The organism is Ignavibacteriales bacterium, from assembly GCA_026390575.1.
Classification (GTDB): Bacteria; Bacteroidota; Ignavibacteria; order UBA10030; family UBA10030; genus Fen-1298.
Genome location: JAPLFR010000006.1, coordinates 230,685 through 288,355, shown reverse-complemented (window position 1 = coordinate 288,355; position 57,671 = coordinate 230,685). Strand labels below are relative to the sequence as shown.

Below are 57,671 nucleotides of genomic sequence, written 5' to 3'. Positions count from 1 at the left end.
GATTCATCAGCCGCAGGAATGAGACGGATATGATTGCCTTTACGCCGCGGAATGAGAGCGGATTCACATCGCGATTTCCCAATCTTGTTGGACTGGAAGGCATTACACCTCCGACACGATTAGAAGTGCTGCCCTATGTCACAGGGAGAGCTGACCGTATTGGAACAAGTGCTCATGATCCATTCAACCGGATGGAGCGGTATATACCCAGTGCGGGCATTGATCTCAAAGCCGGCCTCGGCAGCAGCTTGTCATTAAACGGAACAATGAATCCGGATTTCTGCCAGGTAGAACTTGATCCAGCAAACGTAAATCTAACGGACGTTGAGACAATCTATGAGGAGAAGCGGCCATTTTTCACAGAAGGAGTCGGCATCTTCCAGTTTGGACAGGGAGGAGCAAATAATTCGTACGCATTCAATTGGACTGATCCGAATATTTTCTATAGCCGCAGAATCGGTCGTTCACCCCAACGTTCCGTCAATGGAAATGATCCGGCAAGTAATTATTATATAGATTTTCCGAATAGTACGCGGATACTCGGAGCCGGAAAGATCTCAGGTGCGTTAGGCGAAGATTGGAAAGTGGGAACTGTGCATGCACTCACCAAGAGAGAACATGCAGAGGTTAATGACAATGGCCAGAAATCAAATCTTGAAATTGAACCGATGACGTACTACGGGGTTGCCCGTGCTCAGAGAGATTTTCATGGCGGTGAACAAGGAGTGGGAGTACTCGCTACGTACACAGGACGTTTTTATGACGACAATGCGCTTCGTGAGAATACGAACAGCAATGCGCTTGTGCTTGCCGCTGATGGATGGACATTCCTGGATAAGGAGAGAACGTATGTGTTCACAGGTTGGGCCGCATCCTCGCGCGTTTCAGGAAGTACAGATCGGATGATTGCACTTCAGCGAAGCTCGGGACACTATTTCCAACGTCCGGATGTAAGTTATCTTGGCGTGGATAGTTCGGCAACATCGTTATCAGGGTACGCCGGACGGTTTGCAGTAAATAAGAACCGCGGCCGCTGGACATTCAATACAACGGTTGGGTTCATTAGTCCGAAGTTTGAGCTCAACGATCTTGGGAGCAGTGCATTCAGTGATCTGATTAATGCACACGTTGTTACGGGGTACCGATGGAACACACCGACCAAGTATTATCTCAATACTGGAGTCAGTGCTGCCACATACCTCAATTATGATTTTGGAGGAAATAAAACAGTTCAAGGATTTTTGCTGCAGGGATATCTTACGCTTCCGTCATTTTATGGCGGGAACATTTCATTAACCTATAATCCGGAATCATATAATGCCCGTCTCACGCGCGGCGGTCCCTTGACATTGAATCCCGTCAGTAGTCAGGTCAGTGCAAATTTCTATACGGACAATCGTGAGTGGTGGGTCGTTTCCCTCTACGGAATGGTGAAAACTGGGGACGCGTCAGATACGAAAACGATTTATGCTTCCCTGGAATTGAAAGCGAGTACAACGTTAACTGTTTCCATTGCGCCGACATTCACAGAGGAAATCAATCGCGCTCAATATTATACGGTTGTTGAAGATCCGATTGCTGTGGAGACATTTGGTAAAAGTTATCTCTTTGCCCGTCTTAATCGATACACGTTGTCAACAGATATCCGCGCGGATTGGATTATGACGCCGAAATTGAGCTTTCAAGTATATATCCAGCCGTATATTACCACAGGAAAATACACCGATTATAAATCACTGGCACGACCCAAGTCTTTTGAATTTACTCCCTATGCCTTTTCTGGAAACCGGGATTTCAACTATATCGCGTTTCAGGGTAATGCAGTGCTTCGCTGGGAATATTTGCCGGGATCAACATTGTACCTTGTGTGGACACAAAGCAGGGCTGATGATCAGTATTTTGGTGATTTTCAGTTTGGTAATTCGATGGATCGAATGTTCCAGGTAAAGCCGGATAATATTCTTATGCTGAAATTATCCTATTGGTTCGGAATGTAGTACATCGATCACAGCTTCGAACGAGTACCCACCAGATTCATTGTACTCGTTGGAAGCAATTTATTGAAGGAGATTATATGAACGCAGGCACTCTTGGTGAACAGAGGGAACAAACCGATAGCAAGGAAACTCATCAGCGGAGAAAACCGCAGAGAATCATTGTTATTTTGTTTCTCCTGGCCGTGCTCTCCATCGGGGCATTTATCCTTTTACGGTTTTTTGTTGAACGTATGCCTTAGGAAGAAGAGGTATGAATGATTAATAGGGATTCCGGATGAATGGATTTCATGAAAATATTTCTCCTCCCTCTGCAGAACAGTTGTCCGTAGCAAAAGGACCTACGAGAAAAGAGGATGCCAAAACGATCCGTGTGGCAATCGTGGATGATGAGGCTTTGGCGCGTCGGGCAATGCGACGGGCGTTGGAAGAAGTATCGGATGTAGAAGTGATTGGCGAGTGTTCGAATGGTGAAGAAGCAATAGAAATGCTTTCCAAAATTCGTCCGGATCTTATTTTTCTTGATATTGAAATGCCGCGATTAAATGGAATGGAACTCGCTCAGCGGTTGATGGAGAAAGGGGATCCCTGCATTGTTTTTGTCACAGCGTATGAAAAATATGCTTTGGATGCGTTTAAAGTGCAAGCAGCAGATTATGTATTGAAACCAATCAATGAATTCAATATCCGTGAAGCGATAGAGCGGGTTGCAGATCGCATTCGTCAGCGCCGGAGGCAGGAAACTGATTCAAGATTGGATTCAATCATTCAATTGATTGAACAACAGAAAAAGGATCTTCAGCCGGCAGGGTCACTCGATAGACTCACCATTAAAAATAATGGACGTATTTATTTTGTGGAGACCACATCCATCGATTGGATCCAGGCGGAAGGAAATTATGTAACGTTGCATGCGGGAACAGTAAAACATTTGCTGCGCATTAAAATGAATCAGTTGGAAGAACGGCTGAATCCAAAACAATTTTTCCGTATTCATCGCTCAACCATTGTCAATATCCAATCGATCAAAGAGTTGCGTTCGTATTTCAACGGTACGTATATGATTCTGCTCAGTGGTAATACCAAGATTTTTTCCAGCCGGGGCTATCGCGAAAACGTTGAGCAGATTCTCAACCAGATAGTCTAACGAATGTAAGTGTCAAACAGAAATTCTATGAAACCAATTCCGTATAAACTTCCATGAACGAGATTCATCATTAGTGAAAGTATATCAATAGCAGACTGGAAAAACTCTTAACCAAGATACTTCTTATTCAATAAACCTGCGGCAGTTTATCTTCAGAAATATTAACCTCATCACTTAGTCCTTACACTTCATCCCATTCTTGTTTCAAATCAATTTTTCCATACGTACGTTGCTGCTGGAGGAGATGAATAGTATACCAATTCATCACAGGAGGTATGTATGAAAACAAAATGTGCGTTAACCATCACCGTATTGCTGTCCATTGCGGTGACACGTGTGTTTGCGGAAGATCCGGTACTGCCGGCAAAGGCCGATCAAGCGCTGATAGAAGAGAATCTTCTTGTAGGATTGAACTCTACGAACGAAGGCTTACGGTACAGCTGTGCCTTGATGCTGGGCGATCTCAAATCTTCACAGGCAGTTATTCCACTCATGGCACTGCTGAGACAAAGCGATAATTTTAAATTAAAAACGGCTGCAGCCTGGGCACTCTGCAACATCGGTGATGCCAGAGGAACATTTGCTGTGAAGCGGGAAGCGGAATTCAATAGCTGCTGCAAAACAAAACTTGTTTGTGCATGGTATTACGAAAACAAAGTGAAACAAGGTTCCTTCGTTTTTAGGGATGTAGATCAGGCAGTTTTAGCCGAAGTGAAAGAACCTCGATAGAAAAACAGTTTATCACTAAAAAATGGCAGTTCATCACACGAGAAAAAGGATCCATCCCAAATGAATTGTTTGACAGATACATGACTTAGTATATTGCACTCAGAATGACGATGAGGTGGTCTCAGAAGGATCAGTATCCTCATATAAAACCGAATGCAATGAAATCGATGAAAGAGAATATCTGCTGCGGCACTTGAGACGTTCACAACGTAGGCCACCTCCTTCTTAGGACTACTGAGCGACCAAGAAATTAATCTGCAGCAGATATTTTTTTATATACTGAAGAAGATACAATCAGAATGAAACTCAAAATTTCGTTGATGGAAAACCATTCTTCTCTTCAATCAGAAAGTACATTAAAACAAAATCTGTCATGCCATTACTGCTATGGAGGAAATATGAAATTATTCCTGAAGTATGGATTGATGCTGTTATGGAGTATTGTCTTAAGTGTTACTATAAGCGGTTGTATCGATACGAGCAGCGGCACAATACCCACAGTGGATCTGCGTACATCAACAAAATTTGTCAACCTTGCGAATCTCGGAACGATGAATGTGAATGTTGACGGGGGAACCGTCGCCAGTGTCGGCTATGGAGTAGCATCGGATTATCTAAGTTTAGCCACAGGTGTCCGGAATTTTGTATTTACCTATAGCACTCGTGTAGACACACTCACGACAGCGTTAGCGCATGATTCGAAATATTCTGTCTTCGCGGTGTACGATCCTTTAAACGGAGATACAATTCGCACTTACAATTTTATATTTGAAAGACGTACATATCCTGGTACGCAAACATACATTCCTCAAGCCGCGCTTGTTCGATTTATCAACTTGTCACATGACACTACGGCAGCAAGCGTTTCATTTAAATTTATTGATACGGTAGCTGCAACAGCCGACATTTTGCAGAGCGCCATCGGATTTGGGACTGCTACTACGTATTACCAAATAGATATTGCCAATTCCCCGCGGTTCTCGGTGTACAACGTGTACAGAGATACTCTGGCTGCACGAGTTGCTTTAGCAGAAGGACGTAGTTCTGTCGTTCTGTTTGGGAACAAACAGGGAAACACACTGCAAGTTAAAGTTTATAAAGAAGACTAAGGAAAAAGGAGGATTGTATGAAACGATGTGTAATAATATTTTTCCTATCCTTTCTAGGCTCAACAGTTCTTTATGGCCAGTATGGAAAAATTGCCGGTAAAATAACTGATGAAGAGACAAAAGAACCGTTGGTTGGTGCAAACATCTCTTTGGAAGGAACCGCCATTGGCGCCTCGACGGATTTAGATGGCAGTTTTACCATCCTCAATGTACCGGCGGGCACGTATGATATCAGAGCATCATACATCGGTTATCAAACCAAAACGTTAACGGGGGTAAAGGTTGTCGGGGGTATTACTCGAAGTGTCGAGTTCGCCTTGTCGAATACTTCAGTGCAGGTTCAATCGATAACAATCGTTGCTGAAAGGCCGCTGATTGAAAAGAGCGCTGCGAATGCTGTGCGAACACAGGTCTCCGAAGAATTAGAAAAACTTCCTTTGAGGGGTGTGCAAGGGTACTTCTCAATACAGCCCGGTGTTGTTGTTCAAAACGGCACTGTGTATATGAGGGGCAGTCGTAACGAGGAAACCGGTTATCAAATCGAAGGTGCCGATACAAGAGATGTTGTTGGAACGACCGTCCGCGCGAATATCAGCGGCAATCTCATTACGACGATTCCAGAAGCATTGGAAGAAGTATCCGTTCAATCCGGCGGCTTCGGAGCTGAATTTGGCGGCGCGAGTGCCGGTATTGTGGCACAGACATTTAAAACTGCCGGTTCCGATCTCAAAATCGTCTTGCAGGCAGAAACTGATAATTTCGGAAATTATCCCGGCAAAAAGTTTTTAGGAACATACTCCTATGGATATTCCGATTATGTGCTAACAGTAGGTACCCCACTCTTTGGAGAAAAAATAAAAGTATTCGGTGCATTTGAAAATCAGTTTGCGCGCGACCAAAACAATATTTGGTTCTACGAGGGTGCTAATTTTGGATACCTGTATGATAATGGCACAAGCGGCGGACAAGCCGGCGATTCGGCGCTCATGAACTGGGAAAATGGAAATGTCCGGGGGCGGATCAACAATCGATATTCGGTCAATGGAACAGTCCTGCTGGATTTTAAACCTCTCCAGGTCAGACTGGCAAGTGCTTTTACATGGTCGAAGAATTCAAATAATAACCAGCAACGATACATGTTTTGCTTAGATCGATATCCGGTTGCAGACAACACCAATTTTCTTTTCAATGGGAAAGTGAATTATGCACTCTCAAAAAATTCTATTGCAGAAGCAAGTATCAATTATGTAGATCAAAGACAAAAAGGGTATGATCCAACGTTTAAGGACAACCTGATCCAATATCAGGATAGTATTGCTGCGGCCGCATATGGCTGGCAATATGCAACGCTTACGTCACCCCCGCAGAATTATAATTTTAATGGTTTCGTTTTCTACCGCCCGGGATATCCCGTCGTTACCAACTTTGCTCAGTCCTATAATAAAGACCAAAACCAAAAGTTGGAGGGATCTGTTGCGCTGACCTCGATTATGGGCAAACATGAATTCAAAATGGGCAGTTCGTATCAATACTGGACGATCTCTCATTTTGATCTTGATCCGACAACGATCTACACGAATGTCCTTACGAATCCCGACTTAGCACGAGATCCCGTATTGTTCGCCCGTATGCTGCGTGCAAACAGTCAAGTCAATAATTATGGTTTTGATGAATTTGGTAATCCAATGAGCAGCGGTCTGGATGGACCGAAGCATCCGACATTTTTAAGCGCGTATATACAAGATCGGCTTGAATTATCCGACCTGATCATCACTGCCGGATTGCGCGCGGATGTTATGGATATCAAGGGTTGGTCAGCTTCGAATATTGCTGATTTTGGATACGATGCTCAAAATTACACATTCGATAATCCAACAACCGGAAAAGCATTTTCATACCTCGAACCGCGTTTAGGATTCTCGTTTCCTGCGTCAGACAGAACAGTCTTTCATCTGCAATACGGAAAATATGTAGAAGCACCACCGCTCTATAATATGTATAGAGGACGAGCAGCGACTGTGTATATTTTCCAAAATACAAGGTACTTCACAAATGTTGTCGGATACAATATCGAACCTTCCAGGACAACCCAATATGAAGTTGGTTTTTCGCAACAATTTAGTGATGTCTCTGCTTTCGACATAACGGGATTCTATAAGGACATCACCGGACAATTACAGATGGTATGGAATGCTCAACCGACAAATTCAACAACGCCATCTCACTATGCGTATGCAAACGGTGATTTTCAAAGTGTCATGGGAATGGAATTGAGTCTACGGATCAGGAGAATCCATCGGATACAGGCGCAGTTGAATTATACGCTGCAAGATTCTCGAGGAACGAATTCATTTGCAAACAGTGCTGCCGGTCTGCTGAATGTGACAGGCGGCGAAGTCATGCCAAGTCAAGTCGTGCCTCTGGATTTTAGTCAGACCCATCGCGGATCGATTTCATTGGATTATCGCTGGGGTAAGGGTGAGGGAGGTGCTGTTCTTTCAGATTTGGGATTCAACCTCCTGTTCACCTTCAATTCGGGACATCCTTATACTCATAGTACAGGGACAGGGGGGCAACAAGGCACAGACCTTGGTGCCATCCTGAACGATGCCGATTCCCGTTCAAGGTTCCCTTTGGAACCGATTAATAATTCTGTCACACCATGGGTGTATCAGCTTGATCTGCGCGTAGACAAATCATTCTCCGTTGGCTCTGTCAATTTCAACGTGTATGTCTATGTCCAGAATTTGCTGAATACCAAGAACGTCACCAATGTCTATTACCGGACGGGAAATGCATATGATGATGGATGGTTGAGTGATCCTGTTGCAAGCGCAAATACCGTGAGCACGTATGGTGCAACGTATCAGCAGCTATACGAAGTGATGAACCTGGCGAATAATCAAAACCAATTCCGTCAGAATGGGTATGTGAATTTTGGAATCCCGCGCATATTGCGCGTCGGTGCAAAAATTGAATTATAACATCAAAACGTCCTTGAATGTTTAGGAGAACGATGATATGAAGTCTCATAGAAAAATGATCATGATGTTAATCGGGGCAGTTGCGTTCGGATTCCTTGCCGCTCCTGCGAAAGAAAAGACTCATCAGCAAAACCAGGGTCTTGCGAAAACAAGTACGCTCGTATCCAGTGCTATGATGAATGCGAATAACGTGACCAGCTGGGTCAACGGGGACGGATCGTTCCCGCAAACTATTCAGCAAGCATGGAATGGCGAATATCCGAAACAGTCAGGAGTGGGTATTATTTACATGGAAGGAATTGTGTTCGGCGGTTTTGTCCGCGATGGTTTATCCTCGGATCCGCTTCGCGTAACGGGGAACACCTATTTCAATGGAACATCACCGGGAAGAATTCTTTCCGATGCATCCGGGAGAACTACAGGTGCAGAATCTGTAACTCCGGCTTCCGTCAGACCCTATGGTGTAAGAGGTGATATGCCGCCGGGGTTGACACCGGATAAATGGCCGAATCTTGTTTCTGATGCAGCGACGTTTTTTATGGTTGGAACGCCAACTGCCGCACAAATCCAGGCGGTTGCTGAAAGTTATTTTCGCGATTGGATAGAATGGCCTGCCTCATCAGGAGCGCCATGGTACGTGGATACCGTAAAAATTACACGGTATGACGCGGTATATGATTATAACAATCCGCATCATAAACCCGGGATTCCCGGTGCAACAAAAACGATTTGGTATGTCTGCAATGATCTCGATCCATCTGCTACGGCACGATTGGGCGGTTCACCGCCGATAGGTATAGAACAACAAATGACGGTGTGGGCATACGCTTCATCTACACCGTTGAATGACATTATCTTTAAACATGTGAAACTGATTTATAAAGGTCTTCCTGCGACACCAGCAACCGCACGAATCGACAGTTTTTATGTCGTTCAATGGTCTGATCCTGATAACGGAGATGCGGGTGATGACTTCGTAGGCAGTGACTCTTTGCTCAATTTAGGATATGTCTATAATTCAACGCCCAATGATAATAAGTATCAGGCAAGAGGACTGGCTGTTCCAGCAGGTGGATATGCCTTTTTACAGGGCATAGCAGGATATACCGGCAACCCTTCTGACAGCGCGATCGTAAGTTTCCAATGGAGAAAGGGATATAGATATTACCTGTCACGACCGATGACAGCGTTTAGTTTCTTTGCTTCAAATTCTCCGATCAGCGATCCTGATGACGGGACATTCTCCGGAACAAACCAATGGTTCAATCTTATGCGGGGAATGATTCCTCGTCCGGAATATCCGGCAGGAACACCCTTTTATTCATCGTCCGCATACTGTACAAGAAATAACATTGTAACCCCATTTTGTATGCCGGGTGATCCAACGAAAGGATTGGGATGGATTGATGGAATTGATTTACAGTCCGGCGATCGTAGAATGTTGAGTGTCCATGGTCCAATTACTATTCAATATCGTGACACGGCTGAAGTAGTAGTTGCTTTTGTTGCGGGAATGGGATCAAACAATATTTCGAGCGTTCAAGTGATGAAATACAACACAACATTCTCTCAATATGCGATGAACCAATTGTTTGACTTGCCGACACCGCCTTTAGCTCCACAAGTCAGCATCACCGAATCAGATAATCAAATTACTCTGAATTGGGGAGAAGATGAGCAAAAATACACTGAGCTGGAAAATTATCGGAGCAAAACATTTGTGTTTGAGGGGTACAATGTCTATCAACTTCCATCTCCCAGTTCAGCGCTCAGCGAAGGTGTACGATTAGTGACGTATGATCTCGCTGATCCTATGACCGTTATCTATAATAATGAAGTTGATCCGAACAGCGGGTATGTTGTCAGTGTTCCGAAAATGTTTGGATCCAACAACGGCATCAAGCGTTATCTCACTATTACACAGGATGCTCTGAGACGACGGCCGTTAGTCAACGGACAGGAATACTATTTTGTCGTCACCGCATACGGCTACGATGCAAGCTTTACTTCCCCATTTTCATATCTGGAAAGCAGAGTCTTGGTCAATACGGTGATTCCGCATAGACAGAACCCTGGTACAGTAGTTCAATCTACTCATGGTCAAATTCTTCCTGTGAACCATTCGACGGGTGTTTCAACTCTTGGAATATCACCCACGGTTGTGAGTCCGGATCTTCTCACAGGGCATCAATATGAAGTGACATTTTTTGCTACGGATTCTTCTTTAGCAGATGGTTTGGATGAAACCACAGCAAATCCTATTTCCGTTAATCAACCAAATGTAAAATGGAAATTGCGTGATGTGACCAAAGACTCCGTCCTGTATATTGAGCGAGGATTTACAACTGCGAATAATTCAATAATAAAAGATGGACTGCAATGGAAGCTCAATGGAATTCCATGGTATCTGTACGGTAACACTCTGGAAATCAATAGTGTCACGTATACACCAACCGCAAATTTAAATATTGGCGGCTTGAGCGCAGGATTTCAGGCCTTTGGACATGGATTAGATCTGGGATTGAATTTTTCAGGAAGCTCTCTGCTTCCAAGTCAGTGTCTCAAGAACATTAAAATTGTTTTTAGTAATGATCCAGCTCAGCAGCAGAAATGTTATATCTACCTAAGGGGTGGTTCGCCCAATTATGGATATGTTGCTTATGGCACATTTCCGGGAAAAGTGTACGATATCACGGATCCGAATGCTCTCCCAAGACAAGTAAATGTATGTGCTGCAGAACAAAACGGAAGAGCAGCTCACGATAATATTTGGGGCCCAACAACGGCAGCAGGTTCTGATCGGGAATATCTGGGAATTTTAAGCTCCGATTATGATGGCACTCTGCCGGATGTAAGTGGTACGCATCATATTGATTATACAGCGACGACGATGAATTCCGGAAACCTTGATATGATATATGAAATGTGGCCACAAAGGCTTAGTGATGCAAACCCACTTTTTGTCAACGGTGATGTAATGACGATCTGGGCAAACATCCCGCCTGTGTTAACACCATCGGCCAATGCGGATAAATATATTATTAATACCCAGGATTTCATGAATCTTACAAATCAAACAGCGTCAGCAAAACAAGAGGTGGATGATATCAAGGTATTTCCGAATCCTTATTATGGTGTCAATAAGAGAGAAACCAATCGGTTGAACAAATGGGTACAATTTACACATCTTCCCCCAAATGCAACAATTCGGATATTTAATATGGCAGGAGTGTTGGTGAAAACGATATCACCGACATCCATCCGGGGTCAATTTGTCAGATGGGATCTTCGGAATGACAAAGCATTGCCAGTAGCAAGTGGTATGTATATCGCCCATATCGAAATGCCGGATCTTGGGAAAAATAAAATCCTGAAGCTGGCGATTGTTCAGGAAGAACAAGTTTTACCAACATACTGAGAATGAAGTGTCTCCACAATTATCAAGGAGTGAGTTATGAAAATAAGATTAATCATTGCTGTGCTCATGGTAACCGCATTGTTTGCAGTTCCTTCGGCAGTCAAAGCACAAGATAGAGCGGGAACGTCAGCGGCACCTGAACTCCTCATTCCGCTTGGTGCAAAAGAGGTGGCTGTGTCTGGAGCTTCTATTTCAACGGTGACTGGAGTAAACGCGATATATTGGAATCCGGCCGGCTTGGATTTTGGATCAGGCACAAGCGCATTATTTGCTTATAGATCGTACATAGGTGAAATCGGTGTTAATTATCTCGCGCTTGGTACAAAATTTTCCGGTCTGGGATCGCTTGGATTGACGTTAAGAACATTTAGTTTTGGTGATATTGATGTCACGACAGAAGATCAAACGGAAGGTACCGGGGAAGTATTTTCACCAACCTTTTTTACTTTAGGATTGACATATTCAAAACTGCTTACTGAAAATGTCGGTATTGGTGTTACGATGAATATTGTCAATGAAAGCTTTGCGAGGGTCAGCTCCTCGGGTATTGCAATGGATGTAGGCGTGCAATATCAAAATCTTGCCGGGCTGCAGGGACTGAGTATAGGTGTCTGTGTCAAGAATATCGGAACTGCAATGCAATATGGCGGTTCTGGATTATGGGTTGCTGCGGATGATCCAACCTCACATCGAGGATTGACTCAGTACAAAGTGGAGGCGGCAAGTTATCAAATGCCGACCATTATCCAGATTGGGTTGGGATATACTATGATGCTCACTGATAAGAACGGTGTGCTGCTTTCCGCGGCCTTTGAAAATGACAACTACGGGATTGACAAATATCGGGTGGGTGCAGAGATTTCGTTCTTGAAATCGCTCTTCCTTCGCGGCGGATACCTCTATAGCACGAATATGTTTGGAACGAAATCCATCTTCCAAAATGCTACACTTGGCATAGGAATTGATTTACAGGAGTATGCAGGTATTCCGATTGGAATTGATTATGCATACGTACCTGTCCAATACTTTGATGCCAACCATCTGATTGATGTTCATATAGAATTCTAAGTTCCCAAAAGAGGTAAGGAATAAAAACCGCCAGTGCAAAATACGTGCTGACGGTTTTTATTTTTTCTGCAACGTAAAATCTTCCCTCCTATGTGCCCCAATTTATCCCGATGTTTTTCAATCGGGATAGAATCCTGGTACTACCGCAACTCCGAAGATTACCCTTTTATCATAATTACTGATTTTTCCCTGAAGTAAAGAGTGAAGGCTAATATAATTTCCAATCGATCAATTCTTTCTACACTTTTTCTTGTGAAAGAAGGCGATGGGAAATGGGATATTTTTGGAACATAAGGGACATTCAAAAAAACGTGTGGTCAGAAACGGTTCAAAAAGGTCGTCGATGGAAGCATCAATAAATTTCATTTGATTCGGTTACTTGTATTGAAATTGATGAAAAAGAAATTCTTTTTCTCGCTTTTTTTCCTTGCCTTTTCAAGGCATCTTATCTATTATTGAAACGGGTCAATTATTGTTGGACGTATTCTCTAAGAAGTCATTGAGGATGTCAGTGATCCCTTCGAAATCGCATTACGATAATTGAAATCGTTATTCTTTTTCTCACCATGGACTTTGAGGAGTAGCAAGTTATTAATCAAGCCGGCCGACAAATCGCTTGTTACTCGACTTTTACTTTCCATTTTCAATTTATATTTCAGCAATATGTTTTTATAGTCGATGAAAAATAAAACATCCAATTTGTCATGATAAAGAATCTACTCTATACCTTAAAGCACCTAATGCAAGTATTGTTAGTAATCCTTATTCTTTGTTCGACAATATGTATTGCAAAGGCTCAGGCAAATAAAAATATACTTGCAACAATAGGGAATAAAACCATTACCATTGCAGAATTTAAAGCACGTAGTGAGTTTACTGTGAGGCCGGTTAATTATAAAGACAAAACTATAACCTTAAATAATTTAATAATAGAAAAAATTCTTGCATTGGAAGCAGGTAAGAACTATCCACTTGCATCTCATCTTGGTTTTCAAGCTCGGTTGAAGGGTATAAAAGAACAGACGATGCGGGAATTACTCTACCGCAATGTCGCTTATAATAAAACAGCTGTAGATAACAGCAAGATAAAAAGTACTTACACACTGTCTAAGCGTGAGTATGAACTTGAATTTTACCGAATGCATAAGAATATGGCGCAAAGAATAAAAACTGTAATAGATTCTGCTTCGGAAAAAATAGATAATATTTTCAAGGATCTCTCCGAGGTTGTAGGTAATCAACCGGTGCGAAAGGTCAACTATAAAGATCCTGACGATGATGCAATTCATGAAGCGTTGTACTCAAAACCGCTGCATGTCGGTGAAGTAGTAGGGCCAATCGAACTCAGCAACGGTGAGTATCTTGTAATGAAAGTATTAAATTGGACTACGTACCCGTTGATCGGTGAAATAGATCAGCAGGAACAATGGAGTATCGTCCAGGAAAAAGAACATCGCATATTAGCGTCAAAGGTGTGGCAATCGTATCAATCGAAGATAATGCGTGGGAAGAAGATTGAATTCAATGGCAAAACATTCATTCAATTAGCCCATTGGGCAAGGGATAAATATTTATCCGAACAAAATAAAAAAACTCTTGCAGAGAACGGGATATCGGAAATACCCTTCAAAGCGAGCGGTCTGGATCTTTCAGCGCCTTTTTTTACATTCGAAAACAGGACATGGACAGTAGGTGATTTTAGGGATGAATTAATGTCACATCCATTTCTATTCAGAACGACACATCTCGATACTATAAATTTCAACGAACAATTCAAATTAGCTGTTGTTGATATAATGAAAGATCATTGCCTCACTCGGGAAGCCTATAAAAAGTCATTAGACAAAGAGGAAGATGTTGCGCGGACAGTAGAGATGTGGAAAGATGCATTTGTCGCAAATGACCAGCAAAAGAATGTGATTGAGGCCGCAATAAAAAAGGGGCGCATTATGGAAAATGATGCGCTTGAAATTTTAAAATACTGGGAATCATATGTAAGTGATTTGCAAAAAAAATACAAAAGTTCGGTGAACGTAAATGTCGCTGCTTTCCAGAATATTCCGTTAACGAAAATAGATATGGTAGCTCTAAAGCCTGGGATGCCGTACCCCAATATCGTGCCCAATTTCCCAACATTTGTATATTCAAAGACTTTTGATTTTATTATTCAAAAAGAATGAATAAGTGAAACATGAATATTGAAAGAAATCACAAATCTCTTTATCCATTAAATTCATAATATGAAAGGCAATGAATATGAATGTGAAAAGACAATTTTTTTTATTGACACTACTGGGATGTATGGTTTTTGTGAGCGCACTCTATGCCGGTACTACCGGCAAAATAAGTGGTGTCGTAACGGATGCGACAATAGGTGAAGCCTTAATCGGTGCGAATGTCGTTCTCAAAGGTACAAGCCTCGGTACAACAACCGATATAGAGGGCAGATATGTTATCCTGAATATCCCTCCCGGTGAATATACCTTGAATGTTTCATTCATAGGATATAAACAAGTGCAAATTCAATCTGTTCATGTAAGCGTTGATTTGACTACATCGATTGATGTGAAGTTACAATTGTCAGCTATTGAGGTCGAAGGTGCAACGATAATGGCTGAGAGACCCCTTGTATTAAAAGATAATACGGGTTCTCTTTCCACAGTTGATGCTGATCAAATAAGGAATTTGCCTGTCCAGACAATTTCAGATGTCTTGCGATTGGATGCTGGTATTGTCGAAGCCAGAGGCAGTCTTCATATTCGCGGAGGGAGAGCAGGAGAAGTATCCTACTGGGTGGACGGTATTTCAACAACAGATGTGTACAACGGATCAAACGGCGTACGAGTTGAGAATGCAGCGGTTCAAGAGCTTCAGGTTATTAGCGGAACGTTCAATGCAGAATATGGACAGGCAATGTCCGGCATCGTTAATACTATAACTAAAGAAGGCGAAGAAAAATATTCAGGTCAAATAAAAGTGTATGGCGGCGATTATATCAGCAGCGACGACCGGTTCAATATGTACAAAGATCCTACTACTGTCATAGATCCCAATACTGGCGGCACAAAAATTGTAAATAGTGAGAGGGCGAATCCCCTGAAAAGTATTAATCCGATCTATAATGGTGAGTTTAACCTGAGCGGTCCGATTCCTATATTAAGTGCCGTCCGATTCTTTGTTTTAGGAAGATATTTTTATGATGAAGGATATTATTATGGTGTAAATTGGTTCAAACCTAACGGCACACGGGGAGACGGGTCTATTGTTGCGATGAATCCCAATAAATCAACTTCCGTGCAGGGGAAATTGAATTATTTCCTGACCAACACAATAAAATTGGGTTACGGTGTGTTCTGGAATAAAACTGAACAGGAAAGAAATTATTTTAACAATAATATTACATCGCATGATTATAAATACGATCCGTATGGTCTTCCGCAAAATTTCATTAATGGACTCACTCAAACTTTTACGTTAAATCATGTTCTTTCCTCAAATACATTCTATGAGATTCGAGCAAGCAGATACTTTTCGAAAACAGAACAGTATAAGTATGAAGATCCGACCTTAAAGAATAATTATTTATATCAGAGGATAGATTCAAATTCAAGTGGGATAGTATATGGCTATGTCCCAGATCCTAATGGTCCTGAAGGCTATATAGATCCCAATACACTCGGTCAACCTACGCAATATAGCTTCGTTGCAAAGGGAATGGATCCTAACCATTCTAATCGCAGTACCGCATATTGGGCTGGAAAATTTGATCTTACAAGCCAGCTAAACAAATCAAATGAACTTAAAATCGGAGGAGAAGCACGGCTTCATGAATTAGAACTCCACAATTACACAATTACAGCAAAAACGGATAATGCAGGGAATGTCATAGTACCGTTCGAACCTGCAATTCCCGATGTGAGTAGTTTAAATCGCAATGATTATGTTCGTGATCCGAAAGAGTTTTCATTCTACACACAGGATAAAATAGAATTTAAAGATATTATTCTAAATGTCGGTTTACGATTCGATTATTTTGATGCCAACTCAGTCGTACCTTCGGATCCGAGCGATCCAAATATTTATAATCCATTCAAAAATGAACATATATATGCGAATTGGACTCCTATGCCGACTGGTTATCATGGCACCCAAGATAAATATATCGATTCATTATTGACAAATAATATCATTCGAAAATATACTCCCGATGAACGAAGAGCTTTTATGCAGAAAAAAGTTGATGCAAAAATGGCTTTAAGTCCACGGCTGGGATTTTCGTTCCCTATTACAGATCGCGGAATTCTGCATTTTTCGTACGGTCATTTTTCTCAAATCCCGCAATTCCAATATCTCTATGTCGATCCGGACTTCAAAGTTACAAGCAGCTCAGGCACAGTAGTGATGGGAAATGCAGATCTCGAACCTCAAAAAACAACAATGTACGAAATAGGTTTACAACAGCAATTTTCTGATGTCATCAGCGTTGATGCGACTCTGTTTTATAGAGATGTTCGCGGATGGGTTGGGACAAGTCCTGCAATTCTTCTGAAATCTAGTGAGACTAAAGAAGTAAAGGGTTCTACTTATTCCAAATATGAAAACAAGGATTATGAAAATGTAAAAGGAATTACAATAAAGATTGAAAAACGATTTAGTGACAACTTTTCATTTAGGGCAGATTATACGTATCAATCTGCAGAGGGAACATATTCAGATGCAATTGATGCCTACAACGATCTAACAGCAAATCGAGCACCTGTATTATCGCTTCTTCCCCTCGGTTTTGACCAGAAGCATACAGCTAATGTACAGGTCATTTATGGAATATCTGATTGGATATTTTCATTGATCGGGAGATATTGGACTGGATTGCCGTACACTCCGACTGCGCCGCAAGGTGCTGAAGGTTCGGCTTTAGGGAATGGGTTTGTTATTAACAGCGAACGCCTCCCGGCTCAGAAATTAATCGATTTATCTATCAGTAAATCTATCCGCTTGTTTTCAAAAGTCAGTCTGCAGGTATTTCTCAATGTTTACAACTTGCTTGACCAGAGAGATGCAACCAACGTCTATACTGATACTGGAAGTCCCGATTACACAACCCAAAGTCAACCGGCGGCGAAATCATATAATAACATTAGAGTGAGCACAGTTGAAGATTTTGTCAACCAACCGAGCTATTATACAGCGCCTCGTCAAGTTCAGGTCGGGCTGGCGCTTGGTTTTAATTAAACATTAGGAGATATAGAGGATGAAAAAGCTTACTTATCTAAAAATAGCAGCAATTGTTGCCCTTATAGGAATATTTCCGGCAACATTATTTAGCCAAATGGCAAATCTTCATGGAACAGATAGCGAATATAGAATGGGCCTTCATGCAGGGAATCAATTTCGGACTACTTTCTTTAACGATGGAACATGGGGTGGGCAAACAAATAAACCGGAACAGTGGGGAGGCGAATGGCCTATTAACTCAGGCCATTTTTACTTGCTCGATGGAAATACATTCATCTTGTCAGAAGTCTATGATAACTACGATCCCGTCGGAAAGAAATTTCTCACGAATAGGGGGCAAATGCGCCATATTCAGTCAACTGTGAAATCCGCAAACTATCAATCGGCAACCGGGGATAAAGGACCCGATCAGGCTACCGGCAGTTGGTGGACTTTCCTGCCGCTTCCGGGTTTTGCAAATCCGCAATCGGATAAAGTTGCTATGGGAAAAGGAGGAAAACAATGGGAGGATTCGTGGCCTCCTTTCTGGCCAGATATAGCCGATCCTTCAAATCTTCTTTATGAACCCAGTGGCTGGGCAGGAGAATGGAACGGTTATTTTGGCAGAAATAAATATAATGCAGACGAAGAAAGTTACTTTGTTGCAGATGATTATGCCAAGCAGGAATTTCCCGCATTCAGAGCGGATACAAATGATGTAGCAAGAGGCGGGTTGGGAATACGTATGTATGTGAGAGGTTTGCAATGGTCAAAGGGTCTTGTTCAAGATGCTCTTTTTGTAATTACCGATTTCAAAAACATCGGCACATATCAGCATAATAAAGTTGTATTCGGTTATAAAATCGGAAATAATATTGGCGACACAAGACAGGGAAGCGATGCCGGTGACGGCGCGAGTTATGACATAGCAAATAATCTCGCATGGTCTTGGGATGATAACGGCATAGGAGCAGTCGGATGGGGACCCGGTTATACAGGAGTTTTCGGAGCCTGTTTTTTAGAGAGCCCCGGAGATCCATATGATGGTATTGATAACGATAATGACGGAAAAAATGGTCCTGGACCGACAATTAATTTAGGTATGTTTAAGAAAGTTCTTACCGCTAATGAACAAATAGTTTTAATAGATTATAATGATCCTCACTATAGACGTATTGTTACCACACTTGCAGATACTCTTGCGAAACTAGGGAAAGCATCAACAGATACACTTACTGTATACTTCGGCGGTACCATCAATAAATTTTGGGCAGGGGCTACACTGGAGGAAGTAGGAGATAATTTATTTGATGATAATCTTAACGGTGTCATTGACGAAAGCCGAGGAATTACACTCAATGGGGTCACAAATTATTTTTATTTAGGCCATAAATATATTGATTACATAACAGGCGATGGAAAAAATAATCTTTTAATAGATGAGCGGCGAGATGATGGAATTGATAATAATGGCGACTGGAATCGACTTACAGATGATGTTGGTGCTGATGGTTTGGGTCCGACTGATCGTGACTATCCTGGTCCGGATAAAGGTGAAGGAGATGGATTTCCCACGGAAGGAGAACCGCATTTCGATAAGACTGATATAAATGAAAGCGATATGATCGGATTAACGAGCTTCGATCTTTATCCATTTGGAAATGACTACAATCAATATGATGATGCAAAGATGTGGCAAATTTTTACACCGGGTTCATTTATTACATCTCCCGTCGGTAATGTTGAATTAAGTTATGGATCCGGATACTTCCCATTACTTCCGAATAGTACTGAAAGGTTTTCATTAGGCTTTATTGCCGCGGATGCTGGCATAACAGGCAAAGATACTGCACAGTTATACAGGACGAAATATAATGTTGAGAAAGCGTATGACCTCAATTATAATTTTGCCAAATCTCCGGATATTCCAATTGTAAAAGCGGTTGCCGGTGATCATAAAGTGACACTCACTTGGGATAATGGTGCAGAATTATCGGTAGATAAGGTTAGCAGTGATTCCGGAGGGCTTGATTTTGAGGGATATAAAATTTATCGCTCGACCGATCCGGGCTGGAATGATTGCGATCCTATTACTGACGGTTATGGCGGGATTATTTTCCGCAAACCAATTGCTCAATTTGATCTCAATAATGGCATCAAAGGTTTTTCTCCAATCGCTACACAGGGCGTACAATTTTATCTCGGAAACGACACAGGACTAAAGCATTTTTGGGTAGATACGACGGCAGCAAACGGCACAACGTATTATTATGCTGTTACCTCCTATGATCATGGGGATGTTAGCGCAAAAATTGATCCAGCAGAATGCTCAAAATTTATTGCTGTGCAACAGAACGGTGATATTCAAAAAGGGACAAATGTTGTGGTTGTTAGACCGGAAGCGCCTTCGGCAGGTTATGTTCCCGGGCAAATAAAAGACTCGAGATTTACCAGCGGGCCGGACAATACGACAACTGGAACACCCGATTATAAAATAATCATACCGGAACAAGTTAAGGGCAATCATACATATCGCGTGACTTTCGCAGATACATTATCGAGTATTAGATTAAGTATGACTAAGAGCTTCACACTTTATGACGTTACGGCCAATGATACATTATTATTGAATTCTCCAATAGCAGGAGGAGCCGAAGGAATACCGTTAACGGATGGCTTCAGATTATCATTTGTTAATAATCCAGCCGAATTGACTATGGATACACTCCGATCCGGATGGAATAATCCGGGAATTGTAGGTTATCAATTTAAGGATTTTTACTTACCACCTGCAGCTGTTAAATTAATTCCCGGTGATTTTAAAATAATTTTTGATACTATCGGTGTGGATACATCAAAATTTTATCTAAGAGGATCTCAAAAACTCAATGCTATACCTGTTAACTTTAAAATCATTAATACACTGACGAATAAGAAAGTCAATTTTGCTTTCAGAGAGCAAGATAGGACAGGTGGAGCAGGAAAATTCACCAGTAATAAATCCGGGACTCTAGCAGATCAAATAATTTTCTTAAGTCCAATAACTCCTGGTTCAGATTCCCTTGTTGCGAGCTGGCAGGTTGCAATTGTTACGAGTAGAACGGCAGTAGATACACTCACGCCGGGTCCAGGCGATACTTTATCTATCTACCTTGTCCGCCCATTTCTTTCAAATGATATGTTTGAATTCATAACTGTTGCTTCAGGGGTAGATAAGGAAATAGCGAAGACAGACCTGGATAAAATACGCGTCGTTCCTAATCCGTATATTATTACAAATCAATGGGAACCCAAAAATACATACGCCAGTGGACGCGGGGAAAGGCAGCTTCATTTTACTCGTTTGCCAATGACATGTGAGATAAGAATTTTCACTATAAGCGGCCAGCTTGTCAAAACTCTTTACCATAACTCTACAATTGATAACGGAACCGAGATATGGAATATGTTATCGAAAGATAATTTGGAAATATCTTACGGTATCTATATTTATCATGTGAAAGCAGAAGGAGTGGGTGAAAAAATTGGAAAGATTTTAATTCTTAAATAGGAGAGAATTATATATGAATGCGAATAAAAGTTTGTGCAATTTTTTCCTAAGAACTTTGCAATTAAAAACGGAAATAATTAAAATGAAAAATTATAGTTTACTTATTATAGGATTATTATTTATATATAATTCTACCTTCTACGCTCAAGGAGTAACAAAAGTAGGCACAGCGGCTGGAAAATTTTTATCAATCGATGTCGGGCCTCAAGCTACCGCTATGGGAAGCGCCTTCGTCTCTGTTGCTAGTGATGTATCGGCAATGTATTGGAATTCGGCAGGAATATCCCGTATAGATAATTTTGAAACATTTTTTTCAAGTACAAAATGGATTGCCGATCTATCGTTCAATTATGCCGGTGCGGTTCTTCCGCTTGGCACTTTTGGAACACTTGGCATAAATGCGACATTTCTTACAATGGACCCGATCGAAAGGACCACAGCTGATAATCCTGATGGGACCGGAGAATTAGTGGATGCCGGGAGTTATGCTTTTGGCTTATCATATGCACGTAATCTCACAGATCAATTTTCAATCGGATTTAATGGGAAATTTATAAACGAGAGAATATATCATAGCAACGCAACCGGATTTGCAATCGACGTCGGGGCTCTTTTTATAACTCATTTTAACGGTTTGAAACTTGGTATGAACATATCAAATTACGGAACAAAATTGCAAATGGAAGGCCAGGATTTTCAAGTGCAGCATGATTCATATCCCGGTATTAGCGGCAATAACGGAAATATTAATGGTACGTTATCAACCGATCCTTATGATTTGCCATTACTGTTCCGTATCGGAGTGTCTATGGATGTTCTTAAGGGATTATTTGGAAGTAACTTGATTGTATCGATAGATGCTCTTCATCCAAGCGACGATGTCGAATCTATCAACATCGGCGGTGAGTATGTTTTTGAAAACATGTTAAGTCTCCGAATGGGATATAAAGGATTATTCTCCAAGGACTCGGAACAAGGAATGAACTATGGTGGTGGTATCCGTTTGAATGTTGCAGGAAAAACAAATCTACTTTTTGATTATTCTTATATTTCATTTGGAGTTCTGAATAATGTGCATATGTTTAGTGTGGGCTTAGGACTTTAGAGTACTCACTTCAGTGTTGCCCATTCTTGATGCGGGTAAAAAAACCGTCATGCAAAATACGCGCTGACGGTTTTTATTTTTTTCTGCAATGCACAATCTTCCTTCCTAACTCTTCAATCTTTCTTGTATATTGTCTGCGTCGTTATAGAAATTCCGCTGTGCGGAATTAACATTAATACGCTCCCCAATTTATCCCGATGTTTTTCAATCGGGACAGAATCTGTGTACCACCGCAGTTCCGAAGATTACCCTTTTATCATAATTACTGATTTTTCCCTTATCAGGTGGCCAGTGCGTGATAACGAAAAAATACTAACTTATTATTGGCACATCATTCGGGAGCAGATCAATTATTAAATCTTTACACAATAAAGAATTTACTTGACAAATTATTCGAATTTCTTTAGTTTTAAATTGTTGGTCGTTACAACAAACTAATTAAACCATCATATATGCAACAATCAGCTCAATGTGAAATTCTTTATACTGAATTAGTTGTTCAAAACAACCAATTGACAAGAAAGTGAATATGTCCCATCTGAAAAGAACTAAACATAGACAACTCGTAAGTGTAAATTCAAAAGTTGGACGCGATATCAATCGCTCAATAGTTTTGAATTCTATTCGTGAGCGCCAACCAATCTCACGCACAACTATTTCCATATTAACAGGTTTGAATAAAAGTACTGTCTCTGATATAGTTGCAGATTTAATTAAAGAGAATCTTATCGAGGAAGATTTGGATCGTAATCAAAAAGTTGGCCGTAATCCCATAAATCTAAGAGTGAAGAAAGGATTGCATTTTATCGGTGCAATTTATTTTGCTTCTACAAAAACAGAATTAGCGGTGATTGATATTGATGGAACAATAAAAATTAAATGCGAGATAGAAACAGAAATGAATCAACCAAAACGATTCATCGCTCGATGCCTTGAACAACTAAATAAGCTAAGAGAGAAATCTGGTTGTTCGCAGTTCAAAGGCATCGGTGTGTCTGTTGCCGGCATCGTCGATTCAATGCAATCGAAAGTTATTTACGCACCCAACCTGGGTTGGGAAAACCTGGACCTCGGAGATCTTATCCATGATTTGGAACCAGATGTCGAATTGATCACATTAGAAAATGATGCAAAAGCTTCTGCATTAGCAGAACTTTTGTTAGGACATCATGAATCGACGCCCGCGAGTATTGTTTTTCTTTCAGTCGGTTATGGTATTGGTAGCGGTATCGTTCTCGATAATCATATTCTCACCGGCCATTCACATGCTGCGGGAGAGTTTGGACATATGACGATTGTTGAAGGTGGAGAACTTTGTTCTTGTGGTAATCAAGGATGCTGGGAGGTCTATGCTTCGGATCGGGCTACTCTTCGGCGCTACGGAAAGCTGAAGGGAATTCATCCTGATAAACAACAAAACATTCTGATGTCTGATATTATTGATGCAGCAAAACGTGATGAGTCGTTTGCAAAGGAGGCGCTTTCTATAACATCTCAATATATGGGGTTAGGTATTGCAAATATTATTCGTTCATTTGACCCGGAAGTTATTATCATTGGCGGGTTAGTGACACAGGTATGGGATATGGTTTATCCGGGGATTATGGAGATTGTCAGTAAGAGAGGGTTCTTTGGAACTCAGCGAAACACTGAGATTCTTCCAACATCGATGGTTGGCAGCCCGCCATTACTGGGAGCGGCAGCCCTATCCATTCGAAAAATATTCGCTGATTATAGAATTGCGCTTTAATAAAAGCACAGAGAGGAATGAATGAAGAATGAATGAACCTTTTTTTACAATCGGAGTTGATATAGGTGGAACCAATACTGCCATTGGGGCAATAGATCGCAAAGGTAATTGTTTGCATAAAACAAGTATTCCGATGAGAGATCAAAGGAATGCTGAAGTATTCATTAAAACATTATCTGTGACTATAAAAAACCTCTGTATGCAGCTGCCAAATAACTGCATCCTCAGTGGAATTGGTGTTGCGGCTCCAGCGGCAAGGCATCTTGAAGGAACAATACGAAATTCGGCAAACCTTCAGTGGGGTACGGTCAATATTGTGAATATGTTAAAAAAGCATTATGATTTGCCTATTACTATTATTAATGACAGCAACGCTGCTGCCTTAGGTGAAATGATTTATGGAATAGCAAAAGGAATGAGAAATTTCATTGTTCTTACATTAGGTACTGGTTTGGGTGCAGGCATAGTTGTAGAGGGTGAATTACTTCATGGAAAAAATAGTATGGCAGGCGAATTAGGTCATATCATTATTGAGCCTCATGGAAGACAGTGTGGATGCGGACGGCGAGGTTGTGTCGAGACGTATGTTTCTGCTCCAGGTTTATGTCGAACGGCTTTTGAATTACTATCAACTCGAACCGATAATTCTAAGTTACGCTCGATCAATTATGAGAATATGACCTCATTACAAATTTATGAACTTGCACAAATGAACGATCCTATTGCCAAAGAAGCGTTTATTGCGACAGGAGATTACTTAGGACGTTTACTGGCAAATACTGTAGCGGCATTCGATCCAGAAATGGTAATCTTGTCAGGTGGTTTGGCCAACGCAAAGGAATTGCTTCTTGAACCGACGCGGAAATCTTTTGAACGGAATGCACCGGAATGGCATAGGGACTCCGTAGAAATAGCAAGTTCCATGTTGCATAATGCTGCAATTCTAGGAGCAAGTTATCTTGTGACCAATACAGTTCAGAAACAAGATGCAGATTCTCTTCCTACTTACAAAATATCTCACAAGACAGATGTGACAGTGTAATGATTGTTTTTGAGCCTGAAAAGCTCGACGGGTTTGAAATTTATTTATTGTTTCCTTGAACGTGATTCATAAAAGGAGTCCAACATGAAACCAACAAGAAACTCTATTGTGTTATGTATGTTCTTCTTATTTCAATTATTTGCAACACCTTTATTTGCAGAAGATTCCGGAAAGATTACGGGCAAAGTTATTGATGTGACCGCGCGAGAAGCGATGGTCGCGGCGAATATTCTAATAGAGGGAACCTCGCTTGGCTGTTCCACGGATTTAGACGGCAATTTCTTGATTCAAGCTATTCCGCCCGGAACTTACAAGGTTAAAGCATCCTATATCGGGTACACACCAGTTGTGAAAAGCGAGGTTCAAGTAATTAGCGGACAGACGACAACTATCAACTTTGAATTAGTTGCTGTAGGTGTCACGACTGATGCTGTTGTTGTAACTGCACAAGCACAGGGCCAAAACCAGGCAATTAATCAACAGTTAGCCGCAGATCGAATTATGAATGTGGTTTCTTCGGCACGGATACAAGAATTACCAGACGCAAACGCCGCCGAATCGATAGCAAGGCTTCCGGGTGTTTCTATTGAGAGAGATGGTGGTGAAGGAAACAAAGTGGTGATCCGCGGTCTACAACCAAAATATAATAATATTACAATTGATGGTGTCCGTATGGCTTCATCGAATAATAATGATCGAAGTGCAGATCTAAGCATGATTTCACCAAATATGCTTGAAGGAATAGAAGTATCAAAGACAGTCACCGCAGATCAGGATGCTGATGTGTTGGGTGGAAGTGTAAACTTTAAAATGAGAGAGGCCAAGGGAGAAAAAGAAGGATTGGGAGTTGAATTTCTTGGACAAGGGGGATACTCCAATCTATCAGACGCTTATAACAAGTATCGTAATTATAAATTTGTTGGTGATGTGGAAGGCCGTTTCTTTAATCAAAAGTTGGGTGTTTTTCTACAAGCTGATGTAGAGAGGCGAAATCTTACCTCTAACGAGTTGACTGGAACCTATACTAATCAAGGTAAATCGCAGGTTAGTTACTTAATACAATCTGTGAATATTAATTATATCCCTAGGGATCGGCAACGAGTGAATGGGACGCTTGTTATGGATTATAAATTACCTGAAGGGAAAATAATTTTTTCTAATTTTTTAAGTTCTGGTATTACGGAAACAAACAATTATCAAGAAATGTTTATTGTGAATAGTAGCAGTACAAACCAAAACCAACACGCGTATCAGTTTAATTATTCAAAGAGTACATTAAATTCAATTACGAATGCTCTTAATATTGAACAACAGCTGTATGTTTTTCATACAAACTTAAAAGTTTCAAATTCTTATTCTGAGACAAAAGATCCAGGAGATTGGTATGTTAATTTTTATCAGAGCAAGGCGTGGGGATCAAGTAACCCATATATTGCTGACACAAATTTGAATCCATATTCGATTGCTACGACAGTCAGCACTAAACAGGACTCTGCATTTTTAAATTATATGGCCGCTACAAATAGTAATTCTATGGAACGACAACAAACGGTAGCTCTGGATTTAGATTTTCCATTGAACATCTCTAACTCAATAACTTCTACTATAAAATTTGGAGGAAAATATAAATACCAAACAAGATCGTATGGTCAGGAACAATATGGGACAAATGCCAATTTCAATTCCTCTAGTGCATCAGGGGCTGTTAAAGCGATACTTAGGAATTTTCCAGAAATTGGTATCACAAATCCAAGCGCATTAACATACACAAATATACCAATGACTACTTTTATTGACCAGAATTTAAATTTTGGTACATTTCTTAATGGCGATTATACAATGTCCAATCCACTTAGTCAGAGTAGATTGTCGCAATTATTACAACTTGCTCATGATAGTGTGGGCAATACAAGCACCTGGGCTGAAGCGTATGCTCGTAATAATTTTCAATCATTATCGTATAATTATAACGGGAATGAAGTCTTCACTGCGTTTTATTTAATGGCAACCATTAATTTAGGGACACAAATTACCCTTATTCCAGGTGTTCGATATCAGGATATAAAATATACCTATACAGGAATTCAAGGTATCGAGACTCCAGTATTTTATCAAATTTATCAGGGGTATGATACAACGTATTCATCGGATCATCCATACTGGCTACCTGATGTAAATATTCGATTCAAACCTTTCTCATGGTTCGATATAAGACTCGCGTACTCTAATACTGTTTCCTATCCAGATTATAATGCTCTCATACCAAGAATTGATGTTGCTTCGGGATATATTTCGTTTAATAATTTTTATTTAGTTCCAGCACGTTCAACAAATTATGATGTGTATTTATCTGTTTCAGATAACACTATCGGATTATTTACCGTCGGTTCATTTTTAAAGAAAATCGATAATTTTATATATGCTAAAACTTTTAATGTGACAGGAGCACCAGCCATAGCATATTATCCTTTAAGGTTTTCTAATCGGAATCCTGGAAATAGTACCTATACGATATCTACCTATGTAAATAATCCTAATATGGCGACTGTTTTTGGATTAGAATTTGATTGGCAAACTCACTTCTGGTATTTACCGAATCCATTAAAGGGTTTAGTCTTTAATATTAATTACACGCACGTATACTCGAAACTGGAATATCCGTATGTAATTCCTGAACGAAGAGTGACGGTAGGTCGCGTCACAACTATAGTTCCAGCAATAGATACAAGCTACATTGATCGGTTAATAGGTCAGCCTAATGATATCGTAAATCTTTCAATTGGATATGATTATAAAGGTTTTTCAATTCGTGTCTCAATGCTCTATCAGGCTGATATCTTCCAAGTATCTAACTCGTGGGCTCAGTTACGTGCTACGACAGCAGCATATAAACGATGGGATCTATCAGCTAAACAGGAATTACCATGGTTTGGGCTTCAACTCTATTGTAATGTGAATAATATTAATGGTGCAAGAGATTTTTCTGTACTGCAAATGTATTCCGATATTCCGACATCAGCCCAAAGTTATGATATGACCGCTGAAGTAGGACTTCGTTGGCAGCTATAATTTTAAAGATAAATTCGCAGGATGTATGGAATCAATAAATAACAATATGTTTAATGGTATTTTAAATTGTGGTATAGTAGAGGAGGTGATAGGGACACATATCGAGTAAAGGTATGCAGTAAAAACCGTTTTCGATATTATAAGGATACGAAAATGGAGAAGCAGAAACGTAATTGCACCTAATCATTTATTCAAGGAGAGTTATTATGAAACAGCTATTCACCATTGCTTTAATTTTTGCCGTGATGTTGCTTTTTGTAACTCCAAGTCATCTACTTGCAACCGCAAAAAATGTTAAAGCAAGTAGCCCACTTGTAATTTATGCAACAGAAGGCAATCTGAATACTATAATTACTGCAGATGCAGGTGCACATAGTGTCTATAAACTAGTGTCGTTGGATACCACCTATCTGTTTGACGATGCAATAACAGCAACACATGACATTTCTATTATCGGTGTTCCTGGTGCGAATGGAAAACTTCCTACTATTCAACCGACTGTGCTGTCAGATGGAACAATTCCTGCAACATTTGTGAATTTAAACGCTTTGGGAATATCGGGCACATTCAATAACCTGTATCTTCTTGCTCTAGCTACAAACAATAGTCCAAATGCAGCAGGAACCGGCATACAAGTTTCAGCTGATAATGTCACAACCATAGTGGACAACTGCGTGTTTGATAATTGGCTTGGTTTTGCCATTGGATATAATGGAAACTGGGATAATTTCACTATTACAAACAGCAAATTTCTAAATATGGTTCACCCGAACCAATGGTATGTTGGTGAAGTGTTACGCAACGAATGGTCAGCGACTTCGCAATATACAGGATCAGTCATTATGAGAAATAACACCATACTTTGCGTGAATGGATATGCATCTGCACCAGTCACGAAACTCTATATGACTTATTTCGAATTTGTACACAATACCGTAATATATACATTTAAGAATCCATTATTCATTTTCAACGCTACCATAGCAAAGATAAACGACAATATTTTCTATGCGAATTATGCAGGTGGTGTTGATAAGACAGAAAATCCATGGTGGGATAATCTATGGTCTGGAGATACTACTTATGGCATCATTGCATTGGAACCGCTTAGTCATGCAAATGCACTGATGTTTGATCCTGCAGATGCTGATAATCCAAGCGTTGATTCGATTGCCGAGGCAAAACGAGTAATCGAAGTCAAGAACAATGTATATTTCTGGCCGACTGCTCTGGTAAATCACTGGACAACATGGAATGCAACGCAAACGAACACAATTATCACACCAATGTGGATGAACGTTCCAACACAAGCTATGTTTGCAAATAAGACAACATGGCCTATCAGGAAACGTCAATGTTGATCCTGGATTTGGTTCATCTATCACTGGCGTACTTAATGCTGGAACTCCGGCAAATAATGTTGGTCTGTTGGCATGGTTTGATGAAGTACGCGGTGCGACAGCTGCTACTGATGTTTGGGGCTGCGGTATCACACAGGTTTCAGGAGCTGCTAATTGGATGCCTACTTGGCCACTTGCCGCAGCATCAGCATTGCATTATAGTGCATCATTAACTGGATCTGATGGATTACCAGTAGGTGATCCAAATTGGTTCACTGGTTTAGCAAGCAAAGAGCTTGTGGTGTACGCAACAGAAGGCAATCTGAATACTATAATTACTGCAGATGCAGGTGCACATAATGTCTATAAACTAGTGTCGTTGGATACCACCTATCTGTTTGACGATGCAATAACAGCAACACGTGACATTTCTATTATCGGTGTTCCTGGTGCGAATGGAAAACTTCCTACTATTCAACCGACTGTGCTCTCAGATGGAACGATTCCTGCAACATTGGTGAATTTAAACGCTTCATCAATAACAGGTACATTCAATAACCTGTATCTTCTTGCTCTAGCTACAAACAATAGTCCAAATGCAGCAGGAACCGGCATACAAGTTTCCGCTGATAATGTCACGACCATAGTGGACAACTGCGTGTTTGATAATTGGCTTGGTTTTGCCATTGGATATAATGGAAACTGGGATAATTTCACCATTACGGGTAGTTATTTTAGAAATATGGTTCACCCGAACCAATGGTATGTTGGTGAAGTGCTACGCAATGAATGGTCAGCGACTTCGCAATATACAGGATCGATCGTTATGAAAAATAACACCATACTTTGCGTGAATGGATATGCAGCTGCACCGGTCACGAAACTCTATACGCGTTACTTCGAATTTACTGGTAATATAGTTGCGTATACATTTAAGAATCCATTATTCATTTTCAACGCTACCCAAGCAAAGATAAACGACAATATTTTCTATGCGAATTATGCGGGTGGTGTTGATCAGACAGAGAATCCATGGTGGGATAATCTATGGTCTGGAGATACTACATATGGTGTAATCGCATTGGAACCGCTTAGCCATGCAAATGCACTGATGTTTGATCCTGCAGATGCTGCTAGTGCAAATGTTGATTCGATTGCTGAGGCAAAACGAGTAATCGAAGTCAAGAATAATAAGTATTTCTGGCCGACTGCTCTGGTAAATCACTGGACAACTTGGAATGCAACACAAACGAACAGAATCCTCACTCCAATGTGGATGAACGTTCCAACACAAGCTATGTTTGCAAATCAGGAAACGTCAATGTTGATCCTGGATTTGGTTCATCTATCACTGGCGTACTTAATGCTGGAACTCCGGCAAATAATGTTGGTCTGTTGGCATGGTTTGATGAAGTACGCGGTGCGACAGCTGCTACTGATGTTTGGGGTTATGGTATCACACAAGTTTCAGGAGCTGCAGATTGGACACCTACATGGCCGCTTCCAGAACTTGCTGGTCTCCATATAACTTCTGTTGCTTCAAACAATGCTGCATTACCAAATGTATTTAATTTGTCACAAAACTATCCAAATCCTTTCAACCCGACCACAACTATTCAGTACACTATAATAAAATCAGGTGTTACGAGCTTGAAAGTGTACAATATTCTTGGTCAACATGTCATGACAGTTGTGAATAATGTATTCCAAGCTGCGAATACTTATACTCAACGTATTGATATGTCTAACTTTACAAGCGGCATTTATTTCTGTGTCCTTGAACAAGGAGGCAACCGCTCGGCTCAGAAGATGATGTTGTTGAAGTAATTCATCCTCTGATGAAAGTATTGGAGGCACCGGAAACGGTGCCTCCATTTTTATATTATATACTTTTTGTCTTTATATAGAGAAGGCGTAGTGCTTTATGAACTTTAATGGATTTAAAGCGGGTAATATGGTACTACTATTCTTTCTTTATATACTCTTCTTTGGTATTACCGATATAGCTTTTGCACAGCAGAGAGCTGTTCTTTCAATAGGGATAACACCAGCGAGCGAACTTGTCGTTGTTGTGCAAGCTAGTTTTCATTCCGACTACGGATGTATGTATCCCTTGACTTACCAATTCGATATTCCGCAAGGTTCGAGTGGGTTAAAAGTCTGGAAAAAAAATTTCTCAACAGATACTTGGAAAAGTATTACTGAAAAGACTGTCAATGATTTTTTTAATGGGATAGAAGCTGTTCGCTTTGATTATCCCAAAAACCGGGCATATGTATCTGTTGCATTTTCTGTTGATACGGATTCACTTTTATTAGAAATCACTGATAGCAATGACAATACAATTTTTCCCCTCTATGCTGGAATCTCAAAATATTATGACAACCGTCGCTCTGCTGTTACAGTGACTGCTGATGACTGGCAATGGGCGAGTGTTGCTAATTGGGGTGCCAGTCAATTAGTAAGCCTTTTTCGATCGTATAATCTCTATGTTACTGTCGGTGTAATTTCCGATTTTCATTATACTGATTTAGCCACCTGGAGTGTCTTACAACGACAGGTGGATTCTGGCTTTGTTGAAGTAGCTGCGCATAGCAGAAATCATTTGCATACACCGTACGCGGACCCTACGGGCGAAATAAATGGATGTTATGACGATATAGTCAATCATCTAACCTTGTCGGAGCCCTTTCGAAGAAATTCTAAAGAATATGTCTATGCATGGATCGCTCCGTATGGCGAATTCGATCATACGACTGATTCAATACTTACAATTCGGAAATATCTTATTCCGAGATTATATCAAACCGGATATATGAATTTTAGCGCGTGGAATGATACGATGGGGCATTTTGAGCCCTGCAATCCAACATTGGAAATTGGTGTTGATACAAATCTTGCAACTATGAACGCTATATTCGCTTTAACTGTGCGTAGTGGCGCCGTTTATCATATTATGTGGCACCCTCAAACTTTATATAATGATCGTAATAAATCTTACCTTATCAATCATTTATCTAATATTAGCAATCACAAAGATGTATTATACGCTAACTTTGGACATTTGTACCTTTACCATTTAATACAGCAAGCGAACATAAATACAACTGTCGGCATAGATAGGGCGAATAACGTAGCGTTTAAGTTTGAGCTTAAGCAAAACTATCCGAATCCTTTTAATCCATCAACAACCATTCTCTATAATCTTTCAAAACCAGAAAATGTGACATTGGAAATCTTCGATGCACTCGGACGTCAAGTTAAGACGGTTCTCAGGGACATGCATCAATCCATGGGACAGCATCAAGTTATTGTTGATATGGGAGATTATTCAAGTGGTGTTTATTTTTATGAATTAAAGGCAGGGAATCATCTTCAAATGAAGCCGATGGTTTTATTGAAATAATTCGTTTCAAAATGCCGCTTTAATTTCAACATAGATTAAAGAAGTCGAGAAAATATCCCCCAAAGTTTTGAAGAAAGTGAAAAAGGAATTACTGTGAAAAATATTGTGGCCATAATAGTAATTCTGTTTGTAACTTCCCATTTGATGGTTGCGCAATCTCAATATCGTGTCATTGGGTATTATACTTCGTGGGGACAATCAACACTTCCAGTATCATCTGTAAAATTTAATTCGCTCACGCATATTAATTACGCTTTTGCTGAGCCAAATCCAAATGGAAGTATTTCAGGCACTGCGGATGCTGCCTTGATTAATGCTGCACATCTGGCGGGATGCAAGATTTTAATATCTCTCGGAGGGGCAAATTCGGGAAGTGCTTTTACTGCTGTGACTGCAGATTCCATTAAGAGGAAGACATTTATTAATAATCTTGCTGCCTATCTTACTAAAAACAATTACGACGGAGCAGATATTGATTGGGAAGGTGTTGGCAGTTCCGCCGATAGTATAAACATACACGTTTTTATAAAACAAATTCATGAATCCTTTCAGCAAACAAATCCTTCTTTTTTATTGACTATGGCTATCGGTTCTAGCTCTTATGAAGGGCAGTGGCTTGACTATCCAACTCTGAGCGAATATGTAGATTGGTTTAATGTAATGACATATGACATGGATCAGGGATGGAGCGGAAACTCAGGTTACAATGCTGCCCTCTATTACGATTACATAGGACAAGACTATTCTGTAGATCAAAGCATTTTTTATTTAACTGGAGGACATTCGCCGCTTCTACAGAAATCTAAACTTGTACTTGGTGTTCCATTCTATGGAAAATATTTTTACGGTTCACCACGTTTTGACACAACATTTACTAGCAGGACAACCCCTTCTTATAGTGGCATAAATACTTTGATCCAATCAGGTGGGTGGACACGTTACTGGGATAGTACAGCAAAGGTTCCATATTTAAAAAATGGGTCATCGGTGATAACATATGATGATTCTTTGTCTATTGCTTTTAAGTGCCAATATGCAAAAACAAAGGGATTGGCAGGAATAATGATTTGGGAACTCAGCCAAGACGTCATCGGAAAGTCGCAACCTTTATTAGATGCTATTGCTAAGGAAATGTTGACGCCAACGAATATTGTTGAACAGCCGTTGGAATCGCGTATTACAAATTTTATTCTTTATGACAATTATCCAAATCCATTCAATCCATCTACGACAATTAAATTTTCATTACCGAGGGCAACACAAGTCTCGATAAGAGTGTATGATGTATTAGGCAGGGAAATAGCAACACTCATGGATGAATTCAAATTTTCAGGAATTGGATCCGTTCAATTTGATGCTTCAAGATACCGTTTATCAAGCGGTGTTTATTTCTATCGAATGACTGCTGGTTCATTTACAGAAACAAAACGGCTTCTTTTAGTTAAGTAGGTGTCACTAATGAGGCGAAGAGAAATAATAAAAAGCATTGGACTTGGAACATTGTTTTTAGCAACGAACCAATTGTTGCCAAGTAAGTTATTTGGGACAGTCTTACAAAGTCAAAAAAAGGATCTAAAAAATTGGGCCTGGATAAGCTCGGGAAAAGGGAAAGACATCGATTATTGGAAAAAGAAGTTAGAAAATGCAAAAGCTAATGGTATCGATTCAGTTCTACTCGAAGTTTATAATAGCAGAGTTGCCTTTTATGATACCGACAGATTTCCAGTTGAAGAAGATATTTTAAGCAAATTTATACCGCTGTGTAAATCTATAGGTCTGGAGTTACACGCATGGATGTGGACTATGCCTTGCAATGTTGATAAAATTGTAAAGGAACATCCTGAATGGTATGTAGTAAATGGCAAAGGCGAACCAGCTTGTGAAAAACCGGCTTATGTCGATTACTATAAATTTTTATGCCCGTGTAATGAAGAAGCGCAGGAGTTTATTCGCGGAAATGTTGAATCACTTGCTAAAATTAATGAAATTGATGGCGTACATCTCGATTATGTTCGTTTACCTGATGTCATTATTGCGATTGCTCTTCAACCAAAATATGGTATTGTCCAAGACAGGGAATACCCTCAATATGATTATTCATATTCAAAGTCATGCCGTGAGCAGTTTAAAGCAAAATCCGGTATAGATCCGCTTACCGATCTTACGGATCCTTCTGCGAATAAAGAATGGCGTCAGTTTAGATATGACAGTGTCACAAACCTTGTGAACGATAAGCTTGTTCCGACAGCAAAAAAATACAATAAGAAAATATCGGCGGCAGTTTTTCCAAATTGGGAGAATGTACGGCAAGATTGGAAAAACTGGGATCTCGATTGTTACATGCCTATGCTATATCATAACTTCTACAATAAGGATATTAGCTGGATAGCTGAGTGTACTCACAAGGAAATTAACGAATTAAAAAATCCAAGACCTTTATATAGCGGATTATTTATTCCTGAATTAACAGCGACAGAAATAAAAATTGCTTGCACAAAATCTGTCGAGGCCGGAGCATCCGGGATATCCATCTTTGATTTAAATAGTATGGATGAAGAAAAATGGTCTGCTTTTAAAATGGTATCGAAGCTTAACTGAAAAGATATTTAATACTTTGGAATTAACTGAATGAAGGGATCTTTATAATGGCTTTGAAAGAAATTAAGAAGACGCACCCTGCTCTCTGGGTTCCAACCCTCTATACTGCCGAGGGATTACCGTTTGTCGTAGTTAATGTTGTTGCAGTTTTAATGTACAAAAGTCTTGGTATTGCCGATGCACGAATTGCATTTTTCACAAGTCTTGTTGCTTTCCCTTGGGCATTAAAACCACTGTGGGGACCGTTGCTTGAGATGTTTAAGACAAAAAAACATTTTGTTTTAGCAACACAATTTCTCGGCGGTGTTTCATTCGGATTGCTTGCACTCTCGCTTCATCTTCCGGATTATTTTACCTGGACAATTATTCTTTTCGGAATTATCGCAATCAATTCTGCAATTCATGATACTGCAGCAGACGGTGTCTATATCAACGTTTTAACTTCAAAGGAACAAGCTCAATATGTGGGGTGGCAGGGAGCTTTTTATAATGTAGGTAAAGTACTTTCACAAGGTGCATTTGTCTATATTGCTGGTCGGCTAGAAAAAAGTATAGGTGTTATTCCTGCCTGGACAATTGTTATGAGCGGCTTTGGCGCGATTCTTCTAATGATGAGCATCTATCATTGGTATTTTCTCCCTTCTGGAGGGCAAGCAACTCAGGTAAAAAGCGTAAAGGAATCAATGGTTACATTCTGGGATGTTGTTGTTACGTTTTTTCAAAAAAAATATATCATTTGGGGGATTGTATTTCTGATCCTTTATCGTTTTGCGGAAGGACAGGCAATCAGAATATTTCCTCTCTTCATGCGGGCAGCACGGGATCAGGGAGGTCTCGGACTATCGACAGAAGATATTGGTATGCTTTACGGTTTTTTACCACCACTAGCATTTATCCTTGGATCAGTTTTATCGGGATATTTTACAGCAAATCGTGGTTTGCGCAAGGCGTTAATCGTGTTATGCGCCTTTTTTAATATTCCATTCCTTGCCTATACAATATTAGCAATTTATCAACCGACAAGTTTTGTAGTGATTACTGCACTTGTCGTTTTTGAGTATTTTGGATATGGTTTTGGTTTTGTCGGACTTACATTGTATATGATGCAACAAATCGCTCCTGGAAAATATAAAATGGCTCACTATGCATTTGCGACATCATTGATGCAGTTTGGCTTTTTGATTCCGTCGATGGTCAGTGGTTTTGTGAGCGATTTCCTGGGGTATAGGGATTTCTTTATTTGGGTTATGATTGCAACTATTCCATCGTTCCTAGTGACATGGTTGGTGCCATTCCGAAAAACGGAAGATGATGAAGTAGTAAATAAAACTGTTTAATAAGAAGGTAAGCTAAAAATGAAAATCGTCCGGACATGCTTTTGTCTATTGATAATATCGTTGATATCTCTACCTTCAATGAGTCAGAAAAAACAAATCATAGGCTACTATCCATCTTGGAAATGGAATCGTGCACATTGGTTGTTGACGCCCGATAAAATTCCCTATGAAAAACTTACCATAATCAATTATGCTTTTTTCTATCCATCTGCAGACGGTAAGAAGATTATAGGAAAGGATCCCAAGGGCGATCAAATGTTGCTCTTGGAGAAAAAAGATGAGAACACCGGAAAGTATTTACCCAACACAGGATTAATTGATCTTGCACATCAACATGGTGTTAAAGTAATGGTCTCTCTTGGTGGTTGGGAAGATTCAGACAACTTTCCCAAAGTATCATCGACAGAAAACACACGACAAGCGTTTGCTCATTCTTGTGTTGAAGTCATTCAGAAATATGGATTTGATGGAATTGATATTGATTGGGAATTTCCTTGCCTTGCCGATCATAAAGGCACGCCACAGGATAAGGAGAATTTCACAAAACTCTTGAGAGCCACGAGGGAAAGTCTGGATGCTTATGGAAAAATAAACGACAGGCATTATCTGCTTACTGCTGCGCTTCCGGCAACAAATTCTGGAGCGATGAACTTTGAAATGGAACAAGTCGCTCAGATTCTTGATATGCTCAATATTATGACTTATGATTTAAATGGCGAATGGGATTCGTTAAGCGGCCACAACGCACCACTCTATGCGCCACGAACTGATGATTCCTTGCGAAATATCGATGCATCACTCAAACTTTACACAGAAACGTTTAAGGTACCTAGATCAAAAGTAAATCTTGGAGTTCCATTTTATGCACACACCTATCGTGAATGTACAGCGCTTTACACATCACATAAAGGGGCAGATGTGGAGCACTTCTCACCGAAAGGTTGTTTTTATTACGATATAGTTCAATCTCTAGATAAGTTTGCGAGAAAGTGGGATGACCGCGCCAAGGCACCATATCTCATTAGCCCATCCTGGAACACGCTTGTTTCTTATGATGACGAAGAGTCGATGGGATACAAAGCTCAATATGTTGTGGATAATAAAATATGCGGACTTATTATTTGGGAAATTACTGGCGACTATTTACCTGATGGTACAACACCATTATTAAATGTTATCTATCAAAAGTTCAATACCTCATTTAAAAAATGATCTTCTGATTCATAGAAAATAAGGAAACTCTTATGCATTACGGATATTTTGATGATGAACATCGTGAATATGTTATTGATCGCCCAGATGTTCCTGTATCTTGGACAAATTATATTGGTGTGAAAGACCTCTGTACCGTTATTTCACACAATGCTGGCGGATATTCATTCTATAAGAGTGCAGAACATCATCGGATAACCCGCTTCCGACAAAACGGTGTTCCTCTAGATCGTCCGGGACATTATGTCTACATCCGTGACGATGAAACAGGAGAGTATTGGTCAATCTCCTGGCAGCCGGTCGGTAAAGATCTGACAAAAGCGAAATATGAATGCCGACATGGCTTGTCATATTCGAAATACCGATGCGAATATCAAGGTATTCAAGCAGAACAAACATTGTTTATTCCTATTCTTGATGATGTTGAATTGTGGGATGTGAAGTTAAAGAACACCAGCGGTAAACCGCGGAAGCTCTCAATATTTTCTTACTGTGAATTTTCCTATCATCATATTGAGATCGATAATCAGAATCTTCAAATGTCGTTGTACGCTAGTGGTTCCAGCTATGCCGATGGAATTATAGAGTACGATTTCTTCTATGAACCGTGGACGTTTCATTATTTTGCTTCGAATGTTCAACCCGATTCCTATGATTGCCTGAGGGATAGGTTCCTTGGAAATTATCGTACAGAATCAAATCCAATTGCGGTCGAAAAAGGATCTTGTGGCAACACCTCAGAGCTTGGCGGTAACCATTGTGGCTCTCTGCATAAACGATTGATCCTGAAGGCAGGTGAAGAATCGCGTATCCTGTTTATGTTAGGAGTTGGCAATCGGGCACAGGGGAAAGAAATACAAAAGAAATATTCAAATATAAAAAATGTTGATCAAGCGTTTGCAGATTTGAAAACATACTGGCAGAAGAAGCTCGAAGTCTTTCAATGCAAAACACCGAACAAAGGTTTGGACACGATGATCAACACGTGGACACTTTTGCAGGCAGAAACTTGCGTTGTCTGGTCTCGCTTTGCATCCTTTATTGAAGTAGGAGGTCGCACAGGTCTTGGATATCGTGATACATCGCAAGATGTTATGGCTGTTCCTCACACCAATCCTGATAAATGCCGAGAACGAATGGAAGAACTTCTTCATGGTCAGGTGAGCCGTGGGTATGGCTTGCATCTTTTTGATCCTGAAGTGTTTAAACCTCGAGAGCAAAAGCTTCCCGGTGTGAAATTGCCAACCGTCGTGCCGACTCCGAGCGCAGCGGATATAATTCATGGAATGGAAGATGTTTGCTCCGACGATGCGTTATGGATTATCGCGTCGGTGTGTGAGTATGTGAAGGAAACCGGCGACGAGGCATTTTTCGATCAGATCATTCCCTTTGCTGATAAAGGAGAAGCGACGGTCTATGAGCACCTAAAGCGATCTCTTGATTTTTCAGCGGAGCAAATCGGTTCCAATGGCATCTGCCTTGGTCTTCGCGCTGACTGGAACGATTGCTTGAATTTAGGGGGCGGTCAGAGCTCGATGGCGTCGTTTATGCACTACTGGGCGTTGAATGAATTCATTGCTGCCGCGAAGTACCTCAAACGAACGGATGATGTAAAAAAATATTCCAGCATCGCAGAAAAAGTACGCAAAGCATGTGAACGTGAGCTGTGGGATGGAGAATGGTACAGCCGCGGTGTAACCAGAGCCGGTGTGAAAGTCGGGTCTAAGGAAAACGAAGAAGGCAAGATCTTTTTAGAGAGCAATAGTTGGGCAGTGATGTCTGAAGCCGCTTCGCCCGAACGAGGAATCAGCGCGATGGATTCCGTGCATAAATATCTTGCGTCACCGTACGGTATTCATCTCAACTGGCCTACCTACACGAAACCGAACGATGACATCGGTTACGTAACACGTGTCTATCGCGGTATTAAAGAGAACGGTGCTATCTTCAGCCATCCGAATCCGTGGGCTATAATCGCAGAATGTAAACTTGGCCGCGGCAACCTTGCGATGAAACTCTATAACGATCTTCTTCCGTACAATCAGAACGAGATGATCGAAATACGTGAAGCCGAACCGTATTCCTATTGTCAATTTATTATGGGCAGGGATCATACGGCATATGGTCGCGCGCGGCATCCATGGTTGACCGGAAGCGGAGGATGGAACTATACTGCTGTGACGAAATATATTCTCGGAATACGGTTTGCATTTGAAGGACTTGTCATTGATCCTTGCATCCCATCAGAGTGGAAAGAATTTGAAGTCGTTCGGAGGTGGCGCGGTGCAATCTTCACAATCAAGGTCAAGAATCCTCAAGGAGTGCAAAGAGGAATAAAATCCGTCACACTCAATGGGAAAATCACGTCATGTCCAATTCCACCTCAGAAAACTGGAACGGTTCATGAAGTTGTCGTAACTATGGGAAGATAGAAATGGTGAAGTATCAATATTTTTCAATAGTATATCACCAATTTAATTTAGTGGTAAATCATGTACAATCGCAGAATTTTATTATCTATTATTACTAAAGAAGAGAATCGTGATGGTACTTACACTTGTTGACTGGATCGTCATCGCGCTCTATTTCGGTTTGAATCTTGGCGTCGGTTTATATTATCGAAAACGAGCAACAAAAAGTGTTAGCGATTATTTTGTCTCGGGTCGCAATGTCTCTTGGTGGCTCGCAGGCACATCGATGGTTGCAACAACATTTGCAGCCGATACTCCACTGGCCGTTACTGGAATTGTTGCCCGAAATGGAATTGCGGGGAACTGGTTCTGGTGGAGCATGCTCTTCAGCGGAATGATGACCGTCTTTTTTTATGCGCGGCTGTGGCGGAGGGCGAATGTTCTTACCGACGTCGAGTTTGCGCAGATTCGATACCACGGGAAACCTGCAAGCTTCCTCCGTGGTTTTCGTGCGTTATATATGGGACTTCCGGTCAATCTTATTATTCTGGGATGGGTGAATTTAGCAATCGTCAAAATCATGATGCTCGTACTGGGTGTCTCCCGTATAGAAGCACTCATGATCGCTCTTGGAATCATGCTCATCACCGCTTCCATATCCACGCTCTCTGGCCTCTGGGGTGTATTAGTAACCGACCTCTTCCAGTTTGTACTTAAAATGGGTATGGTAATTGTTCTGGCAATTTGTGCTGTTCAAGCATCTGGAGGGATGGACATCCTTTTAGGAAAGCTTCATGCAATCGATGCAAACCGCCAGGGATCGGGATCGATCCTCTCGTTTATACCTGACCTTAATTCATCATGGATGCCTATGATAACATTTATAGTTTATGTATCAGTGAATTGGTGGGCATCGTGGTATCCTGGTGCAGAACCGGGAGGCGGTGGGTATATCGCACAACGTATCTTCTGTGCGAAAGATGAGAAAAATTCTTTACTTGCCACACTCTGGTTTAATATTGCTCATTTTGCAATTCGTCCGTGGCCATGGATTCTTGTTGCACTTGTTGCAGTCGTACGATTCCAAGGCGATCCCAGCTTTGCTGCCGATCCGGAATCAGGTTATATCCGAATACTTATTTCTGATCTTCCTGCCTCACTCCGCGGTCTGATGCTGGCGGCGTTTGCGGCGGCCTATATGTCAACAGTCGGAACACAACTCAATTGGGGTGCAAGCTATCTCATAAACGATTTCTATCGGCCCTATATAGTTAAAAAGGGAACTGAAAAACATTATGTTACTATGTCTCAAGTGAGTACGATGATTCTCATGGTTTTGTCTGCTGTGGTAACATACTTCATGGATTCGATTTCGGGTGCGTGGAGTTTTCTTATTGCACTGGGAGCAGGAACCGGACTTGTTTTTCTCCTCAGGTGGTTCTGGTGGCGCGTTAATGCGTGGAGTGAAGTCTCTGCAATGGCAGCGGCATTAATTACCTCGCTTATCGTACAATGGAAATTCGGTCTATTAAGTCAGGCAAGCCAAGATCCACGAGGATTTGCTTATCTTGTTTTGATTACGATGAGTATCACAACGATCGTCTGGCTCGTTGTCACATTTCTTACAGGTCCTGAACCGAAAGAAAAATTGCTGTCGTTTTACCGCCGTGTCCGGCCAAGCCCACTGCTCTGGGGTCCGATTGCAAAAGAAGCAACGGATGTCATCCCGACGAAAGATGGAATATTTAACCTGGTCGATTGGCTGAGCGGAGTCGCAATGATTTACTCATTCCTTTTTGGAATCGGAAAGATTATTCTCGGCGAGACAGTTACAGGGTTGATGTTACTTGCAACAGGTATCGTATTTGGAGGAATTATTTACTTCGACCTCAATAAACGAGGATGGGAAACTATCGGGAAGTAAATTACATGGAACTCGGATCACTTTGTACAATTTGAAAATTACCGGCGAAACAATTCTTATTTAACAAATAAGTTTTGTGGATAAGATTAGAAATAATGAATCATTTTGATAAAGACGAAAATCACATGGGCGACTGTTTGTGTAATGATTTTAGGATAGAGACAACAGGATGATAAAGACTTACGACGGGACATCTGCTGTTGAAGCAGTAGAATTGGCTCGAAGCGGCAGAGAGTACCAGTATTCTCCGACAGAAAAAATTCGGATTATCGAAGTCGACAATTTTCCATTACTTGGCAAGCTGACTGCATTCCGGTTTATCGAATGGGTATTGAAGAATCCCGGCGGGGTTATATCACTGCCGACAGGTAAAACTCCTGAACATTTTATCAAATGGGTGAATCGTATCTTAGAGCGATGGGAGACAAAAGAAATTCAATCGATACTTAATGAGTATGGCATAGATGGATCGAAGCGACCTAATATGCGCAGTCTTTCGTTTGTTCAAATTGATGAATTTTTCCCGATGGATTCAAAACAACACAATAGCTTCAATCATTATGTCCGTGAATTCTATATAAAAGGTTTTGGACTTTCTCCTGAAAAAGCACTTTTAATAGATGCAACCTCGCTAGGATTACCGCCCGGGAAAACTATGGATGAGGTTTTTCCAGACAGTATTGTCGACCTTTCACTCCGTGTTCGACAGATGCGTACTGAGTTAGAATATCTACAACGAGATACAATAAATCGCGTTGATTGGTTTTGTATGGAATATGAACGGAAAATTCGCGAATTAGGCGGCATTGGATTTTTCTTGGGCGGCATAGGTCCGGATGGACACATTGCTTTCAATGTTCGTGGATCGAGTTTTTATTCCGTAACACGTCTCACAGGTACGAATTATGAAACGCAAGCTGCAGCGGCGACGGACCTTGGGGGCATTGAAGTCTCACGTAGTAGACTGGTAATAACAATTGGTCTTGCGACGATCACTTACAATACTGATGTGACAGCAATCATTATTGCCGCTGGAGATGCAAAGGCAAAAATTGTCAGGCAGGCAATTGAAAAAGAAAAGAATCCTCAGTATCCGGCAACTGTACTGCAAGATTTAGAATATGGAAGGTTCTATCTTTCAAAAGGAGCAGCGAGTCTATTGACTGAACGCCGCTTCATAAAAATTGCTCAGCGAAAAAAAATCGAGGACGAGTTAGCTGATGATATAGTGATCTCACTCGCTCTTGCTTGCAAGAAACAACTCAAAGAGCTAAACGAAAATGATTTCAAAGAAAACCGCTGTGGTTCAGAACTTCTTCATCGTACTGGTTGTCCATTCAGTGATCTTACGTCTGGTGCAAAGACACGATTAATTAAAAAAATAGAAAAAGGGCTTCAACCTGTTACAAAAACTACTTTTTTCCATACTGAACCACATCATGACGATATAATGCTTGGATATCTGCCGTATCTTTATCATTTGGTCCGGGATCCCAGTAATCACCACATTTTTGCAAATCTTACATCTGGATTCACTTCGGTTTCTAATTCGTACTTCCTTTCAGTCGTTAAGAAGCTTAGTCATTATTTAGAGCAAGACGAATTTGTTTCATTACTTGCAGATGGGTATTTCAATCCAAAAGATCAATCGACACGAATTGAAGATATGTATTTATTTCTTGACGGCACAGCTGGTCATATTCAAGAACGTAAAGATGAAGCAGAAGCAAGGCGAATGTTACGAAATTTTATTGAGGTATATGGAATATCGGACATCAAATCTCTTCGACGTCGTGCGCACAACTTAGAGGAATACTTGCATGCACAATATCCTGGTGCCAAGGATCCACCGGATATTCAAACACTGAAAGGAATGCTGCGCGAATGGGAAGTCGAGTTGTTATGGGCTTACTTCGGTATCGAGCCATCGGCAATTCATCCTTTACGTCTTGGCTTTTATCGTGGAAACATATTTTCAGAAGAACCGGAAATAAGCCGAGATGTTCTGCCGATCTATGATTTAATGAAAAGTATAAAACCGAATATTGTAACAGTAGCATTCGATCCGGAAGGCAGTGGTCCAGATACACATTACAAAGTATTAATGGCAATCGCAGAGGCATTGAGAATGTACCAGAAAAAAAGCGGCGATTCTTCTATGAGAATTTGGGGATATCGAAATGTGTGGTACAGATTCAAACCGGCTGAAGCAGATGTTATTATTCCGGCATCGCTGAATACTTTATCTTTGATGCATACGGCATTTATGAATTGTTTTGGTTCTCAAAGTGCAGCATCGTTTCCAAGTCATGAACATGATGGGCCTTTCTCTGAACTCGCGCAAAAAATAATGGTAAAACAATATAATATGATTAAAACATGCTTAGGCAAAGATTATTTCCAGAAACATCCGCATCCACGATTGCGGGCAGCGCGGGGATTAATTTTTCTGAAGGATATGGAACTTACGAATTTCTATCAGAAGGTAAGAGAATTGAAGCAAGTAACGGAGTCAGTCGAGTAAATTTACGGAAGAAGAGTTGGAACTTTTTTTTGGCTAAAATAATTGGTTGTAACAATAAACTAATAGGAGAGATCTATGGAATCTAGTGAAATAATGGCTCGTGTTAAGAAAGTCGTTGCTCAGGTGTTGAAAATAGATAAATCAACCATTGACGATAATGCAAATTTCATTTTTGACCTTGGTGCAGACTCGATGCAAAGCGTTGCACTCATTGCAGGATTTGAACAAGAATTTGGGATTGAAATGGAAGAGGATAAAGCTCTTCAAATTCAAACTGTAGTTGATGCAGTAAAGTTTATTAGTGGTCATTTAAAATAATAACGAGAGACATAAAAATGTTAGACAAAAAACCTAATTTCGAGAAAATATTCTATCCTCAATCGGTAGCTATTATTGGAGCGACAAAATCTCCAGGTACGGTTCCGCACGATATTGTTCTAAGCATTCTGAAATCCGATTTTCAAGGTATTGTCTATCCTGTAAGTCCTAAAGAAAAATTTATTGCTGGCGTAAAGGCTTATAAATATGTCATCGATATCCAGGATCCTGTGGATCTCGCGATTCTAGTATTTCCGAGTTCTGTATGCCATATGGCATTTGAGCAATGTGGGCAAAAGGGAATCAAAGCGGCTGTTATAATTTCTGCAGGTTTCAAGGAAGTCGGAACGGAAGGCCTTGAAAGAGAAAAAAAATTAATCGAAATCGCGAAACAATATGGTATATCATTTATTGGCCCAAATTGTTTGGGAGTAATTAATACAGATCCGCGTTCGATGCTCAATGCTTCTTTCGCGCGCAAAATGCCAGAAGAAGGAAGCATAGGATTCCTTTCGCAAAGTGGTGCATTGTGCACAGCAGTGTTAGACTATGCGCAAGCAAAGCACATTGGATTTTCAAAATTCGTGAGCTTTGGAAATAAAGCAGACATCAGTGAGATCGATTTATTGTACTATCTTGGAGATGATCCAAAGACCAAGGTTATTCTTTTATATCTGGAAGAAATCAGTGATGGACGTGCCCTAATGGATGCGGCAAAAGATGTAATCAAGAGATGCGGTAAGCCGATTCTTGCAATCAAATCCGGAAGGACAAGAGAAGGTGCGTCTGCTGCCGCATCACATACAGGCTCTCTTGCAGGCAGTGACGATATTGTCGATGCTGCTTTCAGACAAGCCGGTATTCTTCGCTGCGGCAACATTGAAGAAATGTTTAATAAAGCTATGGCGTTAACATATCAACCGCTGCCAAAAGGAAATAAGATTGCAATTATCACGAATGCTGGTGGTCCAGGTGTGCTAACAACAGATTCTGCTATTCATGAAGGTTTGGTGCTCGCAAAATTTTCTGAAGAGACTACCGAAGTATTCAGAAAAAATCTGCCAAAGACTGCAAATATCAAGAATCCAGTTGATGTCATCGGTGATGCTAAAGCAGATCGTTACAATATTGCGATTTCGGAAGCAATGAAAGATGATAATGTTGATGGAGCTTTTGTGATTCTCACTCCACAGTCGATGACTGATATTAACACAATTGCTTCTGAGGTTGTTTCAGTCTCCCACAAATTCGACAAACCAATTTATACATCTTTTATGGGTGCAGCAGATGTTGCTTCCGGAATTGATATTTTACTGAGGAATAAAATTCCGCATTACATTTTACCTGAATCCATGTGCAAATCGTTTGCGAGCGCCAATCTTTTTCGAGAAAGTTTGAATGAGCATACAAACGGAATAGAGATATTCGAAAAGATTGATAAAGGAAAAGCACACGCAATTCTGAATTCAGCCATAGAAAATAAAAGAAGCTATTTGCCTGAGGCTGAAGCAGTAAGTGTTCTCAAAGCATATGGTCTGCCTGTTGTGGAAAATGTAATTGTCCATTCTAAAGCAGATGCGGCGAAACTTGCTGCAGATATAGGCTTTCCAGTGGTCATGAAAATTATTTCTGACGATATCATTCACAAATTCGATGTCAAAGGTGTGGTTCTGAACATTCAATCCCACCAAGAGGCTGAGATTGCATATACTTCAATTATGGAAAATGTAACGCGTCTGGTACCTGAAGCAAAAATTCAAGGTATTATGGTGACGAAACAAATTCCACAGGGAGAAGAAGTAATTTTGGGACTCAAACGCGATCCATCTTTTGGTGCAGTGATCATGTTCGGTTTTGGCGGCATTTTTGTTGAAGTATTCAAAGATGTCGCGTTCCGAGTTGCACCGATCGATAGAATTACTGCCCATCGCATTATCGATGATACCAAAGCATCTCGTCTGCTGAAAGGCGCTCGAGGCCGCACTAAAAAAGATATCGCCAGCCTCGCTGAATGTCTTCAGAGACTGTCTCAACTGGCAATGGAATGTCCACAAATCAAAGAACTTGATATCAATCCATTAATTGTCTTGGAAGAAGGAAAAGGTTCTTTTGTTGCAGATGCAAAAATCATGTTATAATTCAGTCACATTCAAAAAAAGGAGAATTATTGTATGAGGATTATTATAGAACCCAGTTCAGATGCAATGAGCAAATGGGCGGCAATATATATCATAAACAAGATCAATAAGTTTAAGCCGACCCAGCAAAAACCGTTCGTATTAGGATTACCGACTGGCAGTACACCTATCGGTACATACAAGCAACTTGTACAATTTTACAAACAAGGAAAAGTCTCTTTCAAGAATGTTGTTACATTTAACATGGATGAATATATCGGTCTGCCCGTCACTCATCCGGAAAGCTATTACTACTTTATGCATCATCATCTCTTCGATCATATCGATATTCCCAAAAAGAACGTAAATATTTTAAATGGCAATGCACCCGACTTAGAAAAAGAATGTGAACGATATGAAGAAAAAATCAAAGCATCAGGTGGAATTAAACTCTTTATGGGTGGTATCGGACCGGATGGCCATATTGCTTTCAACGAACCCGGATCATCTCTGAATTCGCGTACGCGCGTGAAGACGTTGACGTATGATACGATTAAAGCCAACTCCCGTTTTTTCGACAACGATATCAACAAGGTTCCTAAGACAGCATTAACAGTAGGAGTAGGAACTGTTATGGATTCCGAAGAGGTTATGATCCTCATTAGTGGTTATGGAAAAGCGCACGCATTAAAACATTGTGTTGAAAAGGGCGTGAATCACTTCTGGACAGTCTCTATGCTTCAATTGCATAAACACGGAATTATCGTTTGTGATGATGATTCGACCATGGAATTGAAAGTAAGTACTGTGAAATATTTCAAGGACATCGAACGAGAGCACCTAAAATTAGAACTAGAATAAAAAATTCAGAAGGGCTGCTGGTCGTTTACCGGCAGCCCATTAATTTTCAGGAAGGATTGTTTCTCTATGGGTTATAGAATATTGTCCGAGATTGAAATTTCACAGCTCAAATCTCAAGGGTGTTCTTCTGAAGATTGGAATCACGTTCATGTGAAAGATCCTTTTACTGCCAATAATTTCAGAAATGTTACCTTTAGCGGTAATATAGAACTTGGAGTATTTCAAAATAAAGTTGTGATTGCCAGTGGAATTGAACGTGATTGTGGCATACAAAATTGCTTTATTCACAATTGTTCCATTGGAGATAACGTTTTTCTTTCGAACGTTGCATCACTGGTGAATTATGTTATTAGCGATAATGTGATTATTGAAAATGTTGCTTCATTGAAAGTCCATGGACAAAGTTCGTTTGGCAATGGAATCGAAATTGATGTCTTGAATGAAGCGGGTGGACGTTCCTTAAAAATCTTTGATCGGTTGTCAGCACAAATGGCGTATATGATAGTTTTTTATCGCCATCATCCCAACTTGATTGACAAGCTTAATAAAATGATAGATGAGTATGTCGCTACTAAGACTTCAAGCCGGGGTATGATAGAGCGGAATGTTCACATCTCCAATACAACAACAATATCAAATGTATATATTGGTGCTTTTTCACAAATTGAAGGTGCGAGTTGTTTAGAGGAAGGAACGATACAGAGCTGTCGCGAAGCACCTGTTTTTATAGGGACAGGAGTTTTTGCGAGGAAGTTTATAATATTGTCAGGTTCGAAAATAGACCAATCAGCAATTCTTGAAAAGTGTTTTGTCGGACAGAGTGTTAAAGTAGGAAAGCAGTATTCGGCGGAGAATTCCACATTCTTCTGTAACTCTGAATTATTCCACGGTGAGGGATGTTCGGTGTTCGCTGGTCCGTATACAGTCTCACACCACAAATCCTCTCTCTTAATTGCAGGTTTCTTTTCATTTTATAATGCAGGCAGTGGTACAAATCAAAGTAATCATATGTATAAGCTTGGGCCTGTCCATCAGGGTATCCTCGAACGTGGCGCCAAAACAGGTTCATTTAGTTATCTTTTGTGGCCAAGTCGTGTTGGGCCATTCACGAATGTGATTGGTAAGCATTATGCAAACTTCAATACATCGGAATTACCTTTTTCGGTTATTAGTGAACACGAAGGAAGAAGTGTCTGTGTACCTGCAATGAATATGTTCACTGTGGGTACGAGACGCGATAGTATGAAGTGGCCTGCCCGCGACGGACGAAAGGATCAAATCAAATTAGACTTGCTTCACTTCAATGTCTGGTCGCCTTTTCTCATTGGAAAAATTCTTCACGGGCTTGAAAAGCTCAAAGAGTTGTCTCAACACGCACGCGAAGGACAAGATTATATTAACTTCAATGGCATTTCCATCCAAAAGTTACTCGTCAAAACCTCCAGCAAGTACTATGAAATGGCGATCAAGATGTTTTTAGGTGATTGCGTATTGAGGAAATTAAATTCTCTTGGCAGTTTATCTTCTTTCAAAGAAATTCAATCTGCACTTTCTCAGGACGTAGCCAATGAATTAACTCATTGGCTCGATATCAACGGTCTATTAGCTCCCGAACCAGTAATCACAAATTTTATAAATAGGATTATTAATGGTGAGATCAAAGATATTCAGGATTTCCACAGACAGCTTTTGGATATCCATAAAAACTATGATCAAGAAGAATGGAAATGGTGTGCAAAACTGATCGAAATCCGATCAAATCAACCTATCAATAATGTTACAATAGAGACATTGAAAATTATTATAGATGAATGGAAAACTACTGCGTTAAAGTTCAACAATATGATTCTACAGGATGCTATGAAAGAGTTTAACTCTGATACAAAGTTGAGCTATGGAATCGATGGTGATGAAATGGTACGTGATGCCGATTTTGTGGCCGTTCGTGATACGTATGAACACAACAGCTTTGTTAAAAGTGTGAGAGAGGACTCTGTACAGATTGAAGCTAAAGCAAAAAGTGCGCTTGAGTTTCTTAAAGGATTGATATAAAACAAAATTGTTTTCTAATTGCTTTCGAAAATATTCTTTAATGGATTTTAAAGACACAGGGATAAATTAAAATTACATCTTCTTATCTATACGACCAAAATTGTTGCCTTATTATGAAGTTCACATTTATTTTACGTCCTTTTTATTTTGGGGTGTTATTATTTATTGCATTGATGTTAAATTCTTGCAAGTTGTTGGCACCGACAGAAATCCAGAGGACCACTGCAATGTTCCCTTCTCAGCCCAGCGGTTTAATCCCATTACCTGACTTCATCAAATGGGGAGATAGCTCGTTTGTATTGTCTGCAAATGCTTCCATCTACGTCTCTCCAGGGACACAAGAAATGCGGGACATTGGCCAATTTCTTGCTGACAAAATTAATGTTTCCACAGGGTTCAATATAAAGGTCTTGACAGGCAAAGATATCTCTGAGAAAGGAAATCTTTTTCTTACTATTGGTAGAGATACACTCTTAGGTGATGAGGGATATAAATTGTGGGTAAAGGCTGATAGTGTAACATTAGAAGCTTATCAGCCGGCAGGACTATTTCGTGGTGTGCAAACAATCAGACAGCTATTACCTCCTTCTATCGAAAGTTCAACAGTTCAACCATGCAAGTGGGAGATGACTGTTGTTTCAATCAGAGATTATCCTCGATTTGAATGGCGCGGTGCGATGTTAGATGTTGCAAGACATTTCTTCAGCGTAAGCGATATCAAACATTTCATTGATTTAATTGCCTACTATAAAATAAATCGCCTACATCTTCATTTAACAGACGATCAGGGATGGCGCCTGATGATTAACTCATGGCCAAATTTAGCTCTAATTGGAGGAAGTACGCAGGTAAATGGTGGATCTGGAGGATATTATACGCAAGCGGAGTATGCAGAGATTGTTGCGTATGCTCAAAAGCAGTACATCATTACAATTCCAGAAATTGACATGCCTGGGCATACCAATGCTGCACTTGCTTCGTATCCAGTATTGAACGAAAATGGCGTAGCGCCACAGCTCTATGAAAAAACCGGTGTTGGATTCAGTACTTTAAGTATATATAAAGATTCCACCTATACATTTATCGAAGATGTGATAAAGGAGCTTTGCACAATAACTCCTGGACAGTATATCCATATCGGAGGAGATGAAGCGAGAGCAACAAAAAAAGAAGACTACATTCGGTTTATTGAACGGGTGCAGGCGATCGTTCTGTCTCATCATAAACACATGATTGGATGGGAAGAAATATCGCCGTCTCATCTTTTCCCATCAACAATTGTTCAACATTGGGTAGATGACGGAGCGCAAAAAGCTGTTCAACAAGGAATAAAAATTATTATGTCTCCGGCATCAAAAGCATATCTTGATATGAAATATAATCCTTCCGAGGTTTTAGGTCAAGATTGGGCGGGATGTATAGAAGTGAAGGATGCTTATATGTGGGATCCTGCCTCAGAGGTGAATAGTGTAACTGAAAAAGATGTTCTCGGAATAGAAGCTCCTCTCTGGACAGAGACTATTCGGACTATGGCTGACATTGAATATAAGGTATTTCCGCGGCTTGTAGGTTATGCAGAGATTGGTTGGTCGCAGGAAGCTAAAAGAAATTGGATTGACTATAAAAACCGTCTTGCAGAGCACGGATCGCGATTGACAATGATGGGAGTCAATTTCTATAAGTCACCACAAATAACATGGTAATAATTCTGTTGAATCTAACGATAGTTTATCCCCATGTGTTTGATTTGGGATTCTTACGATGAAAGAAGATAAAATCTCAGACTTGACAATAATCTCAAACTGGTTTTATGTAGGAAAAGTCTTATCATAGAATCATATAAAACTGATAGCAAATATTAAAAGGAAAAGGCATATTAGTTTGAAAAAGAAGGGGTGTAGTTATGAAAAATTTATTTAAAAAATCCCTGCAAGTTAGATTATTGGGTATTTTCCTGATCCCATTTCTTTTAATTTTTCTTTTTTTTCTTTTTTTCTTTCTCAGCAAGTCAACATCAGCCGAATATGAAGCATCGATTCAAAATATGCACTTATTTTCAGATACGGTCTTTATTGAAATTTTCTTAATATTATTTTTGCTAAGTATTGGCTGGGTTGTTATTCTTGTGCGCCTTTTTATACAAGAAATCAAAGATGTACAGACAAGCATTGAGAATGCAGATCTAGACACACAATTCAACACAAGCAGAGGAGACGAGATAGGTCGCCTTCAAGATTCCTTTGATCGATTTGTATCCACTTTGCGAGATGCACTCCTTCAGGTTTCCGAATCAGCGACATCAGTTGCTAGCGCAAGCACTGAAATTAGTTCGAGCACAGAAGAGATGGCGGCTGGTTCCACAGAGCAAACTACACAATCTGAGGAAATAGCAGCGGCTGTTGAACAAATGGCAAAGAGTATTGCTGTTAATTCAGAAAACGCATCAGAAGCAGCTCAGACTGCAAAGCAAGCCAAAACTGCGGCAGAACAGGGTGGTAAACTCGTTGCAAACACAGTTGTGGAGATGAAACAAATTGCAAATGTTGTTCGAGATGCCGCCACGACAATTCAAAATCTTGGAAAATCGAGTGATCAGATTGGAGAAATCATAGAAGTGATTGAACACATAGCTGATCAAACAAATCTTTTAGCTCTTAATGCTGCCATTGAGGCGGCAAGGGCAGGCGAACAGGGACGAGGATTTGCAGTGGTTGCTGATGAAGTGAGGAAATTGGCAGAGCAGACTACAAAAGCGACAAAACAAATTGCAGGAATGATTCAACACATCCAAGCAGAAAGCCACGGAGCTGTGAGTTCAATGGCGAATGCGACAAGTAAAGTGGATGAAGGAATTATATTAGCGGATCAGGCCGGTGCATCACTAAAAGAAATTGTAGAAATATCTCAGAATGTGACGCAAATGGTTACAGAGATTGCTGTCGCAAACGAAGAGCAATCGAGTACTAGCGAGGAAATTAGCAAGAACATGGAAGCCATTGCCAACGTTACTCAAGAAACATCATCGGGCATTCATCAGATTGCACGTGCTGCAGACGATCTGCAACATCTTACGGAAATTCTGCAGCGATGTGTTGGTCACTTTGAATCAAGGACTAACGAGTCGATTAAGGGCGAATTCAACAGTCAAAAATTACTGAGTAAAAAATCAGCAGGCAAACTAATGTCGGAGGATGTGCTTTATAGCGTTGATGCGAAAACAAGAGAATTTACATATTTGAGCCCTAGCTTTGAAAAACTTCTTGGATACACAATGGAAGATATTCAAAAAATGGGAGGACGACAGGTATTTCTTTCTAATGTAATCGAGAATAACCAGTTCAACGCACAGCAGGATACATTTGACAGTTTCAAAACGCAGAAGAAACGTGCGGCGCCAGTTTGGGTGGCATGGTGGCGTTGCAAAGATGGGCGTAGCGTTTGCTTGGAGGATCGTTCAAATCCAATTTATGAAAATGGAGTTCTTGTAGGTACGCAAGGAGTGCTTCGCGACATCACAAAAAGGAAGTTGACCGAGGAGGTAAGAGTGAGAAAACAGAAATACAATATTCTGGAGAAATTTTAAACGCAAGATATGCAAAGACATAAGGCTGATAAATAAAGTTTGATTTATTTTTTAATTAATATTCGTGATAATGAATCGGAGCTATTTGTGCGTGATTGAGTTAACAAATACACTCCAGAATTCAAAATAATGGCTTTCTATGTCAAATGAATCTTCATCGACTCAGCAGCGATTACGTTCACTTGATGTTTTTCGAGGCGCTACTATTGCCGGAATGATGCTTGTCAACAATCCTGGTGATTGGGGTCATATCTATGCTCCTTGGGAGCACGCTAAATGGAATGGATGGACATATACTGATACTATTTTCCCATTCTTTCTTTGGATCGTTGGTGTCGCCATGATGTTTTCCTTTGCCAAGCGGATTGAACGAGGTGATGACAAAGGTAAACTTGCAATGCATCTGTTGTTCCGTTCCGTCATCATCTTTACTCTCGGTTTATTAATCGAGTGTTTTCCTTTTGGATTTGTATTTGGGGAACCTTTTTCGTTCAGTACTATCCGCATTCCTGGCGTTCTCCAACGTATTGCAATATGTTACTTTGCAAGTGGCCTACTTGTTCTGAATTTTTCGATGCGTGTGCAGGTCGCTGTAACATTTTCTCTACTGACATTGTACTGGGTACTCGTAAAAACGATCTTTATTCCCGGTTATGGTGTTGGCGTCTGGTTACCAAAAGGCAATCTTGCATGGTACATTGATTCACATCTCTTGAAGGGTCATACATGGGATGGAGCTCCCATTCCGGGATTTGATCCAGAAGGAATTCTTAGTACGATTCCTGCCATTGCAACTTCAATGTTGGGTGTCTTTACCGGAATGTTTCTCTGTTCAGAACGCTCAAAGGAAGAAAAAGTGACTTGGATGTTTGTGAGCGGCAATATTTTGCTTCTAACTGGTTTGGTGCTGGATAATTGGTTGCCCATTAATAAGAATATGTGGACCAGCTCGTACGTCTTGTTTATGGCCGGGCTTGCTCTGAACGTCTTCAGTTGTTGCTATTGGATCATCGAAGTGAAAGGCAAAACATGGTGGATAAAGCCGTTTGCCATATATGGACAGAATGCAATTTCAGTTTATGTGCTTTCCATGCTAATTGCAAAAACGATATCCCTTGTCACCATCACAAGACCTGATGGACATGCAATCAGCTTGCAAGAGTGGTATTATGAAAAACTATTTCTGCCATGGGGCGATCCTTTTGCCGCCTCCTTTGCCCACTCACTTGTTTTTATATTACTTATGTATGGTATTGCTTACTTAATGCATAGAATGAAGTGGATAGTAAAAGTATAAAAACCAATAAAAACAATGATAAACTTTCACACAAAAACCGGCAGGATTGTAGGTCAGCCTAATTCTAAGTTTAAGTATTTAGGATTAATAGTGGTTTATTAGAAAACCAAGTGTTAGCACATGTGTTGCAGCTAAATCCTAAAAACTAACACGTTAATTATAAACAGAGGTAAAACTTTTTAATATTCCGAGCAAGTTTATAGATTGTTGACAAATTACGTGATAAAGGTAGGTTTTCTAGAGTAAAAGTATTTTGTAAAGACCTTGATTCAATGTTAGATCGTCGCACGTTCTTACTTATACCGCGTTTATCGCTGGAATTGCAATCTTCTTTGCGATTAATGGTATACCAGTACGTCCATGCATTTTTATTCCGATAATTATGCCATCTGATTCAATAAAGGAAAGTCGGTTGCATGAATTATCCTTGAAGTAAAATTCTGTAGATGAAAACGGTACAAGTTCCACTCGTGGATTTTGTCCATGCTGTGAAAACAACTTGCTGTCTTCACAGACAATGTGTCCTTCCTCGGTTCCATTGATTTGATAGACACCTTGATACTGAGTCAAAACTCCAGGGTTTAGTTCGATAGATGGTGGTTCTGTATAAGGTCGGTCAATAGCTAATGCTGCGATTTCAAATGCTAATTGTTCTGGATTTGTTCCTCCGTTGTTGGAGAGAATGGCAACAAAGACATGGTCGTCAGGCATTCGAATCGCGTGAGTCTTAAAACCTTGGATATCACCATCGTGCTCTACCAATCGATGTCCTTCATATTTTGAAATTTTCCATCCATAACCGTATGCAGTAGAAGAACCATCTGCAAATTGATGCGGAGTAAAAGCCTGTTGAAGAGATTCTTGACTGAGTAATTGTTCTGTATAGAGAGCCGAATCCCAAATAACTAAATCGTCTACTGTAGATGCCAATGCTCCTGCTGAATATGGTTGCGTCATACTTAAATACATTGCGTTTGTATAACCTTCAGGACCTTTGTTGTAGCCAGCAACGCGGCGTTGTATAACTCTGATGGGACTGTCATAGAAAGAATGAATCATTCCTAAAGGATTGAAAATATTTTGTTGAATAAATTGTTCGTATGTTTGCCCCGTTACTTTCTCAATGATTGCCCCTAAAAGAATATATCCTGAATTGTTGTAAGCCCAGCGTGTTCCAGGAGCGAACTGAATAGGTTGTTCCTTAAAAAAGGCGATCAATCCCTCTACGGAGTAATCATTTCTACATAACGATGGCCAATCTTGCATATTTGTATAGCTTTTGATTCCAGAAGTATGGGTCAGAAGATGCTCTATGGTTATTGTGTGGTCATGCATGGGGTACTCTGGCAGGAACTTATCAACTGAATCGTCGATATTCAGCCTGCCTCGTTCTGCAAGCATGAGTATTGCAACAGCAGTGAATTGTTTTGTGATCGATCCCAAGCGGAAAACCATATCGGGTTCAATTGGAATCATAAATTCAAGATTAGCCATACCGAGACCTTTGCGGAAAACAATCTTCCCATCTTTAGCTAAAATAATTGCCGCACCAGGTTCAGAAGGCTTGTATGTTTCTTTCGTCAAGTTATCTATAGCTTGGATCAATTCGTTCACGGAAAGCAAAAGAATACTCCGATCGTTATGATTGATTACAACTTCAATGTAACCTAAGGGGAACGGAAAATCAATTTTGAAAAGGAAATATCGTTATGATTGACTTTGAGAATTTGAAAGAGTAATTTTGGCAAATCAAAGTTGTGCTTTCATATCAGTTCGTTATCATTTATATGAATAGTCAATGTGTACGTGGCGTTTTATGTCAGGGCATAGATGTTGCTGGAAGCGATTGTATATGGCGTAACTCTGCGCTAATCCATTGGGCAGTGGGGAGATCCAGATGAGACGATATCACCTATTCGAATGGGAAGATCAACCGTGGTTGCCGGTCGTCTTTCGCGACTACCTGACTGATCACCTACAACTCGCCCTAGGCTCAGGTTACGTTCGACCACTTCACCAGGCAATTGCAGACATCCTGTATCGCTCGATGCAGAAGCTTGGGACAAATGAAATCGTTGATCTTTGCTCGGGTGGAGGAGGACCGCTTCTTGCAGTTCAGAGGTATATGCGTACAGAGATGAACTTTGAGACGATCGTGACACTCACAGACCTCTACCCCAATCTCAAAGCATTCGAACGAGCCGAACTTTCAGCCAACGGGAATGTAAAGACATTTCGTAAACCGCTTAGTGCTTTTGATGTACCATCCAGCCTCACTGGAATCCGCACTCTTTTTACTGCTTTCCATCACTTTAAACCATCCGAAGCAAAACGAATATTGTTAGATGCATGTGCAAAACGATGTGGTATAGCGATCTTCGAGCCGTTTGAAAGAAGTTTTAAAATGGCCTATCTCATGGGCTATTCCTCAATAGTGCGCAGCTTGCTTCTAACACCGAAAATTGGCCGTATGTCTTTCGAACGATTTCTTATCACATACGTGCTGCCGGCG

General features: G+C 40.5%; 35 protein-coding genes (2 of these 35 cut by a window edge). 34 read left to right on the top strand and 1 reads right to left on the bottom strand.

Annotated elements, in window-relative coordinates; all coding sequences use genetic code 11:
• The 33 genes from NTX44_04880 to NTX44_04720 form a co-directional block, all read left to right on the top strand.
• A protein-coding gene (locus NTX44_04880; protein ID MCX6120930.1) for a DUF5916 domain-containing protein crosses the window boundary here: on the top strand, positions 1-1,997 show its 3' portion. The gene continues 595 nt to the left of window position 1, outside the view; only the last 1,997 of its 2,592 coding nucleotides appear in the window; the start codon falls outside the window, past its left edge; its stop codon occupies positions 1,995-1,997.
• A 77-nt stretch (positions 1,998-2,074) separates the two neighbouring features.
• Positions 2,075-2,236, top strand: coding sequence for a hypothetical protein (locus NTX44_04875; protein MCX6120929.1), 162 nt, complete (start codon positions 2,075-2,077; stop codon positions 2,234-2,236).
• 35 nt (positions 2,237-2,271) lie between these two features.
• Positions 2,272-3,141 (top strand): LytTR family DNA-binding domain-containing protein, encoded by an 870-nt coding sequence (locus tag NTX44_04870; protein MCX6120928.1) that lies wholly within the window; start codon positions 2,272-2,274, stop codon positions 3,139-3,141.
• Positions 3,142-3,420: 279 nt separating this feature from the next.
• Positions 3,421-3,870, top strand: a complete 450-nt coding sequence (locus NTX44_04865; protein MCX6120927.1) for a hypothetical protein — start codon at positions 3,421-3,423, stop codon at positions 3,868-3,870.
• Positions 3,871-4,169: 299 nt separating this feature from the next.
• Positions 4,170-4,979, top strand: coding sequence for a hypothetical protein (locus NTX44_04860; GenBank protein ID MCX6120926.1), 810 nt, complete (start codon positions 4,170-4,172; stop codon positions 4,977-4,979).
• Between the two features lie 17 nt (positions 4,980-4,996).
• Positions 4,997-7,963 (top strand): TonB-dependent receptor, encoded by a 2,967-nt coding sequence (locus tag NTX44_04855; protein ID MCX6120925.1) that lies wholly within the window; start codon positions 4,997-4,999, stop codon positions 7,961-7,963.
• Positions 7,964-8,000: 37 nt separating this feature from the next.
• Positions 8,001-11,381 (top strand): T9SS type A sorting domain-containing protein, encoded by a 3,381-nt coding sequence (locus NTX44_04850; GenBank protein MCX6120924.1) that lies wholly within the window; start codon positions 8,001-8,003, stop codon positions 11,379-11,381.
• Positions 11,382-11,417: 36 nt separating this feature from the next.
• A complete protein-coding gene (locus tag NTX44_04845; GenBank protein ID MCX6120923.1) occupies positions 11,418-12,449 on the top strand; it encodes a PorV/PorQ family protein in 1,032 nt (343 codons plus the stop codon).
• Positions 12,450-13,153: 704 nt separating this feature from the next.
• Positions 13,154-14,629: a hypothetical protein gene (locus NTX44_04840; GenBank protein MCX6120922.1), complete on the top strand. Its 1,476-nt coding sequence runs from the start codon at positions 13,154-13,156 to the stop codon at positions 14,627-14,629.
• Positions 14,630-14,711: 82 nt separating this feature from the next.
• On the top strand, positions 14,712-17,681 hold the full coding sequence (locus NTX44_04835) for a TonB-dependent receptor (GenBank protein MCX6120921.1): 2,970 nt from the start codon (positions 14,712-14,714) through the stop codon (positions 17,679-17,681).
• Between the two features lie 19 nt (positions 17,682-17,700).
• Positions 17,701-21,213: a hypothetical protein gene (locus tag NTX44_04830; protein MCX6120920.1), complete on the top strand. Its 3,513-nt coding sequence runs from the start codon at positions 17,701-17,703 to the stop codon at positions 21,211-21,213.
• Between the two features lie 82 nt (positions 21,214-21,295).
• Positions 21,296-22,318, top strand: coding sequence for a PorV/PorQ family protein (locus NTX44_04825; protein ID MCX6120919.1), 1,023 nt, complete (start codon positions 21,296-21,298; stop codon positions 22,316-22,318).
• Positions 22,319-22,847: 529 nt separating this feature from the next.
• Complete coding sequence (locus tag NTX44_04820; protein ID MCX6120918.1) at positions 22,848-24,068, top strand: ROK family transcriptional regulator; 1,221 nt, start codon at positions 22,848-22,850, stop codon at positions 24,066-24,068.
• Positions 24,069-24,096: 28 nt separating this feature from the next.
• Positions 24,097-25,110, top strand: a complete 1,014-nt coding sequence (locus NTX44_04815) for an ROK family protein (protein ID MCX6120917.1) — start codon at positions 24,097-24,099, stop codon at positions 25,108-25,110.
• Positions 25,111-25,194: 84 nt separating this feature from the next.
• Entirely contained in the window at positions 25,195-28,179 is a 2,985-nt protein-coding gene (locus NTX44_04810) for a TonB-dependent receptor (GenBank protein MCX6120916.1), read from the top strand.
• A gap of 206 nt (positions 28,180-28,385) precedes the next feature.
• Positions 28,386-29,540 carry a hypothetical protein gene (locus NTX44_04805; GenBank protein MCX6120915.1) on the top strand — a complete coding sequence of 385 codons (1,155 nt, stop codon included), beginning with the start codon at positions 28,386-28,388 and terminating at the stop codon, positions 29,538-29,540.
• Positions 29,497-31,047, top strand: a complete 1,551-nt coding sequence (locus NTX44_04800; protein MCX6120914.1) for a hypothetical protein — start codon at positions 29,497-29,499, stop codon at positions 31,045-31,047. The genes NTX44_04805 and NTX44_04800 overlap by 44 nt, the downstream gene beginning before the upstream one ends.
• A gap of 44 nt (positions 31,048-31,091) precedes the next feature.
• The gene (locus NTX44_04795; protein ID MCX6120913.1) at positions 31,092-31,346 is read left to right on the top strand and encodes a T9SS type A sorting domain-containing protein; all 255 of its coding nucleotides are present in this window, start codon (positions 31,092-31,094) and stop codon (positions 31,344-31,346) included.
• A gap of 97 nt (positions 31,347-31,443) precedes the next feature.
• Entirely contained in the window at positions 31,444-32,925 is a 1,482-nt protein-coding gene (locus tag NTX44_04790) for a T9SS type A sorting domain-containing protein (GenBank protein MCX6120912.1), read from the top strand.
• Between the two features lie 93 nt (positions 32,926-33,018).
• Positions 33,019-34,374 carry a glycosyl hydrolase family 18 protein gene (locus tag NTX44_04785; GenBank protein ID MCX6120911.1) on the top strand — a complete coding sequence of 452 codons (1,356 nt, stop codon included), beginning with the start codon at positions 33,019-33,021 and terminating at the stop codon, positions 34,372-34,374.
• A gap of 9 nt (positions 34,375-34,383) precedes the next feature.
• Complete coding sequence (locus NTX44_04780; GenBank protein MCX6120910.1) at positions 34,384-35,523, top strand: family 10 glycosylhydrolase; 1,140 nt, start codon at positions 34,384-34,386, stop codon at positions 35,521-35,523.
• Positions 35,524-35,570: 47 nt separating this feature from the next.
• Positions 35,571-36,860: an MFS transporter gene (locus NTX44_04775; protein ID MCX6120909.1), complete on the top strand. Its 1,290-nt coding sequence runs from the start codon at positions 35,571-35,573 to the stop codon at positions 36,858-36,860.
• A gap of 78 nt (positions 36,861-36,938) precedes the next feature.
• Positions 36,939-38,072: a glycoside hydrolase family 18 protein gene (locus NTX44_04770; protein MCX6120908.1), complete on the top strand. Its 1,134-nt coding sequence runs from the start codon at positions 36,939-36,941 to the stop codon at positions 38,070-38,072.
• Between the two features lie 32 nt (positions 38,073-38,104).
• Positions 38,105-40,504: a hypothetical protein gene (locus NTX44_04765; GenBank protein MCX6120907.1), complete on the top strand. Its 2,400-nt coding sequence runs from the start codon at positions 38,105-38,107 to the stop codon at positions 40,502-40,504.
• 112 nt (positions 40,505-40,616) lie between these two features.
• Entirely contained in the window at positions 40,617-42,407 is a 1,791-nt protein-coding gene (locus NTX44_04760) for a Na+:solute symporter (protein ID MCX6120906.1), read from the top strand.
• A 169-nt stretch (positions 42,408-42,576) separates the two neighbouring features.
• A complete protein-coding gene (locus tag NTX44_04755; protein MCX6120905.1) occupies positions 42,577-44,931 on the top strand; it encodes a 6-phosphogluconolactonase in 2,355 nt (784 codons plus the stop codon).
• Between the two features lie 75 nt (positions 44,932-45,006).
• On the top strand, positions 45,007-45,249 hold the full coding sequence (gene acpP / locus NTX44_04750) for an acyl carrier protein (protein MCX6120904.1): 243 nt from the start codon (positions 45,007-45,009) through the stop codon (positions 45,247-45,249).
• A 17-nt stretch (positions 45,250-45,266) separates the two neighbouring features.
• Positions 45,267-47,387, top strand: a complete 2,121-nt coding sequence (locus tag NTX44_04745) for an acetate--CoA ligase family protein (protein ID MCX6120903.1) — start codon at positions 45,267-45,269, stop codon at positions 47,385-47,387.
• Between the two features lie 33 nt (positions 47,388-47,420).
• Positions 47,421-48,227, top strand: coding sequence for a glucosamine-6-phosphate deaminase (gene nagB, locus NTX44_04740; GenBank protein MCX6120902.1), 807 nt, complete (start codon positions 47,421-47,423; stop codon positions 48,225-48,227).
• A 66-nt stretch (positions 48,228-48,293) separates the two neighbouring features.
• Entirely contained in the window at positions 48,294-50,279 is a 1,986-nt protein-coding gene (locus tag NTX44_04735) for a DUF4954 family protein (protein MCX6120901.1), read from the top strand.
• Positions 50,280-50,506: 227 nt separating this feature from the next.
• The gene (locus NTX44_04730; protein ID MCX6120900.1) at positions 50,507-51,982 is read left to right on the top strand and encodes a beta-N-acetylhexosaminidase; all 1,476 of its coding nucleotides are present in this window, start codon (positions 50,507-50,509) and stop codon (positions 51,980-51,982) included.
• A 200-nt stretch (positions 51,983-52,182) separates the two neighbouring features.
• On the top strand, positions 52,183-53,862 hold the full coding sequence (locus NTX44_04725; protein MCX6120899.1) for a methyl-accepting chemotaxis protein: 1,680 nt from the start codon (positions 52,183-52,185) through the stop codon (positions 53,860-53,862).
• A gap of 139 nt (positions 53,863-54,001) precedes the next feature.
• Complete coding sequence (locus NTX44_04720) at positions 54,002-55,159, top strand: DUF5009 domain-containing protein (protein MCX6120898.1); 1,158 nt, start codon at positions 54,002-54,004, stop codon at positions 55,157-55,159.
• A gap of 297 nt (positions 55,160-55,456) precedes the next feature.
• Here the strand turns inward: NTX44_04720 and NTX44_04715 are convergent, their stop codons facing one another.
• The gene (locus NTX44_04715; GenBank protein MCX6120897.1) at positions 55,457-56,773 is read right to left on the bottom strand and encodes a serine hydrolase; all 1,317 of its coding nucleotides are present in this window, start codon (positions 56,771-56,773) and stop codon (positions 55,457-55,459) included.
• A gap of 283 nt (positions 56,774-57,056) precedes the next feature.
• Between NTX44_04715 and NTX44_04710 the strand changes: the two genes are divergently transcribed.
• On the top strand, positions 57,057-57,671 hold the 5' portion of the coding sequence (locus tag NTX44_04710) for a hypothetical protein (protein ID MCX6120896.1). Its footprint extends 180 nt past the window's final position; only the first 615 of its 795 coding nucleotides appear in the window; it begins with the start codon at positions 57,057-57,059; the stop codon falls past the right edge of the window.

Bases quoted from the DNA above. Each gene is read 5' to 3' on its own strand.
- NTX44_04755 (MCX6120905.1), top strand. From the start codon at position 42,577: ATGATAAAGACTTACGACGGGACATCTGCTGTTGAAGCAGTAGAATTG.
- NTX44_04825 (MCX6120919.1), top strand. From the start codon at position 21,296: ATGAAAAATTATAGTTTACTTATTATAGGATTATTATTTATATATAAT.
- nagB (MCX6120902.1), top strand. From the start codon at position 47,421: ATGAGGATTATTATAGAACCCAGTTCAGATGCAATGAGCAAATGGGCG.
- NTX44_04830 (MCX6120920.1), top strand. From the start codon at position 17,701: ATGAAAAAGCTTACTTATCTAAAAATAGCAGCAATTGTTGCCCTTATA.
- NTX44_04765 (MCX6120907.1), top strand. From the start codon at position 38,105: ATGCATTACGGATATTTTGATGATGAACATCGTGAATATGTTATTGAT.
- NTX44_04870 (MCX6120928.1), top strand. From the start codon at position 2,272: ATGAATGGATTTCATGAAAATATTTCTCCTCCCTCTGCAGAACAGTTG.
- NTX44_04840 (MCX6120922.1), top strand. From the start codon at position 13,154: ATGATAAAGAATCTACTCTATACCTTAAAGCACCTAATGCAAGTATTG.
- NTX44_04720 (MCX6120898.1), top strand. From the start codon at position 54,002: ATGTCAAATGAATCTTCATCGACTCAGCAGCGATTACGTTCACTTGAT.
- NTX44_04745 (MCX6120903.1), top strand. From the start codon at position 45,267: ATGTTAGACAAAAAACCTAATTTCGAGAAAATATTCTATCCTCAATCG.
- NTX44_04760 (MCX6120906.1), top strand. From the start codon at position 40,617: ATGGTACTTACACTTGTTGACTGGATCGTCATCGCGCTCTATTTCGGT.
- NTX44_04730 (MCX6120900.1), top strand. From the start codon at position 50,507: ATGTTCCCTTCTCAGCCCAGCGGTTTAATCCCATTACCTGACTTCATC.
- NTX44_04770 (MCX6120908.1), top strand. From the start codon at position 36,939: ATGAGTCAGAAAAAACAAATCATAGGCTACTATCCATCTTGGAAATGG.
- NTX44_04805 (MCX6120915.1), top strand. From the start codon at position 28,386: ATGAAACAGCTATTCACCATTGCTTTAATTTTTGCCGTGATGTTGCTT.
- NTX44_04820 (MCX6120918.1), top strand. From the start codon at position 22,848: ATGTCCCATCTGAAAAGAACTAAACATAGACAACTCGTAAGTGTAAAT.
- NTX44_04775 (MCX6120909.1), top strand. From the start codon at position 35,571: ATGGCTTTGAAAGAAATTAAGAAGACGCACCCTGCTCTCTGGGTTCCA.
- NTX44_04735 (MCX6120901.1), top strand. From the start codon at position 48,294: ATGGGTTATAGAATATTGTCCGAGATTGAAATTTCACAGCTCAAATCT.
- NTX44_04725 (MCX6120899.1), top strand. From the start codon at position 52,183: ATGAAAAATTTATTTAAAAAATCCCTGCAAGTTAGATTATTGGGTATT.
- NTX44_04815 (MCX6120917.1), top strand. From the start codon at position 24,097: ATGAATGAACCTTTTTTTACAATCGGAGTTGATATAGGTGGAACCAAT.
- NTX44_04855 (MCX6120925.1), top strand. From the start codon at position 4,997: ATGAAACGATGTGTAATAATATTTTTCCTATCCTTTCTAGGCTCAACA.
- NTX44_04845 (MCX6120923.1), top strand. From the start codon at position 11,418: ATGAAAATAAGATTAATCATTGCTGTGCTCATGGTAACCGCATTGTTT.
- NTX44_04850 (MCX6120924.1), top strand. From the start codon at position 8,001: ATGAAGTCTCATAGAAAAATGATCATGATGTTAATCGGGGCAGTTGCG.
- NTX44_04875 (MCX6120929.1), top strand. From the start codon at position 2,075: ATGAACGCAGGCACTCTTGGTGAACAGAGGGAACAAACCGATAGCAAG.
- NTX44_04790 (MCX6120912.1), top strand. From the start codon at position 31,444: ATGAACTTTAATGGATTTAAAGCGGGTAATATGGTACTACTATTCTTT.
- NTX44_04865 (MCX6120927.1), top strand. From the start codon at position 3,421: ATGAAAACAAAATGTGCGTTAACCATCACCGTATTGCTGTCCATTGCG.
- NTX44_04860 (MCX6120926.1), top strand. From the start codon at position 4,170: ATGAAACTCAAAATTTCGTTGATGGAAAACCATTCTTCTCTTCAATCA.
- acpP (MCX6120904.1), top strand. From the start codon at position 45,007: ATGGAATCTAGTGAAATAATGGCTCGTGTTAAGAAAGTCGTTGCTCAG.
- NTX44_04810 (MCX6120916.1), top strand. From the start codon at position 25,195: ATGAAACCAACAAGAAACTCTATTGTGTTATGTATGTTCTTCTTATTT.
- NTX44_04780 (MCX6120910.1), top strand. From the start codon at position 34,384: ATGAGGCGAAGAGAAATAATAAAAAGCATTGGACTTGGAACATTGTTT.